Source organism: Vibrio sp. LaRot3 (assembly GCF_027587025.1).
Taxonomy (GTDB): Bacteria; Pseudomonadota; Gammaproteobacteria; order Enterobacterales; family Vibrionaceae; genus Vibrio.
Genome location: NZ_JAPPTI010000009.1, coordinates 1 through 57,671 on the forward strand (window position 1 = coordinate 1; position 57,671 = coordinate 57,671).

The window sequence follows — 57,671 nt, forward strand, 5'->3', positions numbered from 1 at the left end:
TATATCCAAATGCTTCCCTACCTTTAGAAAGAAAAGATTCAGGCGTGCCTATTGTTCGTCCTGGATTACATGTTGAATCTTATAATGACTTTGACCCACTAAAACACGTTATTGTCGGTATTGCTGACAACCAACATATTCCTGAAGCTTGTCCAGCAAGTAATGAGAAAATTCCTGCTGATTCTCCAATGCGTGGCAGCAAAGCTGGTCGTCGTACACAGGAGTCGATTGACCGAGCAAATGAATGCCTAAACGGCTTCGCAAAAACACTTGAAGATCGTGGCATCATTGTTGACCGCCCGGGAGCTGTTGACTGGCACCAACGAATCACCACCCCTGATTTTTCAATCAGTTCTGGTTTCGGTGTTATGCCTCCACGCGACTGCCTATTAACTATGGGTAAAAGCATCCTAATGGCACCAATGAGCTTCCGAAGCCGCTACTTTGAGTACTTGGCTTACGTTGACTTATTGCGTGAATACTTTGAATCTGATCCGGAATGTATCATCGAGCAAGCGCCTCGCCCTCGTCTATCAGACGACAGCTTCCGTATGGATTATGTGGCTGCGTACGAAACGTTAACTGATGAAGAAACCATGGCTCGCTCACTCAGAAAAGAGTACAGCACCAAAGAGACTGACATCTTATTTGATGCCGCCGATGTCATGCGCTTGGGTAAAGACATCTTCGTTCAACACGGCTTAACAACGAACTTAGCGGGTATTCGTTGGATCAAGCGTAAGTACGAGCCTCAAGGCTACCGTGTACATACATTAAGTTTTGAAGATAACCACCCAATTCACATTGACGCGACCTTCTGTCCGTTACGCCCGGGCTTGATGTTATTGAACCCACACCGTCCACTATTTAAAGGACAACGCGACATCTTCGAGAAAAATGGCTGGGAAATTGTTGAAGCGGTTGCTCCTGCATGGGATACCCCACCACCACTATGTTACTCAAGCACATGGCTATCAATGAACACATTGATTCTTGACCACAAAACCGTGTGTGTTGAAGCAACTGAAACCGGACAAATGGAGCAGTTCGACAAACTCGGCTTCGAAGTTATCCCTATTGATCTTCGCGATGCTTATGCATTCGGTGGTGGTCTACACTGCGCGACTGCCGATGTATGGCGTGAAGGTAGCTGTGAAGATTACTTCTCAAACCAATTCTTTGGCGCTCATAGTGTTGAGCACTGGGAATACTAGGCTAATTATCTCCTTTTTGGGTGGCAACTTTGCCACCCTTTTTTATATCCATTCAAAAAAGCGCTTTACCTCAAGTTAGGCTGAGGTTTTATAGTCCTTGTCATTCAACGGAAACAACCAATTTGAAACCTAAAAGGAATGACAATGAAGACTATAATTCTCTTTTCCAGCGCCAATAAGCAAGGTAACACCGCCCAAGCCATCGCCGCTCTAGAAGTTGACCACGCTGTCGACCTGATTGATATTGACCAACTTTCTATCTCCCCTTTCAATTATCAAAGCGACTACCCAAACGATGATTTTTACCCTTTGGTAGAGAAAATACTTAACGCTCAAAACATCGTTTTTGCCTCACCCGTCTACTGGCATAGCGTCACCGCTCCAATGAAAGCGCTGATCGATCGCATGACAGAGCTACTGGAAGTGCCCGAATTCAAACCCAAGGCGAGAGCATTAGCAAGCAAGCGTGCCTTTGTATTGGCTAGCTCTGCTAGCCCTGAGCTATGCCCGATCTTTTCTGGATTCTTTGAAAGACTGTTTGCTTACTTTAATATGGAATTTGGTGGGGCGTTACATGCAGCAAGTCGAGATGGATTTTATGTTGACCCTCAGCAGCTTGCGCAGTTCAGCGCCAAGCTGAATCAGGCTTAATCAAAGAGACAATTAACGATGCATTCAACCATCCAACAATATTTGCAAACGCTCGCTATTGATCGTCAATTGACGGGCTTAGACCTTGTCACGCAGATCATCAAACGCCATTTAGCCACATTGCCATTTAGCAGTATTAACCCGTTGCTAAAACAGCCACTTAGCCTAGAACTCGATCAGATTGGCCAACGCTTATTAACTGATAAAACCGGTGGTTACTGCTACGAGCACCACAAGCTACTCTTTGAAGCCTTAGAACATTTAGGGTTTGAAGTGCAAAGGCTGAATGCACGGGTTCTACTTAAATCGGATAATGGCCCAAGAACACACCGAACCACTCTATTGCATTGGCAAGACAAGCAATGGTTACTCGATGTCGGTTTTGGTATTTCAACACCTAGAATACCGATTCCACTCAATGGAGAGAGCGTGCATGACAATGATCGACGCTATTTCATTGAACCATCGGCGCACAATGGTTTTACCTTGATGTGGCAACATGATGATCAAGACGCTCAGCCCCTCTATCGTTTTGATTTAGCCGAGGTAACAGAAGCAGATTACCAAATGGGCCACTTTTACTGCTCTCAATACCCGGAGTCTGCCTTTACTCAGCACCTTGTGGTCTCAAAGCTCTCTCATCATCATCGCTACCTGCTACGCCATTTAGCATTCAGTCAAACGGATTTACGTACTGGTAAAGTAGAGGAGAGCTACATCACCGATGCCGAGCAATTAAGACAAGTCTTAAAACAGTCTTTCGATTTACACGTGAGTAAAGAGCAAGCAAAAGCACTGTTTGTCAGCCAGTATCGAATGGAATAACAGTGGTGGAGAGACCCTAGAAGAATTTGCTGCGAGTGAGATCATTGCAAACACACTCACCTTATCGTCACAGTAAGTATCAAGAAATCAAAGGGTAAGTACGAAGAAATAAAATAGAGCCCTTAGGGGGAAGGGCTCTAGAGTTAGGAGCATATTTCAGGTTTAGTTATGCAACCACTAGTGTCGCTGCGTTTTTCATTGCCTCTTTGGTTGAGCATTCAACCACATTGGCATTGGCAAAGCGGTGAGCATCTTTCACTTGAATATCATGAGCCAAAATCACCAGTTTCGCGTTCGCTACATCTAAATCGGTAATTCGGTTTTGAACACCATTTTGACCTTGGGTTTCAACTTTAATCTTCAGACCAGCTGCCACGCCTGCTTTTTCTAGCGCTTTAGCTGCCATGAAAGTGTGCGCTACGCCAGATGGGCAGCAAGTAACCGCAACGATGTCGTACTCGCCTTCACCTGCTACTGGAGCCGCTTGAACAGGCGCTACTTGCACTGCTTCTTCTTCTGACTCTTCTTCCGCAACAGGTTTCCAGAAGCCAACGATCACTGCCGTTGTTAATGAGCCTAGAGCGATACCAACCACGTACATTGGGATGTTGCTTGATACAGGCGCCGTAATCAGACCGCCCCATGGAGCGTGAAGCAGCACATCAGTCAAGAAGCCAAACACACAGCCAACGATACCACCGGCTACGATTGATGGTAGAACGCGCATTGGGTCATTTGCTGCAAATGGGATAGCACCTTCAGAGATACCAATAGAACCCATGATTGCTGCCGCTTTACCTGCTTCTTGTTCTTGTTTAGTAAACTTCTTCTTGAATAGGAAAGTTGCTAGCGCCATGCCTAGTGGCGGCGTACAAATCGCAATACCTACACCGCCCATTAGCCAAGGTTGAGTATCTACCTGAGTTTGAGCAAATAGCGTTGCTACTTTGTTGATTGGACCGCCCATATCAAACGCTGTCATACCACCAAGAATCGTACCTAGCACCACTTTTGATGCGCCAGCCATTGATGCCAAGAACTCGTTCATTGACGCCATAAACAGCTTGATTGGCTCACCAATACCCCACAACACGATACCCGCAGAAATAAGTGTGCCGATAAGTGGGTAGATGAAGTACGCGCCAAGTGCTGTCATGTTAGCTGAAAGTGGGATCTTTTTAAGTTGATGTACTACACCACCAGCAATAAAGCCAGCCACGATACAACCAAGGAAACCACCGCCCATGTCTGCCATGATGCCCGATGCGATCATCGCTGGTGCCAGTGCTGGTTTATCTGCAATTGAGTAACCAATAAAGCCGCCAAGAATGATTGGGAAAAGAACCAGCCCTTTGATACCAATGTTTGAGATGTCTGCTAGCAAACCATCGGCTGGAACGGCACCTTTACCCGATGCCATGACCGCCAATGCCAGCAGTACACCGCCTGCCACGATAAATGGCAGCATGTGAGACGTACCGAACAATAGATGCCCTTTCATTGTACTGAGGAGCTTTTTAAAATCGCCACTGTCGTTAGTGGCTTGTGCTGTTAGAGTGCTCATAGTGTGTGACCTTATGAATTAATTAGAATTTCTAGGATCTGAATTTCATCTTTCGCGTTATGGATATTTTCAATAAACGTCTCTTCAAATTTGCTGAACAGCTCTTGAAGAACGTAAATGTGGTGGTCTGCGCCGTTGTCTGGTGAAGCAATCATGAAGAACACCGTTGGTTTCACGCCGTCTTCATCACCGTAATCAATACCTTCACACTTTACGCCTACCGCTATTGCAGGCTCGATAACCGCGTTGCTCTTAGCGTGAGGGTATGCAATGCCATCCATTGAAGTGACACTTAGCGATTCACGCGTCAGGATGTCGTCTAAGAAAGCCGCTTTGCTGTTAATTCGTTGGTTGTCGAGCAACATTTGAGCGAGCTCTTCAAACACTTCAGCTTTGGAAGTCGCGCTTAGCTCACGTTTGATTAATTGGGCATTGGTTAATTGGGTAAGCATGATTTAACTCTTTTATATTTACTTGATGAGTTAAATTTAAAAGAACAAAGCGACTTCAGAAATAGGAATAAAAGGCCATAAATAGTATTTTTGTATCATGGATTTTGAAGTGTGAACTATGTCCTATATAAAATAGCAGACAATAAAAAAGCCTCGCTTATTTAAAGCGAGGCTTAATAAATAAAAACATTAATCAATAATAAGCGCGAGCAACACGACCACTGCTGGTTATCTTATATTCTCCGCTCACGGCTGGAATAAATACTGATTGGCCTTTTTCTATACTGCACGTTTCACCATTTAGATGCTCAAGATAAACTGCCGCATCGATTGCCAGTAAAATCTCGGCGCTCTCCACCTCCATTCGGCGCTCTCTTGGACTGATCAAAATGGAAAATTTGAAGTCGGTAACGGGCACCGCATAGTTCAGTGCACCGTGATCGTAGTGCGGCATTAGCAAAATTGAGTCTGACGGGGTTTCCACAAACCGTGTGTTAGCTATCAGCTCCGGTACATCCAGATGCTTGTTGGTCAAACCCGCGCGCAACACATTGTCTGAATTTGCCATGATCTCCAAACCCGTACCTTTGATATACGCATGTGGCGTTTCTGCGTCCAAATACATGGCGTCTCCCGGCTCTAAGGTGACCACATTTAAGATAAGTGGAGCAAACAAGCCAATGTCATTCGGGTATTGATGAGATAGCTCTATAATCTGACTATTTAGAGTGGATGGATTGACCGTCGCAAACTCAATAAGGTCTTGAACTGCCTTCTCTTTTATCTCTCCATCCATCGTTAAAAGTTGCTCAAAAAAGTTCTGTAGACCTTGTGAGTCCGCTGATAAGGCAAACTCTTCTAGCAGAGGTTTTAACGCCGCAGAACCTACCGCTTCAAACAAGCTCAGAATCTCTGGTATGTGTCTAAAGCCATTCATCGCAGTGTATTGCGTAAGCGCATAAACGAGCTCTGGTTTATGATTTGGGTCTTTGTAATTACGATTAAATGCATCAAGCGGCGTGCCTTGACGCTCTTCTTCTGCAAAACCAAACTGCGCGCGTTGTTGGCTGGGATGAACCTGAATCGACAACGCCTTTTCGGCACACAACACCTTGAACAAAAAGGGTAGCTGCGCTGATTGGTGACCTGATTTTTCTCCTAATATCGCACTAGGGTTAGCCTTAATCACCGACGCGAGATCTTGCTGCACATCATTTATCGACACCTTAGAGCAGCCGTTAGGGTGTGCTCCCATCCATAGCTCTGCCTGCGGCACGCCCGCTGTATTTTCAATATTAAACAATTCAGAAAGTGAAGATTTGCAGCCCCATGGGTAGTTCTGAATGACGTTTTCCATTGGGAGAAATAGCAAATGATTAATAATGGTATTATTAAAGTAAGACTCTTCGACAGCGGAAGATAATAAAATAGACATGTTGTTACCTAACAATAAGAACAAGATGCCTTTTAGTTTTGATATTTTATATTCTGTGTAATAGATAAAATAAAATGCATTTACTAGATAATTAATTCACATGCGAGTAAATGTGATTTGTCGCATGATAAATATCTTTATATCACTTTTGAGCACACTGTAATTTAAAGTGATTAACTGGATTTTTGTAACATAGCGAATGAAGTGTGATCTACAGTGATAGACGCGGCATAAGTATCATTGTATATCTATGCGCTCATTCTCTTTGTGCATCTTTAAGTACGTGCTATGAACTTCCAAGTTGTGATTTCATCGGTTTTACAACAGCGCCAATCGAACCAAAACATTTGGTTTGCGGGCGACTTTCACTCTCCCCCGACATTCAGTTATCAGGTTAACTTTCCTAGGCTTGAAATTGTCTTAGACGGTGAATACATCAATGAAATGGAAAGCCATGATCGCAAAGTAGAAAAAATAACAGCAAAAGCAGGGGATGCGTTTTTCATCCCACCCAATTGCTGGAACAAACCGGATTGGGAACAAGGTTGCTCGGTTCTGAGTTTACTTTTTGGCCGCAGCCAACTTGGCCTAAGCTACGTTAGTAAGGTACGTGGTGAAGCTGGATTTAGCGATATTCAAAAACACAGTATCCAGACACGTTCTGGCTTCGCAATTGATAACATCCTAGAAGCGCTGACTTCTCTCTCTCGCGAACAAAACAAAAAGCCGATGGATGAGCTGTTACTTCAAGCGCTGCTGCAATACAGCAATACCATGCTGGATGCCCCTCTCGCCGAACCACAAAACCGCGTTAAAGATCTCTACCAAGGTATTTGTATTTACATTCAAGAGAACTTCCACCGCCCTCTTAACCGAGACTGTATTGCTTCGAGGTTTAGCCTATCGGCCAATCATCTATCACGCTTGTTCAGGCAGCAAGGCCACATGACACTGGCTGAATACATCACACGAGTTCGTATCGATCGCGCCAAATTCATGCTCAAAAAGTACAACTTCAAACTCAATGAAGTCTCTATGCGCTGCGGCTTTAAAGATGTGAACTATTTTTGCCGCGTATTTAAAAACCGCACAGGCAGAACGCCCAGTGAGTATAGAGGTGTGAACTAGCGTATGATTATTAAAACCACGCTTTAACGCCTAAATAAGCCGCGAGGTTAGGTACATTAGTAACGCTTGAAGATCGACGCTACCACGCGTTTTCAGTAGGCGTTCAACGATGTGCTCATTAAGGAGGTTACGAGTGAGTGTGGTCGCCGCGATGATTTGCTCTCGGCTAGGTGTTGATGGCAGTACAAGAGCAATCGCCATGCTTACTGGCCCCATACGCGAGTTCCAATCGATCTCATCTTCTGTCGTAATAACGGCAATCGAAACCTCATCAACACTCTCAAACACCACATGAGGCAATGCGATCCCCGGCGCAACACTGGTTGATGAGCGCTCTTCTCGCTTAATAAACGACAACAATAATTCATCAGGATTTTCTGGATAGATTAGCTTCGCCAAACCTTTTAAACATTCAAACCTCGTTAGAGGCATTTGAGCTTTGGCGTGAAACCAACGAGTTCTGCACTTGGGGCTAATTTGAGGAAAGCGCGCGGTTAGATCTGGCGTGAAATCGTAGGTAATTTGCGAACCGACTAAGACGTAATGCTCAGCCACGAGATCTTTCAATACAAAGCAGGCAAGTTCTGCATCAATGCCGGAGGCCGTGATCTGCACCAAATCACCTTGTTTTAAGGCCACTTGTAGCATCGCGACAGATTTAGATAAATCTGCATCACGGCTTTGCGTAATGTTGATAATACGCAGATGGCTTTTAAACTGACGTGCCAATCGGCAGAGTGGCTGCGCAACATGGCTGGTTGCCGATGAATCTTCAACAAAGAACGTCAGTTGGTACTCTCGGTTCATAGCGATGCCCGTTTAGTTACACATCGCGGCAGTGTTGAATAAATACCTTCTCGACATTAAGCAGTACCTCTTCCATTGGAATATAAACCGTTTTATTAGGGTCAAAACGGTGAGGTTGTTCAATCTCTATATCGGAGACAATCAACACCTTATCGGCGTGTGCAATATCAACGGCTGTCAGTTGATGCTCTACTCCCATCGCACCTTGCGTTTCTACCTTAATGGAAACATTTCGCTTTGCTGCCATCTTAGTCAACGCATCTGCTGCCATGTAAGTATGAGCAATCCCTGTTGGGCACGCCGTTACCGCTACAATCTTCATCGTTTTTCTCTTCGTAAAAAGGTCGGTAATAAAAACAAAACCATTGGATTTTATGAGCAAAACAAAACCAAGAGAAAGCGAAATATCACACTCTCACAACTTGGTTACAAAAATCCAGTTAATGGTTTTTTATTGCTATATATCGTATGGTTTTCTATCGTTAGTCTGTCCATAGTTTGAGCAAGAGTTATCACCATGGACATCACCGATTTCATTGACCTAGACACCATCTGTTTGGACCTAAAAACCACCAGCAAACAGGAGGTTTTCGAAGAGTTGGTTGATATGCTCAATAGCACCGGTAAGCTCGCCAACCGAACCTTGTTCTTAGACGCATTATGGCAGCGAGAATACATCGGTAACACCGGATTTGACGAAGGTATTGCGATTCCTCATGCCAAAAGCGCAACCGTCATTAAACCTTGTGTCGCAATAGGGATTAGCCAACAAGGCATCGATTATGGTTCAGAAACTGGCGAGTCTTCAGACGTCTTTATTATGCTCGCCTCGCCAGACAATAGCGATGAACATCATATTGAAGTACTAGCGCAAATGTCTAGCAAACTGGTTGAAGATGGCTTTGTTACAAAACTGAAGCTAGCCCAAAGCAAAGCTGAGGTGTTGGCACTATTTTCAAGCATGGAACCTGAACAACAACACTCACAAAGAGCACCAGAGCCCGAACAACCAAACTGTACTGCTCCATCCTACTGTTACCCTCTAAGAAGAATCAAAGAACACTTATTGTTTGGCACCTCACACATGATCCCGTTTGTGGTTGCGGGTGGTGTATTGCTTTCTCTCTCAGTGATGTTAAGCGGCCATGCGGGGTTGCCAGAATCAGGCTTACTTTCGGATATTGCAAAAATGGGCCAAGCGGGGCTAACGCTGTTTACCTTGGTACTGGGCGGCTATATTGCTTACTCGATTGCCGATAAGCCGGGCTTAGCTCCGGGCATGATTGGCGCATGGATTACGGTTGAGCACTACGAGACAGGTTTTCTCGGCGCCATCATTGTAGGCTTTGTAGCCGGCTTTACCATTCAAGCCCTAAAACGAATCAAGCTACCTGATAGCATGACGGCCTTGAGTGCCATATTCATCTACCCATTAATTGGCACGTTTATTACTTGTGGCGTAGTGATGTGGGGCATCGGTGCGCCTATCGCATACATCATGGAGCAGATGAACCTAATGCTTGCAGGGATGGCAGGCTCTGGCAAGGTTGTCCTTGGTAGTGTATTAGGCGCGATGACCGCCTTTGATATGGGAGGCCCTATCAACAAAATCGCCACACTGTTTGCTCAAACCCAAATCAATACTCAACCATGGTTAATGGGCGGTGTTGGCATTGCAATATGCACGCCCCCACTTGGTTTAGCGCTCGCGACTTTTCTCTCACCTAAAAAATTTAACCGTGAAGAACGCGAAGCCGGCAAAGCGGCTGGCATCATGGGTATGATTGGTATCAGCGAGGGAGCCATTCCATTTGCTGCCAGTGACCCAGCACGAGTATTACCTGCTGTGATTGCAGGCGGTATGGTAGGCAATGTGATTGGCTTTTCATTCAATGTGATTAACCACGCGCCATGGGGAGGCTGGATTGTATTACCTGTGGTGGATGGTGTAGCAGGTTACATTATCGGTACACTAGCAGGCGCAATCACAACAGCTATTATCGTTATCTTATTGAAAAAGAATGTTGAACAAGCTGATAGCGCCGCCGATAACCTCACCATTGGCAATCAAATTACGGAAGAAGGCATCGCTGATGTACTTGCGGTAACCGCGTGCCCTTCTGGCGTTGCGCACACCTTCTTGGCGGCCCGATCATTAGAAAAAGCTGCCGCGCAACAAGGAATCAAAATAAAAGTTGAAACCCAAGGCGCAAATGGTATCTCCAACCGGATTACCGCCAAAGATATTGCTCACGCTAAGTTGGTGATCTTAGCGCACGATGTCGCAGTAAAAAACGCCTCACGCTTTGATTCAATCCAAGTGGTCGATGTAGAAACCAAAGATGCCATCTATTGCGCCAAAGAGTTAGTGTGTAAGGTTTATAATCGCTAAATCATTAGACGAGTTCTTTATCGCTGTTTAACCGAGTGTTGAAAAAGGGCGTTAGACCAACCTAACGCACCTACTGTAAATTCGATTTCTTAAGCTCAATTATCCCTTAGCAATCAAGATAAAGCTCATTGGTATTTCAATACCCGCCTCTTGGTTGCGATTGTGAGTTTCAGATATATCATGACTGTACTCGATAAATCGGGAAACATTATACCCCTGCTCTATCATTGCCATCATAAGCTCTGAAATTGTCCATACAAACCAATACTGCGTTGTCGTCTCCATATCACTTTTACCTAAATAATCGAGCCCGGTTGTATCCTCATAGGGCTCATTTTTAAAATATGGCTCTATGATTTGTAATGGGTTAACTTCGGTATTGCCGTCAGTTGGCAACATTTCAGTAAATGGATGAATTTCATAAATAAATATGGTTCCACTTGGCCTTAAAATACTCTTTACCTTGGCAAAAAAGACATCGATATCAGAAATCCACCCTAAAGCACCGGAAGTAATGTATACAACGTCAAAACAAGAGTTGTAGTCACTTGGTATTTCATACACATCGGAACAAACATACTCACAACCATTGTTGGTAAGAATGGCCCTAGCTTGAGCCTCTTCAATAGCCAAATCACTGATATCAAAACCAACACAACGTCCTGCCCCCATGTTCTTCAACGACATCAATTCAATACCATTATTGCAGCACAAGTGGGCTATATCCTTACCTTTAAACCCAAGCTTGTTCCACTCTTCTAATTCAGGGCTCTTAATGACTGAATAAGAACTGTCTTGAAATGCATCATCCAGTTTAGCTTTGTTCGCTTTTTGATGTGCAGGCATTATTTGGTTCCAAGCTTTTCGGTTGGATTGAGTAAAATCTTGGATACTACGCTCATTATTTTTCATAATTTGTTCCAATTTATTGAAGATTCAATTGTGCAGCGATCTGTTCTATTTCTTGACGCCATTTTTCCTGCATCTTCGGTTTCTGACACTTAGGTTTACGCAGTAGATCTTCTTCGATCAAGGCTTCTAACTGATATAGCCTTTCCAATATGACCTCCTCCGATTCAATCTCGCTCAGTGGTTGAGGGATATTGGCATCTGCGAGTGCAAGACTCTGTTTGGCTACCGATTGCTCTGGCAATGAATCTATTTCTAAATACAGTTTTTCAAGGTCGTGCCACTCGGTTAGCTCACCGTTACTTATCAACCAAAACCGATTACAGCTTCTTTCGATCAATTCTCGATCATGGCTCACTAGCAGTACCCCTCCTTCAAACTGATTAAGCGCATCACTTAGCTCATCCTTTCCTTCTATATCAAGGTGATTCGTTGGCTCATCAAGCATCAACAAGTGGTACTCTGCCAATGATAGTCCAAGCATTAATAATCTAGAGCGCTCGCCACCACTTAACTCATGTACCCTTTGTGACTGCCTGCCATACTCAAAACCAGCACTTATTAGGGCGATTTTTCGCCTTTCTTCATTTAGGTCGGTAAAGCACTCAAGTGCCTCAATTAAAGTAGCATCATCATCTAACTGCTTTAGGCTTTGATCGTAAAAACCTAAACGGCAAAGAGGATGAAATTGAATACTATGATTATTCATCGCTTTGTCGTTATAGCTCTGCCATAACATCTTTAGCATCGATGACTTACCACTCCCATTGCTGCCAACAATGGCAACTCGATCACCGCTCTTTAACTGCTGTGCCACTACCTGAACCAGTTTTGGAGCTTCAGGAGTAGGTCTAACCGCTAAATCTGAGCATGCAACCAATCGATCTGCCTTTAAGCACTCTCCATTTAATCTAAGCTGCCAAGGCGTGCCTGCTGTGAGCTCGGTCTTTGTTTCTTTTAAACGCTCAACCCGCCGCTCCATGTTTTTCGCTTTTCTAGCCAGGTCTTCGTTGTCATAAATTCGCCCCCAATTAGCTAGTCGTTTCGCGCTTTTCTCAATACGATCAATTTCTTTTTGTTCAGCTAAGTTTCTTTGTTTTGCTGCTTCGTCAACTCTTTGCAGTTCATTTAATGCTTGAGAACAAGGCAACTGAAAATAACTCAGAGTTTTATCCCTAAGTATCCAAGTACAGTTTGTCACTCTATTCAATAAACGCCTGTCATGAGAGACAAGTACAAAGCTACCTTTCCAGTTAAGTAGAAATCGTTCTAACCATAATAAAGTAGGGAGATCGAGGTGATTACTGGGTTCATCAAGTAATAGTAGATCTGGCTGAGAAATCAGAGCTCTCGCTAATAGTAACCGTGTATGTTGCCCACCACTTAATGCGCTTGACGTTAAAAGCCAATCCGCAGGTGTAAACCCCATATCCGAAAGAATTCGTTCAGCTCGCCATTGCTCGGGAATTTGTTCTTCTTTTGGAAGCTTTGCCGTTACCGCCTCGAGCATAGAGAGATTTACCAGTTTTTCTGGCAAATGTTGTTCTACTTGCTCCATCAAGCAGTGACTTGAAAGAGTGATATCTCCAGCATGTGGTTCTTTGCTACCAAAAAGCAGTTGTAACAAGGTACTTTTACCGCATCCGTTATGGCCGACAAGGCCAATGCGGTCACCTTGTTTTAGGGTGAAAGAGAGTGCTTCAAATAAAGTTTTTGAAGGTGTATTAAAGTCAATAGATTGGGCAGATAATAAGGTGCTCATATGCTTACTCAAGTTTTAAGGCGCAAGACGCCTATCGTCAGAAATTTACTGACAATAACCTTGTAAGCTAGAGAGAAGAGACTCTAGTTAGTCTGTGTGATTTGCTACTTCGCTCAAGCTAGGTTATCGCAGCGCAGGGCTGAAAAAACTTGAGCGAGCTTCGTAAGCAAAAACGTATGCAAAAAATAATGCACACTGGTTCATGGGTTACCTCCTTATTGTCTAGTGAGTGATGGTTTACATTTTATCAATTGGGGTTAATAAGTCTACTTATAGAAATTTCACACCCATCAGTGTCATTCGCGGGGCGTCTTGCAACCCGTGAGCTTCGAGACTACCTCTAAGGGTTTTGAACGATAGTTCATGCCATGTACTCAAATGCGCTAATTCGGACTGTGACAACTTCATATTTTTGATACGCTAAGAGCGCTCGCCAAACACTTTAACGAAACCATATACGTGTCAGAATACTCTGATTAACATTAATATGAGCAACCACTATACTTACCTCGCACACATTGGTTTTTCCGAAATTTGCGAGTTTTATCTGTAGGAAAATAAAAAATAAAATAAACCTATCTTTAATTTTTCAAACCTGTATAGTGGCCCTTGCTCTGACAAAGAGTTGTTTCAAGATAAAATATAAAGTAAGTTTTCCAGCGTCATCCTTAGCAAGTCTTCTCTGTATCTCCCTTAATTCTCTATCCTAAAATAATACCTATGTTCAGTGCACCTTAATTTTAATAAGGGGCATAGTATGTCTAATAAAATAATAAAAAAACCCAATCTTTCTAGTAAAAAGATAACTAAACACAACAACTTTTCAAATAATAAAAAAGACGAAATTAACAGCCTACTTCAGAGAATATCAAGTGGTCAACGTGGTGTGGTTTTGGAGATATCATATTGAAGAATAATGGCAGAAAGAAAATTAGGTTTAAACTAAAAAAAGGCAAATCAAATAGCGGAACAGACACCTTAACGCACAGACTAGATTCTACGGCCTAATCATTGCACACAAAGTTGATTGAACCATATAGATAGCAATGAACAAATATAGCTGCATGAAGCAAAGCACCTTCATTGGCTTTTACACCTTACTTTGTCACACCCCCATTACTCAAATTTTGAGATTACTCGATCTATAAATTCGGCTAACTCATTAAAAACACCTTTCATGCTTACAATGAACGGCATTGCCAATTGGCACTCTCTCATTTGCACGATGGCAATTATCGCAATTGGCTGTACGATGCTTCTAAGCAGTAGCCCTGCCAATGCCTTAGCGGACTTCAAAGAAAACGCAGGTATTGCTAGTGGCCTATACACTGCAACAACCTTCGGTGCTGGCGCACTTACCTCTGCGCTTTTCACCAAATTAGTGGACAGCACCAACCTAACTCAAGTGTCTTTGGTTTATGCGCTGAATGCCGCATTCGCTCTCATTATCTTTGCTGTAAATAAAACCGTTAAGCAGGACGCTAAGTAGTGAGCCTCATGTGACACAAGGGGCTGTTTGTTTACAGCCCTCTATGCTAAATCAGTGCCTTTGCGTCCTTGAGTTGTGAAACCTGACGTAACAATGCTTCCGTAGCAGTATCGATTTTTTCAGGGTTCGTTTTGATGGAAAGAGCTTCTTTAGGTTTTTCATTTAAAAAATAAGCGATTCGCTCCGCATTGGCTCCTGATGGGTGCGGTAAACCACTTAGCACTTGGTTTGATTTAATCACGCCGCTTTGTACACAAAATTGAAGCGCCTCTTCAACCTTTGGCCCAAGAGGAACATAGATAGTGTCATCAGCGAAGTTTTCAAACTCCGTAAGTAAATGTGTTTCGAGCTGATTACGTAACACGGGGTTAGACAACATTGAAGGTGTACCACTGTAATTCTTCCCTGCCTTAAATACAGGGTACCTTAGAGCAGATGTGTAGTGAACCAAATGACTGCTTTTGCCAAACAATTCTGATGTCGTTGAAAGACCTAATACTTGATTAATACCGACAAAATCGAGTAAACGGATTAAGTTTGAACGCATTGGCCCACCAAAACTCGCCGTATTCTTCGCTGCAAGTTTGGCTTCCTCAATCGAAGCGCCGTTTTTAAGCTGTTTGGTTGCTTCTTCTAACGCCAAAACCGCTTGCTGAAACCCTGGGGTGATACCACATATAACAATCTTTGCATTGGCATTAATGTAATCGAATGGTGCGTAGTACACTGAAATATTTCCCGATTGTTCAAGCAATAGGCTATTAGGTAACTCTTTGTTACCAATGCGAAGTTCAAGGGATTTAAGCGTATCCAAATAGTTTTCGAACATAATATTAATCTTTTAGAGAGTTGGGGTAAAAAGATAGAAAAATTGAGTATGAATATAGATAGGCTCAACCTACAGCTTTAAACAGCAGGCTAACTGTCGCGCACTCATACTTTTACAAATAGTGAATATCGATGAATTATTGAGATTTATTCTCTGTGTTTAACAGCGTTTCTGTTCTTCTACACTTTAACTCTTTTGCAAAATCTAGACCTAAGTTGATACGCCCTCTCCGTCGTTGAGGCTGAATTTTTATGGTCGCAACGATATTGTCATTTTCATCTAACAGAAGTACTGACTCATTCACTTTTCTCGAAATAGAAAGCATACGTTTAGCCCTCTACATTTGATATTGATTGATAATCAAGACCACGAGTAGGAACGAATTTACGTTTTTTAAAAAGCTTAACTCTCGCCTCCTCAATAGGAATAATAGAATTATTGCCCTCTTTGATAACCTTGAGCGGGTTTGCTTTATTACAGATTTCATTTCTAACAGCACCCACATGGCTAAACCCCGCTAAGAGCGCATACTCTAACGTTGTTAAATCCGTCGGATGCGACAAAGGAAATAACGAATTTGCAGAAAACTCTTCTTCAATATCGATATTTAGATCGAGCTTTAATCTTGCTAAGACTTTATAGGCAAGCTGTTTACCCAATTGTTGTATTGCGAGATCCTCATTTCCGAACGTACCAGCGTGAACCAGAAAAGCATCACATAGGCTAGTCCACCTAAAAACTTGCATTAATGGGTCATGGTAGTGACCTGCTTTGATCTCATCATAGTTAAGTCCAAATTCAGCATACTCCCAAAGGAAAAACATGGTTTCTCCTAGGTATGATTTTTTCACTGCTGCGACTTCTTCAACACTGTTATTCCAGTGGATAAACAGTTCATCAGGCCACTCACCTGTATTAGCGAGAGCTGCTGTTTGATTGATACAAGTTAGTGTGTAGTGACTGTATTCGTTTAAGTCATCAAGACTGATTGAACTTAACAACTTCTCATTTTTGTTCGTAGATTTTTTCATCAAAGTAGCGAATCTAAACAATTTATTACGTTGACAGCATCATAATTCTTTATTTATGATGTTGTCAACGTAATAAATTAATGTAAAAACCGATGAAAAGAATAAATGATCTAGACGCAGTTAAGATTTTGAACAACTCAGAGCCACTGGTACAGCTACATAGAAAAGACAACACAAACAAATTTTGGTCGTATAAGATGCGTAGTGGGAGTCTTGCTGAATTCGCGTTCGATCCAAACACAAAAACCAAGCTGATCGTGAGATTTGATCAAATGCCGCCTCGTTTAGCAGGTGTGGGCAAAGTTGAGGACATTAGAAATAAAAGTGTGTCCACTGCGCTGAAAAGAGTGTTTTCAGGTAGAGAGCATGTAGCAAAATACAAAGCTGAGATTGAAAGTGAAGAGTGCTTACTGGCAACTTTAAAGGCACTCCGTTGATAGTGCATGACTTACCAATTAGGTGGCGTACTGGAACTCGTATTAAACATGAGCCGCTCAGCATGACAGAGACGCAAGGTTCAAATTGAACATCATCACGAATCACATGCGCTCCAAGACTCAGCCATACTGTTGGGTCTTTTCTTTTTAAGCTCAAATTCTAGATATGAGAATGCCTAACCCATTATGAAAAAATTATCGGTTTAACGAGGAAACAAAAATAGAAATAGGTAAGTAAACTAGGGGAGATTTACTGAAGGTATTAATGAACGTCTATGCGCTGCATAGCGTGGAGGAAAACAAAAGATCTCACTCCACTGGGGAGCAAGATCTCTATGATATGCTTACAGTACTGTAACGTCAGCAGCTTGTGGGCCTTTGCCACCTTGCTCTACGTTAAAAGATACTTTTTGGCCTTCAGTTAGAGTTTTGAAGCCATCGCTAACAATCGCACGGAAGTGAACGAATACGTCTGCGCTGCCGTTATCTGGTGCGATAAAGCCAAAGCCTTTAGTTTCGTTAAACCATTTTACTGTGCCAGTTGTTTTATTAGACATGTATATCTCGATAAATTAATTAAGTTAAAAATGGGAGCTACTAAATAAGGCTTGAAGCAAAAGGTATCGCAGGATAGATATGACGAATCAAATCGAAAGGAACTGAGAAGGTCTTGAACTCAATAGGTTATCAATAGCTCACTGTTTGAGCTAGATAACACTATACACGGTGTAAATAAAATAGATATAGTTTTCTTTGCCTATTTTTATTTTTCATATAAATCATAATGTTAATAACAGCCCCCTTAATGCACCTCCCGTGGATTCCCCTTCAATCGATAACAAACATCATGTTACAGTGCCTTATTATTACGGATATACCGACCCAAAAAGTTGATGTGAGCAACCTTCATCAACCTAAATCAGCCGATCGCCATGACTAAAAAAAACAACTTAGCCCTATTCGATTTTGATGGCACGTTGACCAATCAAGACGCCTATACCGCGTTTTTATTTTATGCCACACCCAAGGTTCGCTTGGCATTAGGAATGTTGTTCGTTTGGCCAATTGTCTTGCTGTATAAATGGGGAAAGTTACCTGCCAGCAAAACTCGGCCAGTATTATCGCGCGTCGCGTTTTGGCTGCGCAGTGTTGAAAAGGTGAACCAAATTGCGGAGCGTTACAATCAAGAGTTTCTCTCTCAAGTCATACGCCCTAATGCCTTGGAACGTTTACAGTGGCATCAACAACAAGGCGACGACATTTACGTGGTATCCGCCTCACTTAGCCCTTATTTGCAAATATGGTGCAAACAACATGGCGTCAACTTACTGTGTAGCAAGCTAGAACAAAAAGACCAACGCTATACTGGCCGCTATGTGCACGGTGATTGCAGTTTAGAAAATAAGGTGAAGGCGATTCATAGAGCTGTGAATCTAGACGACTACAAGCGAATTTATGCCTATGGTGATACCTATGAAGACAGGCCAATGCTTGGGCTAGCGGATGAACGTTATTATTGTTGGCGCAAAGAAGAATAGCAGGTCAAACATGGGCAGCTGCCTGCCCATGCTGAATGAATGTTTACAGCCCTTTTTGATACTGCTTATTAAGCGTTGGTGTAACCACCTGATGCAATTGCTCTGCGCTGCAGTGATGCTCTTGTTTGTCTAGTGCGGCAAGGAATAGCTCAATCAACTCACTCTTACTCACCATCACTTTGGTCTCGGTTTCAATCTGACGCAAATCCACCATTACATCCGTCAGCAAATGCCCAAGCTGCTCGATGACTTCCAAATTGAGTACGTTATGCTCACTGTATAAACTGTTGTGGCTGCCTTTCTGTTTGTGAACAATGTAAGGCGCATCTTTCAGGTTAATGATGGACGTTCGCTTACTGCAACGCTTCAAACAGCCTTTGTTCAGCTTGATTTTCTTACAACCTGACGTTTGCTGGAATAAGCACTGGCGACTGGTCAACAAAGTGTTTGGTCGGTACACATTATAGAAAGTGCGCATCCCTTCAGGGCGTTTGAGATGGCGCATCTGCTTAAAGTTAAGCTCTTCAGATAAAAACGCCCCTGCTGCACGATACTCTTGCTGCAAACAATGCAAAGCGTAAGAGTTGGTTGTGTTCATCTGTGAGCCTGCGATCCAATTCAGCGACAATTTAGCTGCGAGATGACCAACACCTGCATTATTGGTGATGAGCGTACTCGGCTTCACCTCTGCGAGGAAACGCTCTACTGCAAGATAGTCATCATTTAGCATGATGGCAGGAAACCACGGCTTAAGCATGGTGTTAGCTTGAAATAGGGCAATTAAATCATCACATTGAGCAGCAAAATCCATCGGTATTTGCAGATACACATCCACCTCTGGATGCTGACACTGTGGTAAATCTTCGATTGACGAGATAAGGACCGACAATCGAGTCTGCTGCACAGGGTCGGCTTTTGCTAACGGGATCATTTCAGGTACATCAATCGCCCCTTTCAAGCTACTGCCGGAGTGAACACCTTCCAGCGCAAAACTCGATGTTTCACGTTCAACCTTTTGAATGATGTCCGTTTTGGCATCATAAAGCTCTTTCTTTACCGCGCTAATTTGCGACTCAGTAGTGCATTGGTAAATGGTTGAGAAATGCTTAACCGCATGATCACGCGGGTTATCGATGTACATGTGCTTACCGATTTCACCATTGAGGAAACCGTTAGTGAAATCTCGGTTAAATACGGTGTAGAGTGAGCGCGTGTCGGTCAATAACGGCTGACTATCACATAAGCGATCGATCTGCTGACGCCAATTATCCACCACAGTATAAACATAATGGGATTTTTTGATTCGGCCTTCCACTTTCAACGAGTAAACGCCTGCTTCGGCTAATGCCGTTAAATCACCAAAAGCCGAATTGTCTTTCATGTTGAGTGGATAGTGATTACCGGTTTCGGTGGTTTGGTATTGCTCTCGACATGGTTGGCTACAGCGGCCACGGTTACCCGACGCGCCATTGCGTGCAGAACTAATGTAACACAAACCCGAAAAACCAATACAGTAAGAGCCGTGAACAAACACTTCCATTAATACATTGTGCTGATGGCCAAACTGCGCCAAGTGAGCAATTTCATTAATGTTCAATTCGCGGGAAAGGTTTACTCGGCTTGCCCCGAGCTGGTTTAAAAACAGAACCTGCCCTTCATTGTGCGTATTTAGCTGGGTAGAAGCATGCACATCCAAATCAGGAAAATGGTGTTTTAGAATATAGCCTAAGCCAAGATCTTGAATGATCACGCCGTCGATCTGTGTGGTATTGAGCTGACTCAGCAAACGCACAATTGCAGCGATCTCACTTTCCAAAATCAGCACATTCAAGGTAAGAAAGATTTTGCACTGATGCTGATGAGCAAGCGCCAAGACACTATTAAGGTTTTCTAGAGTTAAGTTGGTTGCTCGGTTACGCGCATTAAAGCGGTCCAAGCCGCAGTATATCGCATCAGCACCGGCGGCAATCGCCGCTTTAATTGACTCTAAATCTCCCCCAGGGGCTAACAATTCAAATTGCTCTCGTTTCACAGACTGTCTCTAATCTTGGCCATTATTCTAAACGGCACGTATCTTACGGGTTTCAGCTCTGTGATGCGCAATTAGTTAACCTTTTATTAATCTGGGTCAAAGGCAAACTGAAGTTCAAGCCATGTGCAAAATACATTAAATTACTCACAATACTTTTCGTAACAAACAATAAATATCTAAGAACCGCTTTACGACATTGCTCACATTTTATCCTAAACCTCCTTTTTCTTAAGAAGATTAATTATTAATATATCCTCAAAATAATGAAGATATAAAGTTATGCCAGTTCAATACATTAGTAAAGAAGGGGCAGCAATCATGAATGTTGCCCAATATTTGATTACGACGTCGGAAGGGGATCGATTACGTACCATCGATTCATTATCAGAAGAATTTGCAGTTTCAGTAGGTTTTATCCAAAAAGCGCTGACAACGATAGAACAAAGCGGAGCGGTCATTTTATCTAAGCAGGGCCGCAACGGTACATTTATCTCTCAGCTGAACTATAGAGAGCTGGTGAAATGTGCAGGGTTAGTCAATGTGGTGTGTGCAATGCCATTACCATACACCCGCCACTACGAAGGACTAGCTAGTGGTTTGAAAGCACAAATTGGTGATTTGCCGCTGTATTTTGCCCACATGCGCGGGGCAAGCGTTCGTGCTGAATGTCTACGCAATGGCACCTATGACATTGCAATCATGTCCAAGCTTGCGGCAAAAGAACTGGCATCTGGGCTGGTGACCGCAATAGATTTGGGACCACGTTCGTACTCTCATGAACACAGGTTGATTTACAAGCAAGGCCGATTTGATGACATCAAGCGTGTCGGTGTCGACCCTGATTCACCAGACCAAAAGATCCTAACGACACAAGCTTTTCAGGACAAAGAAGTTGAAATTGTAGAGATCCACTACGGTGAAAGTCTAACCCACTTAGCTAACGGAGACATTGATGCGGTAGTTTGGTTACCAGAAGCCATCGAAATGGAAAAATACCAACTTGCGGAGAAGTCACTCTCCCACTTGCCTGCATGTCGAGATGCGTCAGAAGCCGTCATGCTAGTAAATGGTCAGTCAAATCATATTACGATTTTACTGCGTAAGCTTCTTAATCAAACAGAACTATTAGGCCATCAGAAAGCCGTGGTAAATGGAGAACAAACTCCAAGCTATTAACCGTTGTAACCAAAGGAACCACCATGGAACAAAGATTAGCGCTGTTACATCAAGCCAATGTTATTAGCCATAAGGCCTATCAAGGCTGTATGGCCGCTGTAACGGTAATCGACAAACAGCTTGGTATTGCCCATGACAATGAGCAATACCAAATGGCAATGACTCACCTATCGCGCGCCGCCGACCGGATCTGGCAACAAGAGCCTGTTGAAGAAGGGCTAGATGCCGATGTGTTGGAAGAGATCTATCAAGACCCAACACTTGATAGGGTACTAGACATCCATCAGAAAACTCTTTCTGCTATGGCGTTATCTTGCGTCCCTCAAAGTGAAGAGAGTTTTATGATTGCGAATATCTATGCTCTTGTTCAAACCTCTCTAGAGGAGCAAAGTTAATGTTTGACCCAAACGGATATACCTATTGCCACGAGCATCTCTATATCGATTTGTCCTCGCAAAAGAGCAACCTTGATTGTCGATTAGACCAATATCAGCACCTATGCGATGAGATGGTAGAGCTGAAAAAACGCGGTGTCACTAACATCGTAGAGGTGACTAATTCTTTTATGGGCAGAAATCCTCAATTTATTGAACATTTAATTCACGATACTGGAATCAATGTTCTACTTTCAACAGGATTCTATATCGAAGGCTTCTTCCCTGACTCTCTATATCAAATGAGCGTGAAAAAAATAGCGGCAGGGATAATCAAAGAGATAGAACAAGGAATTAAAGGTTCAACCCTAAAAGCCAGCGTGATCGGCGAAATTGGTAGCAGTGAAGGTAACTTTAGCGACACCGAGCAAAACGTATTTAAAGCCGCTGCCATTGCACATCTAGAAACAGGTCGTCCAATTTCAACACATCAAAGTATGAGCACAATGGGCAAGCAGCAAATTAAATTACTCACTCAGTGTGGCGTTACTATGGATAACGTCACCATCGGCCATTGCGACCTACGAGATAACCTAGATGACATCTTATGGATGCTCGACCAAGGCTGCTACATCCAGTTCGATACGATTGGTAAAAACAGCTACTACCCAGATAGCAAAAGAGCCCAAACCCTCAGGGACCTTTGCCAAAGGGGATACTGCGAACAAATTATGCTCTCTATGGATATCACTCGCCGCTCTCACCTAAAAGCAAACGGTGGCCTTGGATTTAGCTACCTAATTGACGAATTCGTTCCTTTGCTAAAGCAGCATGGGATCAGTGATCACCAAATAAACACCATGTTACAAGCCAACCCTACTCGTTTATTTGGATAAAGAGCGCTTAAGCGCCAACAAAGTAAGGATAGAACATGAAGAAAATTGCTATTGCTGGTTTACAGCGTGAGCAAGTGAAACAACAACTTGAAGCCACAATCCCTAATGGCTTTGAGTGCTATATTCTGACCGATATGGATGCGGCAATGAAAGTGAAATCTGGCGAGATAGATTACTTCATTGGTTGCTGTAATACCGGCGCAGGTGGCGCACTTGCAATGGCCATCGCCATCATAGGATATGGCCAAAGCTGCACGATTGCTAAACCTTCTATTCAAGCCAAAGAAGAAGAGGTTCGCCAATTCATCGACCAAGGCTGCGTCGCTTTTGGTTTGTCCATCGAACACGTAGAGCACGCTATCCCAATGTTAGCGCGCATACTCGCAGAAAAGTAAGGAAGCAACTATGGATATCATGCACATTGGCCTTGTCGCTGCGCTCTGCGCAATGACCGCCTTAATCGCAAACATGAGTGCCGCAGTATTCCACGACGGTATTCGACCTATTTTGCCTCAGTTGTTCGAAGGCAACATGACTCGCAGGGATGCTGGCTCAGTAGCTTTTGGTCTATCAATTGGTTTCGTTGCCTCTGTTGGTATTTCATTTACCTTATCTACCGGTTTACTTAACCCTTGGTTGCTATTTTTACCGACCGATATTTTAGGTGTAATGATAGGTAGCCGTGTGCTTGCTGCATTAGCAGGCGGTTTATGGGGCATACTCGTTGTCACATCTCTTGCAGGCGTAAACGCTGTGCTGACAGGCTTGCCTGTCGATGCCCTTGGCGCACTGGGAGAACTTGGAACACCTGTTATGTCTGCTTTTGCTCTATTCCCACTATTAGCTGTGTTCTATCAGTTCGGTTGGAGAGCAGGTGCCATTACTGCGGTTGTCATTCTAGCTTCTCGCTTAATGATCATGAAATTCACTGGTATCTACCCTGAATCAATTCAGATCTTTGTTGGTATGGTGATGTTAGTGTTGTTTGCTATCCGCAAAGACTTGGCAGACCGAAAAGCAGGAATTGAAGCCCCAGACATGTCTGGTCTACACAGCATTTTCGATGAAAGAACTAAGCGAATAGTTAAAAACCTACCGTTCTTAGCAGTCACTGGCGCACTGATTTCGGCAGTATCAAACGGCGGTATCTTTGCGGGCTCAGAAGTCTCCATCTATGCCTTAGCAGATGCCTACAAAATTACCGACCCAGCAGCACATGATGCAGCCATGAAGCAAGTCGCGCTTTCTGAGTTCATGCGTGGGCTTGGCTTTATTCCACTGATTGCTACCACCGCATTAGCCACCGGTGTTTATGGCGTGGTGGGGATGACATTTGTATTTGTCGTTGGTTACCTATCACCCAATGTGCCTGTTGCCGCAGTACTTGGCGCCATCACGATTTGCGCAGAAGTACTCTTGCTTCGTGGTATTGGACGCTTCTTAGAGCAGTTCCCTTCTATTCGCAACGCTTCAGATAACATTCGTAACTCAATGAATACGTTAATGGAGTTTGCCCTATTAATTGGTGGTGTACTTGCAGTAATGAAGATGGGCTCTACTACTGGCTTTACCATCTTTGCAATGCTGTTCTACCTCAACGAAGTGATGGGTCGCCCCGTGCTAAAAATCGCAGCTCCAGCAGTCGCAGCCATATTAACAGGCATCATTTTGAATCTTCTTCACGTAGTTGGATTATTCGCCATCTAAACAATAAAGAAACGAGCTGTACCACAGCTTGATATCAACAATTAGCCATTGAATCAAAAGATATTTAGCCGCGCATTAGCCATTAATGTGCTGGGACAGCTCGTACCTAAAATAAGGGGAGAACATGTTTTTACAAGCCCTAGAAAAACAAAACCCGGCGTTAATTGAAGCCACGCTTACCCTTTTTTACGCTGGGAAACTGATGCCAGATACCGCCGTTATCGATGTCGATCAGTTACTTGAAAATGCGAAAGCAATGCGGACAGTAGCCGATCAGTACGGCATTAAGCTATACGCCATGACCAAGCAAATTGGACGCAATCCGATTATCGCAAAAATGCTCATCGATGAATGCTCCTTTGACGGCATAGTATGCGTTGATTTTAAAGAAGCACGCATAATGGCCAAGCACGGCTTACCTATCGCCAATGTCGGACATTTGGTTCAGCCACCAAGACACTTCATACCGTCATTGGTTAAAGATATTAAACCTGAAGTCATTACAGTTTATAGCTTGGAAAAAGCCCAACAAATATCAAATGCAGCCGATCAAGCAGGCTGTAAACAAGGCATATTGCTCAAATTTTACCACCCTAGAGATCATCTATACGTCAATCAGGAATCTGGCTTTGCGATAGAAGACATTGATTCTATAGTCGCGCAAATCCAACAAATGTCAGGAGTGGAAATTGTTGGTATTACGCACTTCCCTTGCTTTTTGTATAACCAACAGAGCCAAGCGACCGAGCCAACACCCAATATCAGCACCTTGCTCGAAGCAAATCAAAAACTTCAAGCTTTGGGTATCGAATGCACGCAAGTAAACGCCCCTTCCGCCACCAGCATTGAGACGATACCTATGCTAGCCAAGTTCGGTTGTACTCATGGGGAACCGGGACATGCTTTAACAGGCACCATGCCAGCTAACGCTCATTATGCGCAAAATGAAAAAGTCGCACTGCTCTACTTAAGTGAAATTGCTCATCACTATGGCCAAGATAGTTATTGTTTCGGCGGCGGGTTTTACCGCAGAGGCATGCTTGAAAACGCTTTGGTTTTTGAGGGTAAGCAAAAACATCAGCGGAACGTATTCAACGATGATAACGACAGCATCGACTACCACTTTCGTCTTCCTGGACATTTCTCGATTGGCTCTCCTGTCATCATGGCTTACCGCACTCAAGTATTTGTAACGCGCAGTGATGTTGCCCTAATACGCGGGGTGAAGTCTGCGTGCCCTGAAATCATTGGCATCTATGATGCTTTAGGAAACGAGGTTCAACATGGCTAGATTTATTGTCGTGGTACTAGATGGTTTTGGTGTTGGCGAAATGTACGACGTGTCACGGGTTCGACCGCAAGATTGCGGTGCAAACACAGCAGGAAAACTTCTGAGCCATTTTCCTTTAAAACGCCTTTCTACTTTAGAGGCGCTAGGGCTTCAAAATGTGGTGCAAAACCCTGATTCAGTGATGCTACCAAACCCATTAGCAAGCTTCGGTCGTGCCAATCTTGCTCATCAAGGCGGTGATACGTTTATGGGGCACCAAGAGATCATGGGGACAAACCCTAAACCGCCGCTAACTCAGCCATTTCAAGTTGCCTTACCCAACATAGAACAAGCGTTGATGAAGGCTGGGTATTCCGTGCATCGCATTACTAAGCAAGGCTTGTCACTATTACAAACTGAAAAAGGGGTGATCATTGGCGACAACCTCGAAGCCGATCTAGGCCAAGTCTACAACATGACCTGCAACTTCAATATCGTCCCTTTCGAAAAGCTCCTTGAGATCGCCCATATAGTTAGGCTTGCCAATCCCGTTAGCCGTAATATCGCTTTTGGTGGCAACATTGACTTTGCTGGTGATACTAACAGCATGCAACGCATCTTAAATGCGATTGAAGTTAAAGAAAATGACAAAGGCAAAGCGACTTATATTGGCGTAAATTCACCCGATAGCGGAGCTTATGACCAAGGTTTTCAAGTCGCTCACCTTGGTTATGGCGTCAATGCCAAGACTCAGATACCGTGGCTATTACATCAAGCCAATATTCATACTTGGTTGTATGGAAAAGTGGCAGACATTGTACAAAATCCTAACGGTACTTCTTATACTTCGATCGTAGACACTAATGAGATTTTTAATCTTTTAATCAATGATTTGGATAGAAGAGAACATGGATTCTTTTGTGCCAACATCCAAGAAACCGATCTTTCTGGTCACCAGCAAGATCCAAGACAGTATTGGCGAATACTCGAAAAGTCTGACCAAGGACTAAGTCAGATTATCCATCGCCTCAATCATGACGACATTCTGGTGGTGATGGCCGATCACGGTAATGACCCATTCATTGGCCACACAAAACACACTCGCGAGCAAGTGCCACTTTTGGCGTATCGAGCCAATCAGCAAAGCTTATATCTTGGAGAGAGAAGCACTATGTCGGATATCGGAGCCACTGTGAGTGCGTTTTTTAACGCGGAACTACCTGAAAATGGCACACCTATTACAGAGCTCTTGAACTAACATTTCTCCACCTGCCTCTTTGTCACTCCCCCTATAGGCAAAGAGGCATTTTCTCTTTATAACTGAACGGTGTACAACTTGTGAATGTAAGTCACCCTAAAATGGGCTCTCACCAATTAATACTCACGTATCAAAGTTAGCTCTTAACTGGCTTGAGAAATGTTCACCACTTTTTGCTCAAGCTTTTGCTTTAAATAGTCACCTAGCGCTTGTTGCTCATCCTCACGCATGTAAAGACCAAGCTTAGTACGACGCCATAGAATATCTTCATCGGTCAGTGCCATTTCAACATTCATCAAGTAATCAATCTCAAGTTGATATACCCCTTCCGCTTGCTCAGAGAAACACTGTCCTAAGTCTGCTTCATTGGTGACACCGGAGAGTAGCTCCCACGTTTGCGTGCCGAACTGGTTCACGTAACGTTGAATCAAGGCCGCTGAAGCCCAAGAATAATGCGCATGAATTTGTTTCGCCAATTGCTCACGAGTACAACTAAAGTTACCTCCTGGAAGTGCGTGATTCGCTGTCCAGTCTCTCCCCATCGTTGGTAGGTATGGCGCGAGTTTTTTCATCGCCGCTTCACCCAGTTTTCGATAAGTCGTCAACTTACCGCCAAACACAGAGAGCAATGGCGCATGTTCGAACTCAGCTTCAATTTCAAGTGTGTAATCTCGAGTGATCGCTTGTGGGGAATCCGATTCATCATCACACAATGGGCGAACCCCGCTGTATGTCCACACTACATCATCACGAGTTAACTGATGAACAAAGTGCTGATTGACGATATCAATCAAGTAATCCACTTCTTCTTCTGAGATGGCAACATCACGAGGATCGCCTTTATATTCCACATCCGTAGTGCCAATGATGGAAAACTTATCTAGGTAAGGGATCATAAACACAATGCGGTTATCTTTGTTTTGCATGATGTAGGCTTGAGGCTCATAATGAATGCGAGGCACAACAATGTGCGAGCCCTTGATCAAACGGATGTTGCGTGGTGAAACTTGCTCTAAACCATCATCAAAGAATTGTTTAACCCAAGGGCCTGCTGCATTCACTAGGGCTCTCGCTTTACGCTCAAAGCGTTGCCCTGTCATCACATCATGGATGGTCACATTCCATACACCACCAACGCGGTAGGCTTTTTCCACTCGGCAATAGTTACGTACTTCGGCATTGTTTTCTTTCGCCGCCAACACGTTCAGCAACACCAAACGCGCATCATCTACCCAACAATCCGAGTATTCGAAACCGATCTTCATCTCTGGTTTAAGTAAACCCGATTTGGCTAAGTTGACCGTTTTACTACCCGGCAACGTGGTGCGCTTACCAAGGTTGTCATACAGGAACATACCACAGCGGATCATCCACGCAGGGCGCAAGAAAGGTCGATGCGGTAATCGAAAACGCATCGGCAGCGCAACATGAGGCGCTTTACGCAAAATAACCTCCCGCTCCGCTAGCGCTTCCGAAACTAAACGAAACTCATAATGTTCTAGATAACGTAACCCACCGTGAATCAGTTTAGAACTTGCTGAAGATGTCGCAGAGGCGAAATCATTCGCTTCAAATAGACCGACACTTAATCCTCGTCCGGCAGCATCAGCCGCAATACCAGCACCATTAATGCCGCCACCAATGACGATCAGGTCTAATGTCGTAGATGTGTTATTCGTAGAAGAATTTTGTTGGATACTCATAAATTTGACCCCTCAATGAGCGAACGAGCATTTTAGAAACTCATTAGAGCGTAGATCGAGTTTCGTTTTCGGTCATCAAATATTTTCGTTTATGAGCGTTTTGTGTGATTTAGACACAAAAAAACCTCTGCTGATCAACAGCAGAGGTTAGCATTAAGCGACTTTTTATCGGGCGATTTAGTCTTGAGTAGGATCGATAGCGCCGGTTTCAATCACTTCTAATGGTACTGAGGCGTCTTTCAAGATTGTGCGGATTTCATCAGGTGGCTGTTTATCGGTAAACACCATGTTTAGTTGGGCAATGTTGCCAAGTTTAACCATGGCATTGCGGCCAAACTTAGTATGGTCAACGGCTAAAAATACGCTTCGGCTATTATCAATAATAGCTTGTTTGACTCTGACTTCGTGATAGTCAAAATCCAGTAACGAGCCATCATAATCAATACCACTAATACCTAAGATACCGAAATCTAAACGAAATTGTTTAACGAAATCGAGCGTTGCTTCACCAACAATACCGCCATCACGGTGACGCACCTCACCACCAGCGAGAATGACTTTAATCTCAGGGTTGGGGAACAGAATCGTCGCAACGTTTATATTGTTGGTTACCACACGTAATTGCTTGTGTTCTTTGTTAATGGCTCTCGCCACCGCTTCTGGCGTTGTGCCGATATCAATAAATAGCGTAGCGCCATCAGGGATATGTTTAACCAACTCTTCAGCAATGACGTCTTTCTCATTGAAATTGAGCGTTTTGCGCGTGTTATAAGAGGTATTTTCAGAACTTAACGGAATGGTTGCGCCCCCATGATAGCGACGAATTTTATTCTCGTCGGCCAAATCATTGAGATCACGGCGAATGGTTTGTGGGCTGACATTAAACTTCTCAACCAGCTCATCAGTGCTGACATAGCCTTGCTTTTTAACCAGCTCAACAATTTGTTGATGTCGTGGTATTTGTTTCACTTCGCACTCCCTTAGCATGGATGACAACCAATGCTTCAATTCGAAAATAGAACTTGCTCTATTGTGCTCGAATTAGCGCGATGTGAGAAGACAATGGTGCAGCGAATCCGCGATCGAAGACAAAAAAAGAGCGCCGCCGCACTCTTTTATTGATAAAACCACTAGTATTACTCATCTTCATCATGAAGATCTGACCATGTTTGAGCGCATTTCACTGCTCGCTTCCAGCCTTTATAGCGGCGGCGACGCTTTTGCTCATCTTCATGTGGCTCAAATATTCTGTCTAATGCCGCTTTGTCTTTCAGCTCATCAATACAGCTCCAAAAACCGACGGCAAGACCCGCTAAATACCCAGCGCCAAGCGCAGTCACTTCCGTCACTTTAGGGCGATACACCTCGGTATTTAATACATCCGATTGAAACTGCATTAAAAAGTTGTTTGCTACCGCACCACCATCGACGCGTAAATTCGCCAACTGAATACCCGAGTCTGCCTGCATGGCATCGAGGACATCCCGAGTTTGATAAGCAATACTTTCTAACGTGGCACGAATGATATGATTCGAGTTAACGCCTCTGGTTAAGCCAACAATAGTTCCACGCGCATAAGCATCCCAATAAGGTGCGCCCAGCCCAGTAAATGCAGGCACTACATAGACGCCGTTCGACGAGTCTACTTTAGTAGCAAAGTATTCTGAGTCTTCTGCTCCTGCGAGTATTTTTAGCTCATCTCGCAGCCATTGAATGGCCGCGCCGCCCATAAACACGGCGCCTTCAAGAGCATAAGCTGGCTCACCTTTCGGGCCACAAGCTAATGTCGTTAATAGGCCATTGCTCGATGTAACCTTCTCTTGGCCAGTATTCATCAACAAAAAACACCCTGTCCCATAAGTGTTCTTTGCTTGGCCAGCTTGCACGCACATTTGACCATACAACGCCGCTTGTTGGTCACCCGCGATACCGGCAATAGGAATACGAGTGCCACCTTTACCACCAATATTGGTACGACCATAAACCTCAGACGAACGTTTGACCTCAGGCATCATAGATTCAGGAATGCCCAAGGCTTGTAACAGGGTTTTATCCCATTCAAGGGTATTGATGTTGAATAGCATGGTGCGTGAAGCGTTGGTGTAGTCCGTGACATGAACGCGGCCTTGTGTCATTTTCCACACTAGCCAAGTATCGACAGTGCCAAATAATAGCTGACCCGCTTCCGCTTGCTCGCGTGCGCCTTCAACGTTATCTAAAATCCATTTTACTTTGGTGGCTGAAAAGTAAGGGTCTAACACTAAGCCAGTATTATCACGAATATACTCTTCCAAGCCTTGCTGCTTGAGATCCTCACACATATCAGCAGTACGTCGGCATTGCCACACAATGGCATTGTAAACAGGTTTGCCGGTTTCTTTGTTCCAAACAATGGTGGTTTCACGTTGGTTAGTGATACCAATAGCGGCAATTTGATCGCTGCGAATCCCGGTCTTTGCTATCGCTTCAACCAAGGTCGAGCTTTGGCTTGCCCAAATTTCCATCGGGTCATGTTCAACCCAACCTGCTTGCGGGTAAATTTGGCTAAATTCGCGCTGTGAGACACCAACCACATTCGCATCATGATCCAGTATGACTGCGCGGGAGCTTGTCGTGCCTTGGTCTAGGGCAACAATGTATTTTTGCTCACTCATGATAAGAACCCTTTAGTTTTTATTTCTATTTTAGTTGGAATTAGCTTGCTTGAAGCCCTATAGATTACGCAAGTTCAACAGCCAAAAACGCTGTCTAGGCAACATATCAAACATTCTCTTGAGCGAATTCAAAAGCATGAAAGATTGATATTGTTCGTTTTTTGTCGTTTGATCGATTTTTGGATATTAACTAAATCTGGGGAAAATCGAATCCTCATCTAACTAACCAATTCTAATTACATGTATTTAATGTAATTTAATCCTTGTGCAACATTTATCACAGAAATAAAAATAGAATTTCATAGAATGCACTCACTTTCGAACGAAGTTCTTTTTTGCTCGTTTGTGTTTTTTGTCCCCCTACCATCGCTCAAAAACATAATGAGGTACCTCATGTTTGGAATATTCAAACCTAAGGCACACATCGACCGTTTGTCGCCAGGCAAAGTCGATAGCACATACTCCCGCTTACGTTGGCAACTGTTTATCGGTATTTTCGTCGGCTACGCGGGCTACTATTTAGTTCGCAAAAACTTCAGTTTGGCAATGCCATACCTAATCGAGCAAGGCTACAGCCGTGGCGATTTAGGCGTAGCATTGGCTGCTGTATCCATCGCCTATGGCCTGTCTAAATTTTTAATGGGTAGTGTTTCTGACCGCTCTAACCCTCGGTACTTTTTAAGTGCAGGCCTGTTGATGTCAGCATTGGTCATGTTCTGCTTTGGCTTTATGCCGTGGGCTACCGGCAGTATTACTGCCATGTTTATCTTATTGTTCTTAAATGGCTGGTTCCAAGGTATGGGTTGGCCCGCCTGTGGACGAACCATGGTTCACTGGTGGTCACGCAAAGAACGCGGAGAGATAGTGTCAGTTTGGAACGTGGCACACAACGTCGGTGGTGGTCTTATCGGTCCTTTGTTTATTCTCGGCCTTTGGGCGTTCAATGATGACTGGCGCACCGCTTTTTATGTACCCGCCTTCTTCGCAACCTTAGTCGCGATCTTTATTTGGTTTACCTTGCGTGATACCCCTCAATCTTGCGGCCTACCACCGATTGAAGAGTACAAAGACGATTACCCAGATGACTACAACCAGTCACATGAACAAGAGATGACAGCCAAAGAGATCTTCTTTAAGTATGTCTTCTCCAACAAACTTCTATGGTCTATTGCCATCGCCAACGCCTTTGTATACCTAATTCGCTACGGTGTGCTCGATTGGGCGCCGGTTTACCTAAAAGAAGCAAAAGAGTTTTCTGTTGATAAATCTTCTTGGGCCTACTTCTTATATGAATGGGCAGGCATTCCGGGAACATTATTGTGTGGTTGGATCTCCGATAAACTGTTCAAAGGCCGTCGAGCGCCTGCTGGCATCTTGTTTATGGTGCTAGTAACAGTAGCGGTCATGGTTTACTGGTTTAACCCAGCCGGTAACCCAACCATCGATATGATGGCTTTAGTCGCGATTGGTTTCTTAATTTACGGCCCTGTTATGTTAATCGGCCTTTACGCACTAGAACTCGCACCTAAAAAAGCAGCAGGGACAGCCGCAGGCTTAACTGGCTTATTTGGCTATTTAGGTGGCGCTGTCGCGGCTAACGCAATACTTGGCTATACCGTTGACCACTTTGGCTGGGATGGTGGTTTTATTATCTTAGTAGGTTCTTGTATTACCTCGATTGTCTGCTTAACTTACGCCTTGCTTGGTGAGCGTGCGCACCACCAGCAGTTAGAGCAACAAAAGCAATTAGAACAACAAAAAGCAGCCGAATGTTAATCACCTCAAGATAACTACCATCACTTAACAACGCCCACTTCTGTGGGCGTTTTTTCTATTACCCGAATGAGATGACCAAAGAACAACCTTCTCAAACAAAATAACCGAGTACACAATCCTCTTCACTCATGGGCTTATTTATCCATGAGGATTTCCGATTTCAACCAAGATATGCACTCCATTTTTGATTTCAACACTTGGAATTATAAAATGCAGCGGTACAATATCTCCCCAATTCAAAGTAGCACTACATCTCGTTTCATGAACATCATTGTATTAAGCGGTTTTATCACCGTTGCAGACGACGACTTATCATCGGTTAAACAGGCACTTGCAGAGCACTGCCAACTAACCGAGCAAGAGTCAGGATGCCTCTGTTTTCAGGTCACCCAAGATCCTAATAACCCGAATCGTTTTGATGTCTATGAAGAGTTTGTTGATCAAGCCGCATTCGACTTTCATCAACAGCGAGTAGCGCACTCTAAATGGGGGCACGTCAGCAAAAATGTTGAACGCCACTACAACATAACAACCAAATCATTACCTAAACAGGAATAACAAATTATGGAATACGCAGACAACAGTGCGTTAGCGTCACGTTGGGCACGTTTTGGCGCGGCTATCGTAGATGGTCTTGTATGGATACTCGTCGCTGTCATCGCGAGCTTCTCGTTAACTCCAGATTACGGATACGGTTACAGCAGCTATCCTTCTGACGGCCCTATCATTGCAATTGCTATTGCAGTGATCGCTATCCTTGCCATCAATATGTTTTTACTTTATTCACGTGGCCAAACCATTGGCAAAATGGCACTGGGCATTACTATCGTCGATATGAACAACCAGCAAGCACGCTTACTAAAAGTAATCTTCCTACGTTGGTTACCTGTTGCACTGATTTCAGCGATCCCTTTCGTTGGCGGTATCTTTGCCATCATCAACATTCTATTGATCTTTAGAGATGATAAACGCTGTATCCACGATCTTTTCGCAGGAACACAAGTGATCAAGCGTAACTACGTGCGTGGTCAAGAAATCCAAATGGCATAAACCCCAAATTTAGATCTTGCTTTAAGGCACTCTAACTACAGTTAGAGTGCCTTTTCTCTCTTTACACACTCAACAATATGAGCCCCTCTTCCTCTAGGAGGAGCAACTCTTTGGCGCAACCAACATAAAAACAACAATAGGACATAAAGGCATGAATAACGAAAATAACGATGAGCTAGCCTCACGATGGGCACGCTTAGGCGCAGGGCTTATCGATTTCGCTATTTGGAGTGTAGCCATCGCGGTTGCATTTGCTCCCATCTACGTTGAATACAGCACATCACCGATGGCTCTGAGCATTTTTAGCCTCTTCACCGTATTGGGCGTTTTGTATATTAACCTTTCCCTGATGTACAAACATGGCCAAACTATCGGTAAAAAGATGCTTGATATCGCGATTGTTGATATGGAAGGCCGCCAAGCGACACTTCGTCGAATCATTTTCTTTCGCTCGTTACCGATTACCCTACTCTCCGCAATTCCTATTATCGGATCAATCATTACCGTGATGAATTGCCTAATGATTTTCAGAGGTGATAAGCGTTGTATGCATGACCTGATTGCTGATACTCAGGTTATCAATGCAAAAGCCCCATCCCGCATTACCGCTTAAGCTAAACGCAGGATGAAATGAAAAAGGCATTCATTACGAATGCCTTTTTTGTTTATGAAAACGCAGAGTGATACACAACCTCACCGATAGGCAGTGGCGCTTCAACCAATGAATACGATAAAAAGTACTCTGCTGGAACACCTTGCAGTGTTAACTCTGGCTGAGCTTTAAAGCCAAATCGATGGTAATACTCCGGCTCACCCAACAGCACAATACCTTGGCCACCCATTTGCTTGATTTGTTCAATACCCTGTCGAATCAGAGCGCCACCAATCCCTTCACTTTGACGATCAGGCAATACTGAAACTGGCCCTAATCCAAACCAACCCGATGACTCACCGTTAATGTCAACCGGAGAAAAAGCAATATGGCCAATAATTCCAGTCTCATCTTCCGCCACTAGAGAGAGCGACAACGCATGACTGTCGCGCAACTTTTGGATCATCAAATGTTCGGTCGGTTTCGCCCCCGGCTCATGATGCGGGTGGTTTTCAAATGCCGAATATGTTACAGCTTCAATAACACTTTCGTCACTGCTTTGTTCTTGTCTAATATGCATACTATTAACCCAATTTCTTTAATACAAACATCTGGTAGCCATACTGGCCTAAAAACTGCTGGTGGATGTTTAATTCTGTTTTTATATCAACCAACGCATTGGAGCGAATTTCAGACTCTTTGACCGTCGACACCTTGTTTGTTAACGGCTGTAAATAGTTATCCCAAGCTGTTTTGCTCAACGTAAAACTCTCCATTAGCCGATAACCCGCTTTCTCAATGATTGCTTCACGCTGTTGTACGCTCGACATTTGCGGATAGTTTTGCTGCCAGAATATTTCTGCCTCTTGAGATCGCTGATCGGTTAACCAAACTAAATCACTCACCACTAAGTAACCGTCTGACTTAATGAATTGACGCCACTGTTGCAACGCCTGCTCAAAGCCCATGATGTACGCACTGCCTTCTGACCATAAAACATCAAACAGCTCAGCTTCAAAAGGCATGTCAGTCATACTGGCGCATTGCATGGTAATGCGCTGCTCTAGCCCTAATTCGCGTAGCGATTCAGCCAAACAACTCAAGCTATACTCGTCATTGTCTAACGCCGTAATATCAAACTGGCTATGTTGCGCTAATAAGAGGGAGGTTACGCCCTTACCGCAGCCAATATCCAGTAAATGACCTTGGTCGCTCGGCAGCGATTGCAATGCTTTAAGTGAATCGTTTTGAGAGCTAGGACCAAGGTGATCGAGCCCTTCAAAAAGCCCCTCAAAATCAGCCATGTACTGTTGATGTTCATTCATATCTTTTGACAACCATTTCAACCTTAGGGCATGTTTTTCACTAAACCCTTGCTTCATCAACCAATCTAAATGAGCCTCAGGAGCGCTGTGCTCTAACGATTGGTGCCAATCTCTCATTGAGTTCAGGCCAAGCATGGATGACAGCAAGGCTCGCGCTTTTTGTTTTTGCGCGATTTCTTCATCCAACACATTCAGCCGTTGTAGCAATGTCTCTCTGTCTACCTTCGCTTCTAAACAAGCTAAGCACTCTTTTAAGCTCAAGCCGCCAGCTTGTAATTGTTGAAGCAGTTTAAGCCGCTGCAAATCACGTTCAGAGTAACGTCGATACCCATTACTCTGCCTCGCGCCACAAATCAGCCCGAGCTTTTCGTAGTACAGCAATGTCGAGCGGCTTAACCCGACTCTTTGGGCTAACTCCGAGATTCGATACATATTCATCGCTCCGTCATTCAATAAGCGCAATATAAACTATGAAGTTATAGACAGGTCAACACACTTTCGTCCAGTGCGGAGAAGATTAGTAAAAGAAATGTCTCTTTAAATGGAAGGGAAGCACAACTCAGAAATCGAGATAAGAAAGAGAAAATGTTGCAGACACAAAAAAAGCTCGCCTGAGCGAGCTTTTGTTTGATTGAATACTTAATCTGCCACAATGGCGACAATTTTGCCTTTGGTTCGCTGATCACGCATCTGCATAAGCTGCTCACCAATCATTTCTAATGGGATCGATTTAAGCTCAATCACTTGAATGTGGCCTTGCTCAAGTAGCGCAGAGAATGCTTCTCCAGCAGTAACTAGCGCTTGACGCGCTCGCTCACCATTAACATGACCAGACCCCAAACTTAATTGATGGAACGATAAACCACGAAGAAAAGCATTATCATATTGCGAAGGTTCAAGCACCTTCACTAACTCAATCAAGTGGCCTTCAAACGCCAACACTGCCGCAGAGATTTTATCGTTGTCACCGCCAACGCAATCAAGTGCCACCTCAACCCCTTCACCGCCAGTAATATCAGCGACTTGTTGAATGACATCCTGCTCTCGGTAGTCAATCACATGCGTGGCCCCTAAAGAGCGAACATAATCATGTTTCGTGCTTGAAGCGCTGGTAATGATGGTTTCAACGCCTGCGTGTTTGGCTAGCTGTAATGCAAAACTTCCCACACCACCAGCGCCCCCGGCAATAAAGAGAGAACGACATCGAGAGATATCGACTTTATCAAACAAAGCGCGGTAGGCTGTCCAACCTGCGCATGGGGTGGCTGCCGCGACCTCAGCAGGAACATCCGGATGATTAATAAGCGTACGCGAATCTTGCACCGCATACTCTGCAAACCCGCCATTGAAACGGCGCATATTTCCATGATAGAGAACGCGATCACCTACCCGCCAGTCTTTAACTGCGCTACCCAACTCAACAATCGTTCCTGATACATCAAGCCCCCCGACGAATGTATCGCTCATTCCTTCGACCATTGGGTGCCATAAGTTGATTTTACAATCCACAGGATTGAGCCCGACAGCATTCACTCTTATGACAACATCGAAATCTGATTGAACTTGTGGTTGTGGTAACTCAGACAGACTAAAAGTATCTGTCTCTGATTGGTAAGTGATCGCCTTCATCTTCTTTCCTACTGGTATGCGCCAGCTGCGTAGGTTAATTCGTAACTGTGAGAGTAGATCTCTAGAATATTGCCAAACGGGTCTTCCATATAAATCATGCGGTATGGCTTCTCACCCGGATAATAAAAACGGGGGGCTTTCATGCGTTTTTTACCACCAGCGGCAACAATCTTTTCTGCTAGCCCCTCGACATCCGGATCTTGAACACAGAAGTGGAAAACCCCTGTTTTCCAATATTCAAAGTTATCTTCAGGGTTTTGTTGGTTTTTAAACTCAAACAATTCAACCCCGATACGGTCGCCAGTCGAAAGGTGGGCGATGCGAAAACGCTCCCAACCAGCACCAAACACATCGGTACACATTTCACCAATCGCGGAATCGTCTTCTAGGATTTCTGTGGGTTCCATAATCAAATACCAACCTAGCACCTCAGTGTAAAACTTCACTGCGGCTTCCAAGTCCGGAACGGAAATACCAATATGGCTAAATGTACGTGGGTAAGGTATAGACATAACGACCTCTCAAATATTTAAGGTTAATAGCCTTGTTCGTTACGAAAATTGTAGTGGAGGTGTTTTAGTATTTAAAATTATCGTTTATTCTCACTTCAATAATTTATTGTTATGAGAATTAAGTCGATGATCAATCCGCTTTGGCTTAGAACACTTCAAACACTGATTGATACTGGTCACTTTACCCGCACGGCGGAAAAGCTATTCATGACTCAGCCGGGCGTTAGCCAACACATTAAAAAGTTGGAACAAGCATGCGGCTATAAGTTGATAGAAAGAGACAAAAAGAACTTTGAAGTGACCGAGCAAGGTTGGCAGGTTTATCACTACGCAAAACAAGCACAAAACCAAGAAGCGCAAATGCTCAGCCAACTTCAGCCAGACAACGCATATTCTGGTTCCGTCGCGCTCTCTTGTTCTGGTTCGCTCGCATTGCTTCTCTATCCCCAGCTGCTTAATTTACAATGTAAACATCCCCAATTGATCACGCAAATTGAGGCTGCGCCAAATAGAAAAATCCTGACCGATATATTAAGTGGCGAAACCGACTTAGGTATCGTGACACAAGCGCCGCAAGATAAACGCTATGACATTGAACCTCTGAGTCGCGAACCACTTTGCTTAATGTTACCTATCGAATACCAAGCAAAAGAGTTAAGCGCGTCTGTATTGTCGCAACTTGGTTTAATTGCTCACCCTGACGCCGAACAATATTTATCCCTTTACTTAACCCATTGTGGGGATGAGGAACTGGCGGAAATAAAAATAGATCAATTGCCACGCAGCGGATACGTCAACCAACTGAGCCAAATTCTATTGCCAGTGGCGAAGGGGCTTGGGTTTACAGTATTGCCGAAAAGTGCACTTGATGGCTTTAGCCAAAAAGACCAAGTGTACATTCATCAAGCGAATCAGGTGGTGGATCAGCCGCTCTATTTAGTGAGCAAACAAAAGCCTTCGACACCGCTGCGGTTTGCAACGGTCATCGATACCATTAAAGCGACTCTTAACCGACACTAATAAATCGCTATTCAAACGATCAAAAAAGGAGCCATCAGGCTCCTTTACTCATCAAATTAAGTGCTACGCTTCGAGCACTTCTTGTCCACTGACTTCCGAAACGAGAAGAGGATCGGCGGTATCAACATGTAAGCCCATCATTGGCAAACCATGCTGACATACCCAAGAGCCGAAAAACACGCCTAAAGCGATTGCAAGAATACCTAGTGCTAACATTGCGTTACCTCTCTTCGGTTGGACATATGCTACCAATTTAATGTTACCGTACGTATTCGTCAATGATCTAAGCTGTAAAATACTCTTAACATCACAAAAATTATGCCATTTCCATTTTTATTCTATGGTTATTCACTCGGAGTTTTGTATTGCTTAGAATTTCATCACAATTCGTCGTCAGTTCTTGATCTGGCTCTCATCGCAAATCGCACGTTATCCTTCTATTCAACCTGACATTTGCTGGCATTAAATATGCTTAATATTATTAGGCGGCAATCTAAATCTTAACCTTTTGTTTTATTTAGATTTCATTTGAATGGCACTTTTCTGACGTTTTTATGTCAGAAATATTATGGTGAGATGTAGCCCAGATTACATTTCGTGTAGCACGACATTTCAACACAAAAATGTGATCAAAATCCTAGCTATATAAGATAATCACCGCTACATTCAAAGGGTTCATGAGGAACTGTATTCACATATGCTCATATGTAAGCAAGAATTTAGTGAGGAAATATCATGAAGAAAATGAGAAAAGCACAACTGCATCGTGTTCGCATCCAATACTGGAAAGAAGCGAACAAGCAAACGAAAGAATCGTAATGTGCACATCACCAACGTCTAAGCTGGCATTTATTGCCAGCTTTTGTATTTTAGGCCTTTCATAACCCCAACCGCGCACGGAATAACCAATCCCTTACAATCATTTCGGCAAACTGTGATCGCCTCGAAGCATCTATTGATTGAATAAGATTTTCCCCAGCAAGCCTCGTACACTCTTAGCCACTGATATAAGTATTTAAGCCAGCCTTTACAGTGTAAAAAGCTCAAGTACGTCTCCACACTTTGCAACAGGATAAAACTCATGTCTCAACCTCTTATTGAACGCTTGCAGCAATTTCGTGTTATTCCTGTGATTCAAATCGATCACCCAGAAGATGCTGAGCCGTTAGCTAAGGCACTCGTCGAAAACGGTTTGCCCGTGGCAGAAGTCACCTTTCGAACTCAAGCCGCTCGCGAAGCGATTGCCCGTATGCGTCAAGCCTATCCTGAAATGTACATCGGTGCAGGTACAGTGCTCAATGCTCAGCAAGTAGATAGCGCAAAGCAGGCAGGCGCAGAGTTTGTTGTCGCCCCCGGATTAAACCCGAACACGGTAAAATATTGCCAAAGCATCAACATGCCTATCGTTCCGGGCGTAAACAACCCAAGCCAAATAGAGCAAGGCTTAGAACTTGGTTTGACGTTTATGAAGTTTTTCCCCGCTGAAGCTTCTGGTGGTGTAGCAATGGTGAAAGCCTTACTTGCTCCGTATGTGAATGTTTCACTGATGCCTACTGGCGGTGTAAACGAAGCCAATATTGATGACTACCTAGCGATAGAACGTGTCATTTGTTGTGGGGGAACATGGATGGTGTCACCAGCTCTCATCAAACAAAAAAACTGGCAAGAGATCGGCCGCCTTGTGGCTGAAGTCGTTGGTAAAACGGCCTAGAGATTAACTAAAACGCCAAGCTACAAACTTGGCGTTTTAGTTAATCTTCTGTGTTAAGCCGCTCTATCGCTACTTGGCACCATTGACGCGATTTCGTGCAAAATACTTAGCGTTGATTTAGCAAAGATGTGTTTATCTTTCCAACCCACAAGTTGGATCATTTTCACCTTACCTGATACAAGTGCTTGGCGAATAATGCGATTCACTAATTGCACATCAACACAGCGGCTTGCTTCCAAACGCGATTTAGGTGCTAATGACGCAAGATCAATATTCAAAACAATTTGATCGCAATGGGCAAGGTAGCTAGCCAGTTGCTGCTTCACCTGAAAACGATGGCTAAACTGACACTCATTGAGCGTCATCCAGTCACACCCTAAATCTTCCGCGTATTCCAAAACTTTATCGCTTTGATCTTCTTTATCGATACCTAAGCAAAACAAACGAGTTTCGTTGAATTTCGCCAAAGCAAAATGGAAAGCTGAACCAATCTCCGGCTCTAAACTCGCTTTCACTTCAAACTGATTGCCTATGTGTACGATGCCTAAATCTTGATTTGCGATATTGAGCATTGGCAGCGCATGCAATAAAGATTCACTGCAATTACTAAACACAACCGGCAACGTATGTGCGCCCAAATACCGGCTTAAATGAAGCTGATAACGAGCAATAGATTGGTCATTGAGGAGATAATGGCCGCCGTTTAGCCAGTTAGATGCTTCTTGCTCGGCGAGCCACTCAAACACGTCTTCAAGGCTTTGATTGGCCATTTCGAACTCCACATTTTTCATCGGCTTAAGATGCTGAGCCACACTTAAAAGTGACATGGCAAATGAAGATACGCCTGTGATGCTGTGTGTTTTATTACGTCGAAATAGCCCAAACATATGAATTACCTTTCCGGGGGCAGTGCCCTCGCTGCTTGAAGTACGTGAAGTATGATGCGCTGTTGATTCTGTACAACACGATGCGCCGGAGCCATCACCGTAATTGCACCAATCAACTTGCTCCCTTTCATTACCGGCGCACTAATCCCAGATACGCCTGAATCAATTTCTGACGTACTCAAGGCATACCCCTGAGCACGTATTTCATCTAACTCTTGCTGCCATTCATTGATACGATGTGCTTCGCCAAAGTAGCGCAGGATTTTTTCCCGTCTTTGTGCGGGCATAAATGCCAACATTACTTTTGATGATGCACCACGCAGTAATGGCTGACTCTGCCCTTCAACGTAACTACAACGCAAAGCTTGCATACTTTCCTTTCGGCTTACGCACAAAGCGCGGTAACCGACCGGAACCATGTAAGCTGCCATTTCTCCGGTTTGTTTTTGTAGGCGATTTAATACCGCATCTACATCATCCAGATCATGCTTGCTGGTTTCGTAACTGCGCATCAGTAGTAGAGCAGCCGGACCGATGATCAAGGTTTTGTCACTTGGACTTTCTTCGATCAAGTTCCACTCTTTGAGCAGCTTCAGATGGCGATAAAGGCTACTGATTGGCGTGCCTAATTGCTCACTAAGTGCTTTTGCAGTTACGGGTTCTTCGTTGACGGCGACTTGCATCAAAAGTTGCAAGAGCTTTTCGTTAACCTGTCCTGAATTTTGTTTCATCGAGTTCACACTCATGTTGTATCGCTTTCATTAAGAACTGAGCAAATTGTATTCCTACTTAATGAGAATTTATAAAGATTTTAAGCATTGCTTTCTCACCAAATAAGAATCAAAGCCATCGTTTGATTTTTACTGAGCTAGCTGACGCGCAAAAAAATACCAACCTAAGCGGTTGGTATTGCATAAAACTGACTGGTTTATTTCACTTTAAGGGATTGCCCTTGGGTTTTGATCACTTCTTGATACCAGTAAAAACTTTTCTTACGGGTTCGAGTTAATGTGCCTGAGCCATCATCATGGCGATCAACATAAATGTACCCGTAACGCTTACTCATCTCTGCGGTAGAGTTAGCGACAAGATCGATTGGCCCCCAACTGGTGTAACCCATCAGATCGACCCCATCTAAGATTGCTTCTCTTGCTTGAACCAAATGATCGTTGAGGTAGTCAATACGATAATCATCAATGATCTCGCCGTTCTCGTTTACTTCATCACGCGCACCTAGGCCATTTTCTACGATAAAAAGCGGCTTTTGGTAGCGATCATGCAAGAAATTAAGGATTACGCGTAAACCTTGTGGGTCGATCAACCAACCCCATTGACTCTTTTCAAGATATGGATTCGGTACACTCTCAACGATATTGCCAACTTCTTTATTCTTAGGGTCAGCACTGGCGCAGCCACTCGCGTAATAACTGAATGAGATAAAGTCGACGCTGGCTTTCGCTAACTCTTCTAAATCTCCAGCTTCCATTTTCAGTTCAATGCCTTTATCACGCAGGTAACGCTTAATGTAACCGGGATACTGACCACGAGTTTGTACATCACCAAACAGTAACCAGCGATTATTCTCGTGCATTGCAGCAATAACATCATCAGGGTTGCAGGTGTAAGCGTAGGTCATTGCACCAAGCAACATATTGCCGATTTTTCCGTCTGGAATGATCTCGTGACAACGTTGAACGGCTTTCGCATTCGCAACCAATTGGTGGTGGATCGCTTGATAGATCTCTTGCTCGCTCGCATCCTCTTGTAAACCAACGCCAGTAAACGGTTCATGCAATGACATGTTAATTTCATTAAAGGTAAGCCATAACTTTACTTTGTTTTTGTAGCGTTCAAAAACACTCACCGCATAACGCTCGAAAAACTCAATTAACTCACGGCTTGCCCAACCATTGTAGTTCTCGACCAAAGCATAGGGCATTTCATAGTGTGAGAGCGTAACAAAAGGCTGAATATCGTGCTTTGCCAACTCATCAAAAATGGCATCGTAATAGGCTAAGCCCGCTTCATTTGGCTCTTTCTCATCACCGTTCGGGAAAATACGGCTCCATGCGATCGACAAACGTAAACAGGTAAAGCCCATCTCTTTAAACAGCGCAATGTCTTGCGGGTAGCGATTATAAAAATCGATAGCCAGATCTTTGATTCCATCCGTTCGCTGCTCGCGAGTTTGGTGGGGACTTAAAATACCACTCGGTAGCATGTCAGCGGTGGACAAACCTTTACCATCCGTTAAAAACGCTCCTTCGACTTGGTTGGCAGCAATCGCGCCCCCCCACAAGAAATTATCTGGAAATTTAGTCATACGAGCCTCTATCAAATCAATCATTAATGTCACTCAACCTTGTTAACTATCTACCAACTGACAGTCAGTAAGATGGATGACACATCTAAACCTAGTATCGATAATTAGCACTGTGAGAAAAAGAGAGCGTTTTACGCGATTTTCATTCCGTATTTGATAACTAGCAGACAAAAAAACGTCTTTATCTACATTCAGTAATCAAAACGGGAACAGCCGCAGTCATCACCCTTCCCTATTTACGACTCAACAGTCACCCAAGGTGGAACACAGCTCACCAGCAATCAATGAGCCTAGCGTCATCAGGCTTGATGTAATAACCATCAAAACGAAAAAGGGATGACAAATAGCTGTCATCCCTTTTTAACGTTATCGATTCTAATCGTTACGCTTCTTCTTCAAGTAGTTGATCATCAAACATCGATGAACACTTAATTTCAAATTGGTTAAAGGTAAATAGGCTAGCGCCATGGACTCGCTTCGTCACTACCTTCTCATCGCCAAATTGAACCGTTACGTGCGTGTAGACTTTGCTCGTTACTTCAATGATGTTTTCTTCAAGTAGGCCCTCAAACTCTTCTGCGTGCTCATCACGGGCAGCTTTGACTTTTTCTAGCCTTGTATTAGCCGCTACTTTGGTTTTATCAATCTCATCCTGTTTTTCTTCGCTGCGTTCTGCTTTGGGCAGCTTCTTAAACTCGATCTCTTTTCGGATGACATTCATTGTTGCTTCTTGCGCTAATTCATACTGCTCTTTGAACTTAGCTTGGCGATCTTTATGCATTTGATAACGAGCAAAAGCATGAACATGCGTCGGCGTATCGCCTTCTACACCTAAGTTAACGCACGTCACTTTACCGCCGACTTTCGCAAGGCCGCCACTCAACGTGCCTTGTCTGCCAGCTTCATCACTTACGGTTAATTGGTTACCACAACGTATTTCATTGTTTAAGCAGTGCACCGACAAATCGATGTTATGTCCTGCTTGTAAAAAACTAAACTGAGCATAGTTGGCTTTGATGCTACCGCCCGCTTTCACCACACACGATTTCTGCTCGTCGTCTGATACGTTGTGACCAATGATGCCTTTGGCGACTTCGATATCACCTTGAGCTTGTACATCAGCAGACTCAATAAAGCCCCCAACGGTAATCGTTCCTGTCGCTCTGACCACCATATCCGATTCAATGTTGCCGCGTACAATCACGCTACCTTTAAATCGCACATGGCCGGTTGCGACACCGATTGATGGAACAACTAAGACTTCATCCACATCGACACTGCGCTCATGCAAGATAGGCATACCCGCCACAGTAGCGACCAGTACGTTGGGATTTTTTTCAGAGAACGCAGAACCTTTGCCTTCTTTAAGCACACCCTCTTTACCTTCAGTTGCAGGAATAGCATGTCCCTGAACGGTAATACCCGGCGTACCTTTCGTCGGTGGTTCATAACGCATTAGAGGTTGACCAACCACAACGCTGATCGTTTCGCCGAGATTGAGCATATCGACTTTGCCAGTTTCGTCCTCGACAGGTGCAAGCACTTGTTTTGAAGCGTCTTTAACCAAAGGAATAAATCGAGCATCTCTGCCATGGATAGGATTCTTACCTGCTGCGACGGCTTGAGAAAATTCCTCTCCCGGAGCAAGTTTGTGACTTACCGCTAACACCTTTTTCAATGCCAGCTTATTGATTCCTTTGGTCACGGTTGATTTAGCTAACGCATGAATCAATGTTGGGCCAGAGAGTGCTTTGCCTCCGTATGCGCCCGTCACTTTCATTGTTGCGAGCATGTCGCCTTCAGACAAGATCAACTCAACCGCAGCATCACGCTGCTCGGCAATAATGATGCCTTGGAATCCTTCAGATTTCCCTTCTTTTGCCAAAGTAAGAAAACGCAAAACCTCTTCTTCGATTAGGAAGAATTTATCGGCGCCTAAATCCTTCAGTGCATCAGCCAGACCTGTTTGGTCAAAATCGGCGCTGAGTGTAAGTTCTTTAGGCAACTGCGCTACTACCTGCTGCTCGTCTTCAGAACGAGCAACAATATCACTCCACATGGTTCACCTACCTTGGTTTTATCCAAGAATCAGTTTATAAAATTTCAGCCGATATAAGTATGAATTACGTAGCATTTTCCATTAAACGTTCTGTAATTGGTCACAAAAGCGAGCCATAGATAATTCCGTTTATGCATGCTGTGAATAGAAATCCATCTATGTAAAACCATTTACATTGTAAATTGACCTGACAGAAAATCTCTACCATTGACAGAGGTAGAATAAACCCTCTACCATAAGAACTATGTAAAACGTTCATTCTACCTTTATGTCGACAGTTCAAACTCAAATCGCTGCAAAGCTTGAAAGCGCATTTAGCCAATATGGCTTCGCTGAACCAAGCGTTGCGAAACTCAAGCAAGCGTGTGGCGTTAGCTTGCGTACCTTATATAAGTATTACGGTTCAAAAGAAGAAATGATTGTTGCCGCGCTTGAATATCGCCATCAACGTTATCTTGCTTTGCTTAAGCAAGATGTCGATGACAATGGCTTAGAAGCGCTATTAAACGTGATTGGAAAACTGACCGTTTGGATGAGAGACGAAGCCCCAAATGGCTGTATGTCACTCAACGCGTGTACCGCTTTTCCCAACAACCAAGAAATCGCACACGCGGTGCAAACGCACAAACAACAAGTGGGTGCTATTCTCGGAGAAATATCAGGACAACCCGATAAAGCCGAGCAGTGGCTACTCATTCATGAGGGCGTCGTTAATGCGTGGCCAATACAGGGTGAACTCGCAATAAAAACCGCGCAAGCAATCATTCAAACGCTTTATAAGGAGCCTCGCTAACCATGCGTAAATCAAACGTATTACTCACCGCTCATGGCGAACCGGAAGTACTACAATACAGTGAAGAAATACCACTACCAACCGCGCAAGCTCATCAAGTACTGATAAAAGTGCTTGCAGCCGGAGTAAACAACACCGATATCAATACCCGCACAGGTTGGTATTCAAAAGGTAATAACGACAGCAAAGACGCCGGTTGGGCTGGTAATGCTTTGACGTTACCAAGGATTCAAGGCGCTGACGTGTGTGGCGAAATCGTCGCTGTCGGCAGTAACGTAGACGCTTCACGTCTTGGCGAACGTGTCATTATCGAGCCATGCCTAAACCAGTTTAATGGGGAGCCACTTAGCTCAACATGGTATTTTGGTTCTGAATGCGATGGAGGGTTTGCTCAGTTCACGGTTGTTGACGGGATATACGCCCACAAGGTAAACAGCGACATGAGTGCAGTGGAACTTGCCTCTTTTCCTTGCTCTTACTCCACCGCTGAAAACATGCTTACCCGATCAAACGTACAAAGTTGCGATACGGTTTTGGTAACGGGCGCATCTGGCGGTGTAGGCTCGGCTGCAATACAGCTAGCGAAAGCCCGCGGCGCGAAAGTGATCGCCATTACCAGTGCAGGTAAAGTATCTCAATTAAAACAGCTTGGTGTAGATGAAGTGGTATTACGCGACGCTGACTTGGTTAAAACTCTTGGCTCAAATAGCATTGATGTTGTGATCGACTTAGTCGCCGGATCTCAATGGCCATTATTGTTGGAGGTATTAAAGCCTCACGGCCGTTATGCAGTGTCGGGCGCGATAGGTGGCCCTATCGTAGAGCTTGATGTAAGAACGCTCTATTTAAAAGATTTAAGCTTTTTCGGCTGTACTCACCTTGAGCCTCAGGTATTTCCTAACCTTGTTAAACGCATTGAAGCAAAGCAAATCCAGCCTTTAGTTGCAAAGACGTTTGCACTTAAAGAGATCGCAAAGGCACAAGCCATGTTCTTAGAAAAAGGGCATGTGGGTAAAATCGTCCTCGTTCCTTAAGCGTTATCGTTAAAGACTATGCCGAGCTAGGAAAACAGTGTGGCGCGTCAAAACTGTATATGGCCGTCACTTTCTTCCCTTGTTTTGAATAGCTTAATGAATCACACAGCTCCGTTGCCAATACAATACCTCGTCCGTGAGTAAGCGGGTTATCGATCTCTTTAGGTAAGGCATGGTAATCAAATCCTTCCCCGTTGTGCTCCAACTGCATGGTAATGCGTTTTTCTACTGGGTTGTAATCCAGCTCTAAATTGATCCACGCATCATCGTCCAATTCTGCCAGTTTATCTTCCCTCACTTGATAAAAACGAAAGAAACCATCCGCCTCCTCTTTGATGCTAGAGTCCATTCGCAATAAGCCATGATCAATCGCATTGGAAAACAGCTCCGACAATACCGAGCATACGAGATCAAGATGCGCGCCACCTTTAATTAAGCCAGACAGATATTCGCGCACTTCATTCACGACACTCACGGTACGCAGTAACTCAGCAGAAAAGTGAATCGTAATATTTGATGGCAGAGTACTTAATACCGGTAATTCCTTTTTGGCGATCTGATCTTGCGCACACGAGATAGGAAACTCCATCGCGAGTATCGACAAATCATCATCGACCGAGCGCAACGAAAACTCTTTAACCGATTCAAACAAGGTAGGAATGATCGCTTGGCCACTTTGCAGCACTTTCTCTAAACGCTCTTGTCCATAACGCTCGCCTTGCTCGTTCATCGCCTCTATAACCCCATCGGTGTAAGTCACTATTTTCTGATCCGGTTCTAACTTGAAATGAACCAGATCGGTTTCAAACTCATGAGACGGCAGCACGCCTAAAGGCATATGCTTTGAAACAAGCTTGCGGCAGATTTGTCCATCAGGGTCAATTAGGTAGCCATCGGGCAACCCACCGCCCCACCATGACACTTCAAAACCGTTAGCTCGGACTTCAAATAAACTGGCGGCCAACATCATTCCCGGAGGTAAAAATCGAACCAAGACGTCATTCATCTCCGCCACGATTTCTCCCAGAGATAATCCTTTCACTGCCATGGAGAAAAAAGCTCTTGTCGCCGGTATGGCTGATATGGCGGCCGGTAAGCCATGGCCGGTTGCATCTGCAATCATCACGTAAATACCGCCGTGAGGACGATTGGCGACAACAATTAAATCACCATTAAACACCGTCGAAGGTGTTGAGATGTAGTTTACCCCATACACATGCTTGACCTGCCCGCTCATCTCTTCCTTTAAGTTGGAGAAGATGGACTCTGCAATAGCGTAGTCATAACTGACTTGTTCATGGAAATGGCTGAGCTGATCTCGTTGTACCGCTACTTCATTGTGCATACGCACGATGCGAAAATGCGCCTGAACTTTAGCAAGCAACACACTGCGTTCAACCGGCTTTAGAATGAAGTCATCACCCAGGGCGAGACAACGTTCAAATGAATCGTGATCATCAAGTACGGTTAGGAAGATAATCGCGATGTGCTGATGCGGAAAGGCTTGGCGAATCTCTTGCGCAGTCGAAAAGCCATCTTTAATCGGCATCATCACATCAAGTAGAATCACATCTGGCAAATCGTCCATCTTTTTCATTGCATCAACGACACCGACACCATTTTCAAAACCATCGATGCGTGTCGCGATATGGCTCAGCATAAATCGGCACAACTCTCGGTTGGTCGCGTGATCATCAACAATCATTATTCGCATTGCTGCCCCCTACTCTATTCGAAACTTGCGGTCGAAGCGTGAAATAGAAAGCACCTTTCTAACTTGAGGCAAAGTATTTGTGATTAGAATGGCTCCGTCGTCTTGCTCTAAGTAGTTGTACATATTAATCAACATCCCAAGACCCGAGCTGTCGATGTAGTCCACTTTGCGTAAATCTACCGTAAAGCGGTAGTTTCTTTTATCTGCGTAGCAGCGCTTAAATTCGTTCACTAAGTTAAAGCCAAATGCACCATCGACAAAAATCGTCACCTTTCTATCTCTGGTATCTATCTCTGTTTCAACCGACATAATTCCCCCTTTAATCCGCGTTGATCAGCCATTGAAATGCTGACTTTGGGCGGTGAAAGGCTATTCTCTACCGCGGTCGTGAACTGCCCTTTGGCAATGCCACTGGCTACACACTAATTCGTATTGTTTGTGGTGTAGATATTCGCAACAGGGCAACGAATGAAAACGAAACGACGAGAGGAGAGAGTCAACCGCGTTAGCGCCATTGACTCAAATACGATGTAGGGCTTAGTGAGTAGATACGACACCCATCCATGGTGTATTGAAAAACAAGCGAAATATGCTCTCGTCCGCATTCTTATTTTGCCTAGCCATAAAAAACTGATTGCTTATGTTTTAGTCTAGAAAGAAATAATGGATTAGCAACTCTGAGACAGACTTTAATATTCTCTTTCGTGCGGTATAAAGTAGGAGCGATGCGGCTAGCCAATCGCTAATGATAAGATTAAAAATAGGATTAGAATTTACAGTGTAAACAGCGTGCCAGTTTACACTGTAAATATATCAAGTGATGAGCTGAGGGTTTTACAGTGTAAATTTGATCAGATTAATGAACAAAGGTCTTCTCTCAACTGCTGTTCGACTTGCTTACGCCCAGTAAGTGAAAATGCCTTCGCACATTCACTCCAAGACCACTGCTGAACAATTTTCCGGATAACCAAATCTGACGCTTGCTGCAATGCCTGTTCGTCGCTCATTAGCAATCTCTCGATGAATGGCGCGACCGCATCAAAGCTCGAACCACCTTGCACGTAATTATTTACCGCAGCCGGTATAGCAACAGAATGAGAGTTGACGACCACAAGATGCTTTAACAATTCAACGTCGATATCGCGGAACACATCTTTAGCCAAATAAAGGAGTGATTGTTGCTGAAGCTGATGAACTTCACCTATCCAGCTCTGCGTTCCCTTGACCAACATAAGAGAATGGCAACCGCTGGCTTGATCGCGCTGGCTACCTAAACGCACATACACATAACCATTCGCTTGCCAGAAACGAACCAAATCAGACGTTGCGCCAAAGCTTGTCGAGTAATAGTCGTAATCGGTCATCGACTCTAATTGCGCGACTAAATCGCTACCTACCCCAGTATTTTGCCATTCAGGGTGAACAGCAATTCGCATAACTCTGAGGCTGGCTTGTTGAGCGGCAAGCTCAAAACCATAATGATTCAAAATAGAAACTGGGGTCATGTGCCCTTTCGGACGACGCTTGCCAAGTTTGACACCATCAAACAAATCGTCCTCTAGCTGACCTTCTTCGATGGCAACAATACACCCTACACAAACATCATGGCTAAAAGCGGCATAAAGATGAACGCTAGTATCTGACAACATCAGAATTAAGTCGTTCGGGGTAGTTTGATAATGGGCATTCACTAATAGAGCAAAACACTCTCTGAGCAATTCTGGCGATTGGAATAACTGCTTCTTTTCTATCTTGGCTAACGAGAATTCGGTGTCCGTAACATAAGGGCATCTCGCCAAATCGTTATCTAACAAAAACGTTTGATACTGCCAACGCTCGATGGGGTCATTTTCGGCCCAACGAATCGGTTGGCTCATATGACAAAATTGATTTCCAGGACGATTGTCATCAAGCCACTTTTTGAATTTGATACTAAAACCACGACCACATCCTTCGTAGCCGTAAATGGTGGTTGAAAATACCATTCGATGATAATGCTCAACCATCTGCTGTAACATCGGCAGTGGAATAGCCGCCGCTTCGTCAACCAGCAGCAAATCGCAACTTGGTCGATTTAGCAAAAGGTCATCTGGCGCAACAAACTGAATCGTCGCACCTTGCCAGCTTAAACATGTTTTGCTGACGTCAGCGCCACCAAGTAACCGGCTTGCGTGGTCAAATATAGGCTGAACCGCTTGAACAGTTGGTGCAGTAACCACAATCGACATGGCTGAGTTCAATGCCTTTTTACTTAAAATGAGTTCTGCACTGGCAATCCCTAACGCACTGCTTTTCCCTCTTCCTCGGTCAGCGGTGATCACAAGTGGACGCTTGCGATGACCAGTCACAACTTTGTGGACTTTCTCTATAATTTGTTTTTGTTGAGCATAGCAGTCGACCTCTACGGTTTGATACGCTGGTGGCAGTTCCGGTAACCATACGTCTTGTTCAACGATCAAGAACTGCTCAAAGGCGCGCGCCATCCATTTGTAGGCATACCCTTCTAACGCCAAATTTTCTCCGACTACGACCACTAAGCCTCCGCCAACGACCGTACCTAGTGCGGAAGTAAAACTGTTCGCATCAAAACTCGCTGAAACATCAACAATAAGAACTTGGCACTCCTGCCCTAACAACTGTTGGCCTTTGTTCGATGCTACCACGCGAACATTGTCATTATCGTTCACGCCGCCTAATTGAAAGGTATTGCCGGAATAGGCATTCTCAATCGCCGTCAAACACTGATGTTGCCAATCTGCATCACCACGAATCACCACTCCCTGCCGATGATTCATAAGCAAAGACTGTTGAGATAAACGGGAGAAGAAAGTATTGAGATTAAACATAGCAAATGCAGACCTTTATAGAGTTAGCCATAGTATACCTTGTCAGGATTGAAATGCTGCCATGAAGATTGTTAGCCCGCCCTAGCGAACATTGATTTAAGTAAGCGTTACGATTTGGAGGCACAAAAAAAGCCGCAAATAGCGGCTTTCTAATAGACGGGGCAATTTACTTAAGCTTGTTTTCAATAAAGCTAAGGATATCTTTCATTAGCTCGTCATCAATTTTCTTAAGATTGAGCGACAAATTAGCACCTTTGCGGTTGTAGCTTACGCGACCTTTAACGAGCTCTACTTTGGTATTCGCAGGACGTTTCGTTGGAGCAAGCTCTTCAATCCAAGCTTCGATCATCTCTGATACGTCTTTGGTAATACGCGCAACACCCTGAGCTTCACTGCGTTGCCAAGCGAAACCTTGCTCATCCTGACACTTCTTAAGCAGCAGCGATTTATCAGCATGGCTCAAATCACTAAATTGTTTATGGAGCTTTACGATAGTTGGGCGGCCCAAATCCGCGACATTTGGATATGCTTGCAATAGCGCTAAAGGCAAGTCAGCAGCTTTCAACGCACCACTCACTAACGCTTCGCTACATTGGAACATTTTCGCCAATGCCTTTTGGTCTTCAGCTTCACCGCTTTCTAGCTTAGCTTGCATTTCCTTGCCCTTCTCATAGAGAGAAAGAGGTTTATGTGCGTTTGCTACATCAGATAAGAACTTAGCGTGCTCTGCGTTAATATCTTCAGCAACATAAATAAGGAAAGGTTTACCAGCCAAGATACAAGACATGCGACGACGGCTACCATCAAGCACTTCAATCTTGCCATCTTCACGTTTGCGCCCCACTGCCGGGTACTGTTGGCCACGTTCTTTTAGCGTGACCAATACATCCGATAACGCGTGCTCATTTAAAAATGATTGCTCACGAGCGTTCTCTGCAAACACAACCGTTTGCTCAGCCACTTGGTCGGCTTCAATGCGCATCAATTCAAAAGAGACTAACTCTTCACCAGCAACCGCTAGTTCGATGATTTGTGCCTGTTCTTTTGCCGCTTGTTGCGCTTCTTGCGGATTCGTTGCTCGGCGTTTATTGGTTTTGCCAAACAATCTTGCATTGATATCTGAGGTTTTAATTGCCATTACTTAATTACCCTTGATTCAGTGTTGACCAGTAGCTATGCAGCACGCGTTCAAGCTCTAGCGCACTCTTTTGAACCGCATCTTGCGCGGTAGCAAGGGTCTTTTTACCCCCTTCAAAATCGCTGGTCGTTAAGTCAAATACTGTGCTGTAGGTATCGGCACAAGTTTCAAACGCACGACTACGAGGAATTGTCGCCATTGTTACCTGATCGCCCAATAGATAGTTCATTTCAGTGAGCACAGAGACTTGTTTTTTATTGTCATCTTCAAACATGGTCGGCATTAGTCGAACAAACTCTAGACCTTTCCAATCTTCAGGGAACATTTCATAAACCGTTGGAAGATGTTGGAAGAAGTTAACTGTTGAAGCCCAGTCTAGACGCTTCGCAGCACATGGAATCAAGAGCGCGTTCGACGCGTACATCGCGTTCCAAACTAATGGATCAACGTGTGGGCCAGTATCAATCATAATGACATCAAAATCATCTGCGATCTTGTCAATCAACTTCTCTTTAAGAAGCTTAACAATGTCTAAAGATTGGTCCTGAGATAGGTTTTGCCATGCCTCAGCATTAAACATGGCATCTTCAGGGAATGCAGACACAGTTTTAAGGTTAGGATACTGAGTTGGCAACAATACATTTTTGTGCAAAAACTCGTTATCGATCTCTACCCCTTCAGGCACGTTTTCGAGCATCACATCAACCGCTGAATAGATGGTATCGTGATCGCTTGTACTGATTTGTGGGTTCAAGAACAGACGTAAAGAGCCTTGCGGGTCTAAGTCGATCAGACAAATTCGGTAACGTTTATCCAAATTCAACGCCATACAAGCCGCAAGGTGTACCGCCGTCATTGATTTACCCGTACCACCCTTTTGGTTTTGTACGTTAATAATCCAAGGCTTGTTGTCTGTATTCTTTTTGCGCTCATGGAACTTAGGAACACCAGCCGCTTCCATTAACATATGCGCTTCTTGTAAAGAAATCGAATAGTGGTTGGCGTTGTTCTTAGTAAACTGATGGCCATCCGCCTCCAACTTGCTAATTGCATCGTCTAACTTACGACGAGTCAAACCAGAACGAGTTTCCATCAACGCTTTTGACATCGGTGGAAAATGCTCATCACTGCGCTCTTCTAACACAATCTCAATACGGTCTGCTTGAACCTGTGCGGTTTGTTCTGCTAGCTGAATGAGATTCTCGATTGTTTGTTCTCTTTTCATTGCCAATTTCCGTTATTAGTCATCGAGTTCGATTGTACAGCAATAATGACTTAAAACAATAAAAAGGTGAACATACACTTATGGATTAGCTTCACATTAAAACGAGATAATTTTCTCATTTTAGTGACAAACGGATAAAAAGCACAAAAATACGCCGTTTTTTCTGGCTAACTTTGTCCGAATTACGCCACAGATTTTAAATGTCACACTGTCACTTATTTACAATGTAAAAACGGTAATTTTGCACTATTTGCGCAGTCGCTCTCGGAACGATTATAAAACCACGACAAATTACGGTGGGTGTAAATTCAACTTTTGTTTCGCAACCCAGTAAACAAAATTTGAAGAGTAGGGCAAAAATCACTCATTCCGTCAGACTCGTGTCGAAAGCATGATCAAGGAGACTATGGTGATCATGCTTTCGGATAAAAAATGGCTCTACGGAACAATGATCAAGGAAATTAAACGTGTTTATATCGCTTTTTCAATCACCTTTCTAAATGATCGTTTTTTGGATCAATGATCAAGGTATTCACTCTTCCGGAAGCATATAAATCTTGCGCCAAGTTACGGGCAAATGCAGATGAACCGTGGCTTCAAGGAAAATCACTCTATATCAACGGGCTGATTGGCTTGCAGCGAAGAAAAGTAAAATGAAAAACACCAGTCTTGATCATGCTTTCGCTTTTTAATGAAGTATGGTTCTGATGTGGATAACTCAAATAGTGAGGTTTTCGGATTTAACCTAGCGGCTAATGTTTGTTCGATTAGACCGATTTGATCGCGATTCCTTGATCATCGTTTCGGTAATAACGCGCAAACTCGTTACAATAACGGAGTAAAGGGTAATCACGATCATAAATGGCCTGTGGATAAGGTGTGAAGTCATGTTGATCATGCTTCGAGGCTTTATTTGATCATGCGTTCAGCTTCGACATGATCATCGTTTCAGAGATTATTGATCATGTTTTCGGGCTTTAGTTGATCATCGTTTCGAGCTTTACTTGATCATGCTTTCAAAGCGTTATTTTTTTTGTTCTTTATAATTAGCAACTTACGACGCCAATTCCGTTCAGATCAATAGATCATATAATCAATTAAGATCAGATTAATCAAAAAGATCAGTTATTAAAAACAATAAGTTTTTTCTTTATTTATGATCTTTTTTTCTTTATTCTTCTGGAACAATATCGATATTACGGCTTATGTGATACGGATCTAAGAAATGAGCTCTGAAGAAAAAATACTGATTAAAGCCCCACGCAGCCACAAGGATGGACACTTATTTGAAGTATCAGAAGCGGCCGTAGACTGGATTGAGCAATATCAGCACTTTAAAGGTGTGACAAAAAGTATTGTTGAACTGCTCAATTTAATTTCCCTACGTGGTTTCAGAAGCAAAGATGGCTTGGTATCAACCACTGAGTTGATCGATGCAACCGATGGACAAATCACTCGTGCGGCTATTCAGCAACGTTTACGCGCCGCCGTCAATATCGGGCTATTCAACCAAATTCCCGTTAAGTTTGAAGAAGGCTTAGCTGGCAAGACAATGTTACATAAGTTTGTAAATCCAAACTTATTGATTTCGGCCTTAGGCGCAACCAGCCTAGTCACTGAAAGTGTTAAGCAAACTGAAAAGCAGAAACGTTCCAAAGCATTGGCTCAAACACAAGTCAATAAACGCTTGTTGAATGAATATGGTCTTAACACCCCACCAGCGATGAAAGATGAAGCGGATCAGTTTGTTGTCTCGCCAACCAATTGGGCAGGCATTATTGACCAAGCTTTGGCACCACCGCGCACACGCAAAAACTATCAGAAGTCCATGGTGTCGATCTCTGGTACGCGAGCGGTGATCGAGACACGATCTTCGAAAAACATTATGACCGTTGATGATCTGATGACGCTGTTTGCCTTGTTTACGCTGACAGTGCAATATCACGAGCATCATCAACACCAATATCAGCTTGATGCCAGTCAAGTTCCTAACAAAACGCCTTTGTACATTACCGATATTCTGTCGTTACGCGGCAAGAAGGACAGCGGCCCTGCGCGCGATTCTATCCGCGACAGTATTGATCGTATCGAATTTACCGATTTTCAGTTACACGAGCTGACTGGACGCTGGCTTAGCGAAAACATGCCAGAAGGCTTCAAGAGCGATCGTTTTAGATTTTTAGCCCGTACCATTACTGCATCGGAAGAAGCACCTACAGAGGGCGTTGACGGCGAAATACGCATTAAACCGAACCTATACATCTTGGTTTGGGAGCCATCTTTCTATGAAGAGCTGCTCACGCGTGATTATTTCTTCCTATTCCCGCCAGAAATTCTAAAGCAGCACACCTTGGTTTTTCAGCTGTACAGTTACTTCCGTAGCCGTATGTCTCGTCGTCATACTGACGTGATGATGTTGAGTGACTTGAACCAAAAACTGGCGCGCAATATCGAATGGCGTCGTTTCTCAATGGATCTTATTCGTGAGCTAAAGCGCCTTTCCG

52 protein-coding genes (1 of these 52 running past the window's edge) are annotated in these 57,671 nt (G+C 43.9%); 24 read left to right on the top strand and 28 right to left on the bottom strand.

All coding sequences use genetic code 11. The features are described from left to right. From OH461_RS15400 to OH461_RS15410, 3 genes are all read left to right on the top strand, one after another. The coding region (locus OH461_RS15400; RefSeq protein ID WP_270021459.1) for a serine/threonine protein kinase at window positions 1-1,214 on the top strand (1,214 nt) is incomplete at its 5' end. A 144-nt stretch (window positions 1,215-1,358) separates the two neighbouring features. Then, window positions 1,359-1,865, top strand: coding sequence for a flavodoxin family protein (locus tag OH461_RS15405; protein ID WP_270021460.1), 507 nt, complete (start codon window positions 1,359-1,361; stop codon window positions 1,863-1,865). Between the two features lie 18 nt (window positions 1,866-1,883). Beyond that, window positions 1,884-2,690, top strand: a complete 807-nt coding sequence (locus OH461_RS15410; protein ID WP_270021461.1) for an arylamine N-acetyltransferase family protein — start codon at window positions 1,884-1,886, stop codon at window positions 2,688-2,690. A gap of 166 nt (window positions 2,691-2,856) precedes the next feature. Here OH461_RS15410 and OH461_RS15415 read toward each other — a convergent pair whose 3' ends face one another. The 3 genes from OH461_RS15415 to manA all read right to left on the bottom strand — a co-directional run bounded on the left by OH461_RS15415 (window position 2,857) and on the right by manA (window position 6,063). Then, window positions 2,857-4,254 carry a fructose-specific PTS transporter subunit EIIC gene (locus OH461_RS15415; RefSeq protein WP_270021462.1) on the bottom strand — a complete coding sequence of 466 codons (1,398 nt, stop codon included), beginning with the start codon at window positions 4,252-4,254 and terminating at the stop codon, window positions 2,857-2,859. Window positions 4,255-4,265: 11 nt separating this feature from the next. Beyond that, a complete protein-coding gene (locus OH461_RS15420; protein ID WP_270021464.1) occupies window positions 4,266-4,706 on the bottom strand; it encodes a PTS sugar transporter subunit IIA in 441 nt (146 codons plus the stop codon). Window positions 4,707-4,899: 193 nt separating this feature from the next. After that, entirely contained in the window at window positions 4,900-6,063 is a 1,164-nt protein-coding gene (gene manA / locus OH461_RS15425; protein WP_270021563.1) for a mannose-6-phosphate isomerase, class I, read from the bottom strand. A 366-nt stretch (window positions 6,064-6,429) separates the two neighbouring features. Here manA and OH461_RS15430 point away from each other — a divergent pair, with 366 nt between their 5' ends. Beyond that, on the top strand, window positions 6,430-7,269 hold the full coding sequence (locus OH461_RS15430) for a helix-turn-helix transcriptional regulator (protein WP_270021465.1): 840 nt from the start codon (window positions 6,430-6,432) through the stop codon (window positions 7,267-7,269). A 30-nt stretch (window positions 7,270-7,299) separates the two neighbouring features. Here the strand turns inward: OH461_RS15430 and OH461_RS15435 are convergent, their stop codons facing one another. Together OH461_RS15435 and OH461_RS15440 are read right to left on the bottom strand one after the other, a co-directional pair. Next, window positions 7,300-8,076, bottom strand: a complete 777-nt coding sequence (locus OH461_RS15435; protein WP_270021466.1) for a PTS sugar transporter subunit IIA — start codon at window positions 8,074-8,076, stop codon at window positions 7,300-7,302. A 16-nt stretch (window positions 8,077-8,092) separates the two neighbouring features. Further along, complete coding sequence (locus OH461_RS15440; RefSeq protein WP_270021467.1) at window positions 8,093-8,398, bottom strand: PTS fructose transporter subunit IIB; 306 nt, start codon at window positions 8,396-8,398, stop codon at window positions 8,093-8,095. A 195-nt stretch (window positions 8,399-8,593) separates the two neighbouring features. On the opposite strand from OH461_RS15440, the gene OH461_RS15445 reads away from it, so the two are divergent. Further along, a complete protein-coding gene (locus OH461_RS15445) occupies window positions 8,594-10,468 on the top strand; it encodes a fructose-specific PTS transporter subunit EIIC (protein ID WP_270021468.1) in 1,875 nt (624 codons plus the stop codon). Window positions 10,469-10,567: 99 nt separating this feature from the next. Here OH461_RS15445 and OH461_RS15450 read toward each other — a convergent pair whose 3' ends face one another. Together OH461_RS15450 and OH461_RS15455 are read right to left on the bottom strand one after the other, a co-directional pair. Continuing rightward, complete coding sequence (locus OH461_RS15450) at window positions 10,568-11,380, bottom strand: class I SAM-dependent methyltransferase (protein ID WP_270021469.1); 813 nt, start codon at window positions 11,378-11,380, stop codon at window positions 10,568-10,570. A 13-nt stretch (window positions 11,381-11,393) separates the two neighbouring features. After that, window positions 11,394-13,139, bottom strand: a complete 1,746-nt coding sequence (locus tag OH461_RS15455) for an ABC-F family ATP-binding cassette domain-containing protein (RefSeq protein WP_270021470.1) — start codon at window positions 13,137-13,139, stop codon at window positions 11,394-11,396. 1,177 nt (window positions 13,140-14,316) lie between these two features. On the opposite strand from OH461_RS15455, the gene OH461_RS15460 reads away from it, so the two are divergent. Continuing rightward, window positions 14,317-14,628 carry a hypothetical protein gene (locus OH461_RS15460; RefSeq protein ID WP_270021471.1) on the top strand — a complete coding sequence of 104 codons (312 nt, stop codon included), beginning with the start codon at window positions 14,317-14,319 and terminating at the stop codon, window positions 14,626-14,628. Window positions 14,629-14,674: 46 nt separating this feature from the next. Here the strand turns inward: OH461_RS15460 and OH461_RS15465 are convergent, their stop codons facing one another. After that, on the bottom strand, window positions 14,675-15,457 hold the full coding sequence (locus tag OH461_RS15465; RefSeq protein ID WP_270021472.1) for a hypothetical protein: 783 nt from the start codon (window positions 15,455-15,457) through the stop codon (window positions 14,675-14,677). Between the two features lie 329 nt (window positions 15,458-15,786). Next, window positions 15,787-16,488 carry a hypothetical protein gene (locus tag OH461_RS15470; RefSeq protein ID WP_270021473.1) on the bottom strand — a complete coding sequence of 234 codons (702 nt, stop codon included), beginning with the start codon at window positions 16,486-16,488 and terminating at the stop codon, window positions 15,787-15,789. Between the two features lie 92 nt (window positions 16,489-16,580). Here OH461_RS15470 and OH461_RS15475 point away from each other — a divergent pair, with 92 nt between their 5' ends. Next, complete coding sequence (locus OH461_RS15475; protein WP_270021474.1) at window positions 16,581-16,925, top strand: hypothetical protein; 345 nt, start codon at window positions 16,581-16,583, stop codon at window positions 16,923-16,925. A gap of 344 nt (window positions 16,926-17,269) precedes the next feature. On the opposite strand, the gene cspE is transcribed toward OH461_RS15475, so the two are convergent. Next, window positions 17,270-17,482 carry a transcription antiterminator/RNA stability regulator CspE gene (gene cspE / locus OH461_RS15480; protein ID WP_270021475.1) on the bottom strand — a complete coding sequence of 71 codons (213 nt, stop codon included), beginning with the start codon at window positions 17,480-17,482 and terminating at the stop codon, window positions 17,270-17,272. 375 nt (window positions 17,483-17,857) lie between these two features. Between cspE and OH461_RS15485 the strand changes: the two genes are divergently transcribed. Further along, on the top strand, window positions 17,858-18,463 hold the full coding sequence (locus tag OH461_RS15485; RefSeq protein WP_270021476.1) for an HAD family hydrolase: 606 nt from the start codon (window positions 17,858-17,860) through the stop codon (window positions 18,461-18,463). Window positions 18,464-18,506: 43 nt separating this feature from the next. Here OH461_RS15485 and OH461_RS15490 read toward each other — a convergent pair whose 3' ends face one another. After that, the gene (locus OH461_RS15490; protein WP_270021477.1) at window positions 18,507-20,495 is read right to left on the bottom strand and encodes a peptidase U32 family protein; all 1,989 of its coding nucleotides are present in this window, start codon (window positions 20,493-20,495) and stop codon (window positions 18,507-18,509) included. Window positions 20,496-20,774: 279 nt separating this feature from the next. Between OH461_RS15490 and yhfZ the strand changes: the two genes are divergently transcribed. The 7 genes from yhfZ to OH461_RS15525 all read left to right on the top strand — a co-directional run bounded on the left by yhfZ (window position 20,775) and on the right by OH461_RS15525 (window position 27,176). Then, on the top strand, window positions 20,775-21,671 hold the full coding sequence (gene yhfZ, locus OH461_RS15495; RefSeq protein ID WP_270021478.1) for a GntR family transcriptional regulator YhfZ: 897 nt from the start codon (window positions 20,775-20,777) through the stop codon (window positions 21,669-21,671). 23 nt (window positions 21,672-21,694) lie between these two features. Next, window positions 21,695-22,066 carry a hypothetical protein gene (locus OH461_RS15500; RefSeq protein ID WP_270021479.1) on the top strand — a complete coding sequence of 124 codons (372 nt, stop codon included), beginning with the start codon at window positions 21,695-21,697 and terminating at the stop codon, window positions 22,064-22,066. After that, a complete protein-coding gene (locus OH461_RS15505) occupies window positions 22,066-22,941 on the top strand; it encodes a phosphotriesterase-related protein (RefSeq protein WP_270021480.1) in 876 nt (291 codons plus the stop codon). Before OH461_RS15500 ends, OH461_RS15505 begins: the two co-directional genes overlap by 1 nt. Before the next feature lie 35 nt (window positions 22,942-22,976). Next, on the top strand, window positions 22,977-23,336 hold the full coding sequence (locus OH461_RS15510; RefSeq protein WP_270021481.1) for a DUF2620 domain-containing protein: 360 nt from the start codon (window positions 22,977-22,979) through the stop codon (window positions 23,334-23,336). Between the two features lie 10 nt (window positions 23,337-23,346). Beyond that, window positions 23,347-24,648: a YhfT family protein gene (locus OH461_RS15515; RefSeq protein WP_270021482.1), complete on the top strand. Its 1,302-nt coding sequence runs from the start codon at window positions 23,347-23,349 to the stop codon at window positions 24,646-24,648. A gap of 124 nt (window positions 24,649-24,772) precedes the next feature. Beyond that, entirely contained in the window at window positions 24,773-25,939 is a 1,167-nt protein-coding gene (locus OH461_RS15520) for a YhfX family PLP-dependent enzyme (protein WP_270021483.1), read from the top strand. Then, a complete protein-coding gene (locus OH461_RS15525) occupies window positions 25,932-27,176 on the top strand; it encodes a phosphopentomutase (protein ID WP_270021484.1) in 1,245 nt (414 codons plus the stop codon). The genes OH461_RS15520 and OH461_RS15525 overlap by 8 nt, the downstream gene beginning before the upstream one ends. Before the next feature lie 143 nt (window positions 27,177-27,319). Here the strand turns inward: OH461_RS15525 and glpD are convergent, their stop codons facing one another. The 3 genes from glpD to glpK form a co-directional block, all read right to left on the bottom strand. Next, window positions 27,320-28,879 (bottom strand): glycerol-3-phosphate dehydrogenase, encoded by a 1,560-nt coding sequence (gene glpD, locus OH461_RS15530; RefSeq protein WP_270021485.1) that lies wholly within the window; start codon window positions 28,877-28,879, stop codon window positions 27,320-27,322. A gap of 177 nt (window positions 28,880-29,056) precedes the next feature. After that, entirely contained in the window at window positions 29,057-29,848 is a 792-nt protein-coding gene (locus tag OH461_RS15535; protein WP_270021486.1) for a DeoR/GlpR family transcriptional regulator, read from the bottom strand. Window positions 29,849-30,015: 167 nt separating this feature from the next. Next, window positions 30,016-31,533: a glycerol kinase GlpK gene (gene glpK, locus OH461_RS15540; protein WP_270021487.1), complete on the bottom strand. Its 1,518-nt coding sequence runs from the start codon at window positions 31,531-31,533 to the stop codon at window positions 30,016-30,018. A 393-nt stretch (window positions 31,534-31,926) separates the two neighbouring features. Here glpK and glpT point away from each other — a divergent pair, with 393 nt between their 5' ends. From glpT to OH461_RS15560, 4 genes are all read left to right on the top strand, one after another. Next, on the top strand, window positions 31,927-33,309 hold the full coding sequence (gene glpT, locus OH461_RS15545) for a glycerol-3-phosphate transporter (RefSeq protein WP_270021488.1): 1,383 nt from the start codon (window positions 31,927-31,929) through the stop codon (window positions 33,307-33,309). A gap of 210 nt (window positions 33,310-33,519) precedes the next feature. Further along, window positions 33,520-33,867 carry a putative quinol monooxygenase gene (locus OH461_RS15550; RefSeq protein ID WP_270021489.1) on the top strand — a complete coding sequence of 116 codons (348 nt, stop codon included), beginning with the start codon at window positions 33,520-33,522 and terminating at the stop codon, window positions 33,865-33,867. Between the two features lie 6 nt (window positions 33,868-33,873). Next, entirely contained in the window at window positions 33,874-34,359 is a 486-nt protein-coding gene (locus OH461_RS15555) for an RDD family protein (protein ID WP_270021490.1), read from the top strand. A gap of 151 nt (window positions 34,360-34,510) precedes the next feature. Beyond that, complete coding sequence (locus OH461_RS15560) at window positions 34,511-34,972, top strand: RDD family protein (protein WP_270021491.1); 462 nt, start codon at window positions 34,511-34,513, stop codon at window positions 34,970-34,972. A 52-nt stretch (window positions 34,973-35,024) separates the two neighbouring features. Here OH461_RS15560 and OH461_RS15565 read toward each other — a convergent pair whose 3' ends face one another. From OH461_RS15565 to OH461_RS15580, 4 genes are all read right to left on the bottom strand, one after another. Then, a complete protein-coding gene (locus tag OH461_RS15565; RefSeq protein ID WP_270021492.1) occupies window positions 35,025-35,531 on the bottom strand; it encodes a GNAT family N-acetyltransferase in 507 nt (168 codons plus the stop codon). A gap of 4 nt (window positions 35,532-35,535) precedes the next feature. After that, window positions 35,536-36,708 carry a MerR family transcriptional regulator gene (locus OH461_RS15570; RefSeq protein ID WP_270021493.1) on the bottom strand — a complete coding sequence of 391 codons (1,173 nt, stop codon included), beginning with the start codon at window positions 36,706-36,708 and terminating at the stop codon, window positions 35,536-35,538. A 207-nt stretch (window positions 36,709-36,915) separates the two neighbouring features. Beyond that, on the bottom strand, window positions 36,916-37,905 hold the full coding sequence (locus OH461_RS15575; RefSeq protein WP_270021494.1) for a zinc-binding dehydrogenase: 990 nt from the start codon (window positions 37,903-37,905) through the stop codon (window positions 36,916-36,918). 8 nt (window positions 37,906-37,913) lie between these two features. Beyond that, window positions 37,914-38,417, bottom strand: coding sequence for a lactoylglutathione lyase family protein (locus OH461_RS15580; RefSeq protein ID WP_270021495.1), 504 nt, complete (start codon window positions 38,415-38,417; stop codon window positions 37,914-37,916). A 126-nt stretch (window positions 38,418-38,543) separates the two neighbouring features. Here OH461_RS15580 and OH461_RS15585 point away from each other — a divergent pair, with 126 nt between their 5' ends. Next, window positions 38,544-39,437: a LysR family transcriptional regulator gene (locus tag OH461_RS15585; protein ID WP_270021496.1), complete on the top strand. Its 894-nt coding sequence runs from the start codon at window positions 38,544-38,546 to the stop codon at window positions 39,435-39,437. Window positions 39,438-39,500: 63 nt separating this feature from the next. On the opposite strand, the gene OH461_RS15590 is transcribed toward OH461_RS15585, so the two are convergent. Continuing rightward, window positions 39,501-39,653: a hypothetical protein gene (locus OH461_RS15590; RefSeq protein ID WP_260262090.1), complete on the bottom strand. Its 153-nt coding sequence runs from the start codon at window positions 39,651-39,653 to the stop codon at window positions 39,501-39,503. Between the two features lie 865 nt (window positions 39,654-40,518). Between OH461_RS15590 and OH461_RS15595 the strand changes: the two genes are divergently transcribed. Beyond that, window positions 40,519-41,148, top strand: coding sequence for a bifunctional 4-hydroxy-2-oxoglutarate aldolase/2-dehydro-3-deoxy-phosphogluconate aldolase (locus OH461_RS15595; RefSeq protein WP_270021497.1), 630 nt, complete (start codon window positions 40,519-40,521; stop codon window positions 41,146-41,148). Between the two features lie 53 nt (window positions 41,149-41,201). Here OH461_RS15595 and OH461_RS15600 read toward each other — a convergent pair whose 3' ends face one another. The 4 genes from OH461_RS15600 to OH461_RS15615 form a co-directional block, all read right to left on the bottom strand. Further along, entirely contained in the window at window positions 41,202-42,035 is an 834-nt protein-coding gene (locus OH461_RS15600; protein WP_270021498.1) for an arginase, read from the bottom strand. Window positions 42,036-42,040: 5 nt separating this feature from the next. Next, window positions 42,041-42,766 (bottom strand): IclR family transcriptional regulator, encoded by a 726-nt coding sequence (locus OH461_RS15605; RefSeq protein WP_443088471.1) that lies wholly within the window; start codon window positions 42,764-42,766, stop codon window positions 42,041-42,043. 197 nt (window positions 42,767-42,963) lie between these two features. Further along, the gene (locus OH461_RS15610) at window positions 42,964-44,358 is read right to left on the bottom strand and encodes a glycoside hydrolase family 1 protein (RefSeq protein WP_270021499.1); all 1,395 of its coding nucleotides are present in this window, start codon (window positions 44,356-44,358) and stop codon (window positions 42,964-42,966) included. A gap of 382 nt (window positions 44,359-44,740) precedes the next feature. After that, complete coding sequence (locus OH461_RS15615; protein ID WP_270021500.1) at window positions 44,741-46,417, bottom strand: DUF342 domain-containing protein; 1,677 nt, start codon at window positions 46,415-46,417, stop codon at window positions 44,741-44,743. Window positions 46,418-46,685: 268 nt separating this feature from the next. On the opposite strand from OH461_RS15615, the gene OH461_RS15620 reads away from it, so the two are divergent. Together OH461_RS15620 and OH461_RS15625 are read left to right on the top strand one after the other, a co-directional pair. Further along, complete coding sequence (locus OH461_RS15620; protein WP_270021501.1) at window positions 46,686-47,210, top strand: TetR/AcrR family transcriptional regulator; 525 nt, start codon at window positions 46,686-46,688, stop codon at window positions 47,208-47,210. Window positions 47,211-47,212: 2 nt separating this feature from the next. Beyond that, a complete protein-coding gene (locus OH461_RS15625) occupies window positions 47,213-48,244 on the top strand; it encodes an alcohol dehydrogenase family protein (protein ID WP_270021502.1) in 1,032 nt (343 codons plus the stop codon). Between the two features lie 16 nt (window positions 48,245-48,260). Here OH461_RS15625 and OH461_RS15630 read toward each other — a convergent pair whose 3' ends face one another. The 5 genes from OH461_RS15630 to OH461_RS15650 all read right to left on the bottom strand — a co-directional run bounded on the left by OH461_RS15630 (window position 48,261) and on the right by OH461_RS15650 (window position 55,167). Continuing rightward, on the bottom strand, window positions 48,261-49,958 hold the full coding sequence (locus tag OH461_RS15630; RefSeq protein ID WP_270021503.1) for an ATP-binding SpoIIE family protein phosphatase: 1,698 nt from the start codon (window positions 49,956-49,958) through the stop codon (window positions 48,261-48,263). A gap of 9 nt (window positions 49,959-49,967) precedes the next feature. Beyond that, on the bottom strand, window positions 49,968-50,267 hold the full coding sequence (locus tag OH461_RS15635; RefSeq protein WP_270021504.1) for an STAS domain-containing protein: 300 nt from the start codon (window positions 50,265-50,267) through the stop codon (window positions 49,968-49,970). Window positions 50,268-50,809: 542 nt separating this feature from the next. Continuing rightward, on the bottom strand, window positions 50,810-52,804 hold the full coding sequence (locus OH461_RS15640; RefSeq protein WP_270021505.1) for a GNAT family N-acetyltransferase: 1,995 nt from the start codon (window positions 52,802-52,804) through the stop codon (window positions 50,810-50,812). A gap of 166 nt (window positions 52,805-52,970) precedes the next feature. Continuing rightward, window positions 52,971-53,942 carry a ParB/RepB/Spo0J family partition protein gene (locus OH461_RS15645; protein ID WP_270021506.1) on the bottom strand — a complete coding sequence of 324 codons (972 nt, stop codon included), beginning with the start codon at window positions 53,940-53,942 and terminating at the stop codon, window positions 52,971-52,973. Window positions 53,943-53,949: 7 nt separating this feature from the next. Further along, window positions 53,950-55,167 carry a ParA family protein gene (locus tag OH461_RS15650; protein WP_270021507.1) on the bottom strand — a complete coding sequence of 406 codons (1,218 nt, stop codon included), beginning with the start codon at window positions 55,165-55,167 and terminating at the stop codon, window positions 53,950-53,952. A gap of 1,225 nt (window positions 55,168-56,392) precedes the next feature. Between OH461_RS15650 and OH461_RS15655 the strand changes: the two genes are divergently transcribed. Next, a protein-coding gene (locus OH461_RS15655) for a replication initiator protein RctB domain-containing protein (protein ID WP_270021508.1) crosses the window boundary here: on the top strand, window positions 56,393-57,671 show its 5' portion. Its footprint extends 692 nt past the window's final position; only the first 1,279 of its 1,971 coding nucleotides appear in the window; it begins with the start codon at window positions 56,393-56,395; the stop codon falls past the right edge of the window.

Coding starts and splice junctions, on each gene's coding strand:
- OH461_RS15405 (WP_270021460.1), top strand. CDS start 1,359: ATGAAGACTATAATTCTCTTTTCCAGCGCCAATAAGCAAGGTAACACC.
- OH461_RS15410 (WP_270021461.1), top strand. CDS start 1,884: ATGCATTCAACCATCCAACAATATTTGCAAACGCTCGCTATTGATCGT.
- OH461_RS15415 (WP_270021462.1), bottom strand. CDS start 4,254: ATGAGCACTCTAACAGCACAAGCCACTAACGACAGTGGCGATTTTAAA.
- OH461_RS15420 (WP_270021464.1), bottom strand. CDS start 4,706: ATGCTTACCCAATTAACCAATGCCCAATTAATCAAACGTGAGCTAAGC.
- manA (WP_270021563.1), bottom strand. CDS start 6,063: ATGGAAAACGTCATTCAGAACTACCCATGGGGCTGCAAATCTTCACTT.
- OH461_RS15430 (WP_270021465.1), top strand. CDS start 6,430: ATGAACTTCCAAGTTGTGATTTCATCGGTTTTACAACAGCGCCAATCG.
- OH461_RS15435 (WP_270021466.1), bottom strand. CDS start 8,076: ATGAACCGAGAGTACCAACTGACGTTCTTTGTTGAAGATTCATCGGCA.
- OH461_RS15440 (WP_270021467.1), bottom strand. CDS start 8,398: ATGAAGATTGTAGCGGTAACGGCGTGCCCAACAGGGATTGCTCATACT.
- OH461_RS15445 (WP_270021468.1), top strand. CDS start 8,594: ATGGACATCACCGATTTCATTGACCTAGACACCATCTGTTTGGACCTA.
- OH461_RS15450 (WP_270021469.1), bottom strand. CDS start 11,380: ATGAAAAATAATGAGCGTAGTATCCAAGATTTTACTCAATCCAACCGA.
- OH461_RS15455 (WP_270021470.1), bottom strand. CDS start 13,139: ATGAGCACCTTATTATCTGCCCAATCTATTGACTTTAATACACCTTCA.
- OH461_RS15460 (WP_270021471.1), top strand. CDS start 14,317: ATGCTTACAATGAACGGCATTGCCAATTGGCACTCTCTCATTTGCACG.
- OH461_RS15465 (WP_270021472.1), bottom strand. CDS start 15,457: ATGTTCGAAAACTATTTGGATACGCTTAAATCCCTTGAACTTCGCATT.
- OH461_RS15470 (WP_270021473.1), bottom strand. CDS start 16,488: ATGAAAAAATCTACGAACAAAAATGAGAAGTTGTTAAGTTCAATCAGT.
- OH461_RS15475 (WP_270021474.1), top strand. CDS start 16,581: ATGAAAAGAATAAATGATCTAGACGCAGTTAAGATTTTGAACAACTCA.
- cspE (WP_270021475.1), bottom strand. CDS start 17,482: ATGTCTAATAAAACAACTGGCACAGTAAAATGGTTTAACGAAACTAAA.
- OH461_RS15485 (WP_270021476.1), top strand. CDS start 17,858: ATGACTAAAAAAAACAACTTAGCCCTATTCGATTTTGATGGCACGTTG.
- yhfZ (WP_270021478.1), top strand. CDS start 20,775: ATGCCAGTTCAATACATTAGTAAAGAAGGGGCAGCAATCATGAATGTT.
- OH461_RS15500 (WP_270021479.1), top strand. CDS start 21,695: ATGGAACAAAGATTAGCGCTGTTACATCAAGCCAATGTTATTAGCCAT.
- OH461_RS15505 (WP_270021480.1), top strand. CDS start 22,066: ATGTTTGACCCAAACGGATATACCTATTGCCACGAGCATCTCTATATC.
- OH461_RS15510 (WP_270021481.1), top strand. CDS start 22,977: ATGAAGAAAATTGCTATTGCTGGTTTACAGCGTGAGCAAGTGAAACAA.
- OH461_RS15515 (WP_270021482.1), top strand. CDS start 23,347: ATGGATATCATGCACATTGGCCTTGTCGCTGCGCTCTGCGCAATGACC.
- OH461_RS15520 (WP_270021483.1), top strand. CDS start 24,773: ATGTTTTTACAAGCCCTAGAAAAACAAAACCCGGCGTTAATTGAAGCC.
- OH461_RS15525 (WP_270021484.1), top strand. CDS start 25,932: ATGGCTAGATTTATTGTCGTGGTACTAGATGGTTTTGGTGTTGGCGAA.
- glpD (WP_270021485.1), bottom strand. CDS start 28,879: ATGAGTATCCAACAAAATTCTTCTACGAATAACACATCTACGACATTA.
- glpK (WP_270021487.1), bottom strand. CDS start 31,533: ATGAGTGAGCAAAAATACATTGTTGCCCTAGACCAAGGCACGACAAGC.
- glpT (WP_270021488.1), top strand. CDS start 31,927: ATGTTTGGAATATTCAAACCTAAGGCACACATCGACCGTTTGTCGCCA.
- OH461_RS15550 (WP_270021489.1), top strand. CDS start 33,520: ATGCAGCGGTACAATATCTCCCCAATTCAAAGTAGCACTACATCTCGT.
- OH461_RS15555 (WP_270021490.1), top strand. CDS start 33,874: ATGGAATACGCAGACAACAGTGCGTTAGCGTCACGTTGGGCACGTTTT.
- OH461_RS15560 (WP_270021491.1), top strand. CDS start 34,511: ATGAATAACGAAAATAACGATGAGCTAGCCTCACGATGGGCACGCTTA.
- OH461_RS15565 (WP_270021492.1), bottom strand. CDS start 35,531: ATGCATATTAGACAAGAACAAAGCAGTGACGAAAGTGTTATTGAAGCT.
- OH461_RS15570 (WP_270021493.1), bottom strand. CDS start 36,708: ATGTATCGAATCTCGGAGTTAGCCCAAAGAGTCGGGTTAAGCCGCTCG.
- OH461_RS15575 (WP_270021494.1), bottom strand. CDS start 37,905: ATGAAGGCGATCACTTACCAATCAGAGACAGATACTTTTAGTCTGTCT.
- OH461_RS15580 (WP_270021495.1), bottom strand. CDS start 38,417: ATGTCTATACCTTACCCACGTACATTTAGCCATATTGGTATTTCCGTT.
- OH461_RS15585 (WP_270021496.1), top strand. CDS start 38,544: ATGATCAATCCGCTTTGGCTTAGAACACTTCAAACACTGATTGATACT.
- OH461_RS15590 (WP_260262090.1), bottom strand. CDS start 39,653: ATGTTAGCACTAGGTATTCTTGCAATCGCTTTAGGCGTGTTTTTCGGC.
- OH461_RS15595 (WP_270021497.1), top strand. CDS start 40,519: ATGTCTCAACCTCTTATTGAACGCTTGCAGCAATTTCGTGTTATTCCT.
- OH461_RS15600 (WP_270021498.1), bottom strand. CDS start 42,035: ATGTTTGGGCTATTTCGACGTAATAAAACACACAGCATCACAGGCGTA.
- OH461_RS15605 (WP_443088471.1), bottom strand. CDS start 42,766: ATGAAACAAAATTCAGGACAGGTTAACGAAAAGCTCTTGCAACTTTTG.
- OH461_RS15610 (WP_270021499.1), bottom strand. CDS start 44,358: ATGACTAAATTTCCAGATAATTTCTTGTGGGGGGGCGCGATTGCTGCC.
- OH461_RS15615 (WP_270021500.1), bottom strand. CDS start 46,417: ATGTGGAGTGATATTGTTGCTCGTTCTGAAGACGAGCAGCAGGTAGTA.
- OH461_RS15620 (WP_270021501.1), top strand. CDS start 46,686: ATGTCGACAGTTCAAACTCAAATCGCTGCAAAGCTTGAAAGCGCATTT.
- OH461_RS15625 (WP_270021502.1), top strand. CDS start 47,213: ATGCGTAAATCAAACGTATTACTCACCGCTCATGGCGAACCGGAAGTA.
- OH461_RS15630 (WP_270021503.1), bottom strand. CDS start 49,958: ATGCGAATAATGATTGTTGATGATCACGCGACCAACCGAGAGTTGTGC.
- OH461_RS15635 (WP_270021504.1), bottom strand. CDS start 50,267: ATGTCGGTTGAAACAGAGATAGATACCAGAGATAGAAAGGTGACGATT.
- OH461_RS15640 (WP_270021505.1), bottom strand. CDS start 52,804: ATGTTTAATCTCAATACTTTCTTCTCCCGTTTATCTCAACAGTCTTTG.
- OH461_RS15645 (WP_270021506.1), bottom strand. CDS start 53,942: ATGGCAATTAAAACCTCAGATATCAATGCAAGATTGTTTGGCAAAACC.
- OH461_RS15650 (WP_270021507.1), bottom strand. CDS start 55,167: ATGAAAAGAGAACAAACAATCGAGAATCTCATTCAGCTAGCAGAACAA.